This is a genomic window from Solirhodobacter sp. (genome assembly GCF_964715405.1).
Genome location: NZ_CBAICG010000015.1, coordinates 1 through 55,080 on the forward strand (window position 1 = coordinate 1; position 55,080 = coordinate 55,080).

Consider the following 55,080-nt stretch of genomic DNA (forward strand, 5'->3'; position numbering starts at 1 on the left):
CGGCCGCACTGTCCGCGCCGCGCTTCATGCTGGCGGTCAACGTTTTCGCGGGCGAGGACGATGCGGAGGGCGCCCACCTGCGCACCTCGATGCAACTGGCCTTCGCCAACCTGCGCTCGGGGCAGCCGGGCAAGCTGCCGCGCCCGGTCGAGGATATCGCGGCCCGGGTCGAGCGCGCGATGCTGCGCATGGTGGATCAGGCGCTGGCGATCGCGGCGGTCGGCGGGCCGGATACGGTGCAGCGCCAGCTTGGCGACCTGATCGCGCGGTTCCGCCCGGACGAGGTGATCCTCACCGGCCAGATCCACGACCCCGCCAAACGCCGCCGGTCGTTCCAGATCGCGGCCGAGGCGATGACGGCGATCGGCACCGCGGTGGCGATCGCCCTTTGAAGCGGCGTGGTGACCCCGGAAGGAATCGAACCCTCAACCTGGCGATTAGAAGTCGCCCGCTCTATCCAGTTGAGCTACGGGGCCGTGCGGGTCCGCGCTGATGTCTGGCCCCGCCCTGTCTTTAGCGAGCCGCGCCGGGGCTTTCAAAGCAAAAAGAAGCGGCGGGGGCGCACAGGATGCCGGACCCGGTCCGCCTGATTTTCGGGCGACCCGGCCGAGGTCGCCTTTTCTTTGGGCGCATTGGCCCCGCAGGGCCCGATGTCGCGTGGCCGTATCGCGCGAACGGGCGCGCCCTGATAGCCAAGGAAGGTGCTAGTTCCCCAATCCATTTTGTGGGACGGTGCCCAGACCCAACCCCGGATGCCCCATGTCGATCAAGGCCGCGATCACCCATCTGACGCATTACAAATACGATCGCCCGGTGATTCTGGGCCCGCAGTTGATCCGTCTGCGTCCGGCGCCGCACAGCCGCACACGGGTGATCTCGCATTCGCTGAAGGTCGGGCCGCAGCCGCATTTCGTGAACCACCAGCAAGACCCCTACGGCAACTGGCTGGCGCGCTATGTGTTCCCTGAACCGGTGCGCGAGTTCAGGATCGAGGTCGATCTGGTCGCCGACATGACCGTCTACAACCCGTTCGACTTCTTCGTCGAGGAGGAGGCCGAGCACTGGCCGTTCGAGTATCCGCTCGACCTGACCGAAGATCTGTCGATCTACCGCAAGCCGGAAGAGGCCGGGCCGGACCTGCGCCGGTTCCTCGATCAGGTGCCGCGCGCGCGCACCCGCACGGTGGATTTCGTGGTGGCGCTGAACGCGCGGGTGGCCAACACGATCGGCTATGTCATCCGCCTGGAGCCCGGCGTGCAGACGCCCGAGGAAACCTTCGAGCGCGGCACCGGGTCATGCCGGGATTCAAGCTGGCTGCTGGTGCAGGCGCTGCGCCACCTCGGCTTTGCCGCGCGCTTCGTGTCGGGCTACCTGATCCAGTTGAAGCCCGACCTGAAGGCGCTCGACGGCCCTTCGGGCACCGAGGTCGATTTCACCGACCTGCATGCCTGGGTCGAGGTCTACCTGCCCGGCGCGGGCTGGATCGGGCTGGACCCGACTTCGGGCCTGCTGGCGGGCGAAAGCCATATCCCGCTGGCTGCGACCCCGCACTACCGCAATGCCGCGCCGATCTCGGGCCTCGCCAGTTTTGCCGAGGTCGAGTTCGCCTTCGACATGAAGGTCCGCCGCATCGCCGAACATCCGCGCATCACCAAACCATTTTCCGACGACGCCTGGGACGAGTTGAACGCGCTGGGCCACAAGGTCGATGCCGCGCTGGGCGCGGGCGACGTGCGCCTGACGATGGGGGGCGAGCCGACCTTCGTTTCGATCGACGACTTCGAGGCCGACGAGTGGAACACCGCCGCCGTCGGGCCGACCAAGCGCATCCTCGCCGACCGGCTGATCCGGCGACTGCGCGACCGCTTCGCGCCGGGCGGCTTTCTGCACTACGGGCAGGGCAAGTGGTATCCGGGCGAGACGTTGCCGCGCTGGACCTTCTCGCTTTACTGGCGGCGCGATGGCAAGCCGATCTGGCGTGATGCCGCGCTGATCGCGGACGAGGGCGCCAAGACCGGCGTCGGGCCGCTGGAGGCGCAGGAGTTATTGCGCGAGATCGCCGCCGAACTGCAGGTGGACGAGCAAAACATCCTGCCCGCCTATGAAGACCCCGCCGAATGGCTGGTGAAAGAGGCGAACCTGCCGCCGAACGTGACGCCCGCGAATTCGAAACTGGAAGATACCGAGGCGCGCCACCGCATCGCGCAGGTGTTCGACCGCGGGCTGACGGTGCCCTCGGGATTTGTATTGCCGGTGCAAAGCGCGCAGTCGCAGGCGGGCGGGCGGCACTGGCGGTCGGAACGCTGGCGGCTCAGGCGCAAGCACATGTTCCTGGTGCCGGGCGATAGCCCGGTGGGCTACCGGCTGCCGCTGACCTCGCTGCCCTGGCTGTCGCCCGCGCAATACCCGTTCATCAACCCCGCCGATCCCTACGCCCCGCGTGCGCCGCTGCCGGAAACCGAAACCGGCGAAGTCGATCTGGCGCGCAGGACGCAGCCGCTGGCCAGCTTCGTGCCCAGCACGCCGCAGCAGAATGTGCAGGCCCAGACCCCGGTGGAAATCGAGGGTTTCGTGCGCACCGCCATTTCGGCCGAGCCGCGCGACGGGCGGCTTTGCGTCTTCCTGCCGCCGGTGGTGGCGATGGAGGATTATCTGGAACTGGTGCGGGCCGCCGAGGCCGCCGCCGCCCGGCTGGGTCTGCCGGTGCATATCGAGGGTTACGCCCCGCCGCACGACCCGCGCATCAACGTGATCCGCGTGGCCCCCGATCCGGGCGTGATCGAGGTGAACATCCACCCCGCTGCCAGTTGGGACGAGTGCGTCGCCACCACCGAGGCGGTCTACGAAGAGGCGCGGCAAACGCGGTTGGGTGCCGACAAGTTCATGATCGACGGCAAGCATACCGGCACCGGCGGCGGCAACCATGTGGTGGTCGGTGGCGCGACGCCGGAGGACAGCCCGTTCCTGCGCCGCCCCGATGTGCTGGCCAGCCTGATCCTGCACTGGAACCGCCACCCGGCGCTGAGCTACCTGTTCTCGGGCCTGTTCATTGGCCCGACCAGCCAAGCGCCCCGCATCGACGAGGCGCGCCATGACGCGCTTTACGAGCTGGAGATTGCGCTGGCGCAGATCCCGGCACCGTCCGCAGGCGTGCCGCCGCTGCCCTGGCTGACCGACCGGCTGTTGCGCAACATGCTGACCGACGTGACCGGCAACACCCACCGCGCCGAGATCTGCATCGACAAGCTTTACTCGCCCGATGGCCCCACCGGGCGGCTGGGGCTGGTGGAATTCCGCGGTTTCGAGATGCCGCCCAACGCCCGGATGAGCCTGGCGCAGCAACTCATGATCCGGGCGCTGATCGCGCGGTTTTGGGCCGCGCCTGCGATTGGCAAGCTGACGCGCTGGGGCACCGCGCTGCATGACCGCTTCATGCTGCCGGAACATCTGTGGGCCGATTTCCTCGACGTGTTGGCCGACCTGAAGGATCATGGCTTCGCGCTCGACCCCACCTGGTTCACCGCGCAGGCCGAGTTCCGTTTTCCGTTCTGCGGCGAGGTCGAGGCGGACGGGGTGCATCTGGAACTGCGGCAGGCGCTGGAGCCTTGGCATGTGCTGGGCGAAACCGGCGCGATCGGCGGCACGGTGCGCTATACCGACAGTTCGAGCGAGCGGTTGCAGGTCAAGCTGACCGCCCCCGATCCGGGCCGCTACACCGTCACCTGCAACCGCCGCACGATGCCGTTGCAAACCACTCGCCCCGGCGTGGCGGTGGCGGGGGTGCGCTACAAGGCGTGGCAGCCTGCGACCGCGATGCACCCGGTGCTGCGCGTCGACGCGCCGCTGACCTTCGACATCTTCGACACCTGGAACGGGCGGGCGCTGGCCGGTTGCACCTATCACGTCGCCCATCCCGGCGGGCGCAGCTATGACACCTTCCCGGTGAACGGCAACGAGGCCGAGGCGCGCCGTCTGGCCCGGTTCCAGCCCTACGGGCATCATGCGGGCGGCTACGTTCCGGTGCCCGAGACGCCGCACCCGGAGTTCCCGTCCACGCTCGATCTGCGCCGGGCGCCGGGGGTCTGAGATGGAGGGGGCGGCGCGTCCCAAGGCCGATCCGGTGGCGGCGCTGCTGCGCGGCTACGCACCGGTTTCGGGCATCGCGGACGAATTGATGGACGCGGAAGGCCGCGTCCGCCCGGCTTGGCGCGGCTTTGTCGATCATCTGGCCAGCCTGACCGCCGAAGAGATCGCGGCGCGGGTCGCGCGGGGCGATCAGTATCTGCGCGACGCAGGCGTATTCACCCGGCTTTACGCCGATGGGGGGGCCACGGAACGCGCCTGGCCGCTGAGCGCGGTGCCGGTGATCCTGCACGAAACCGACTGGGCCACGATCACCGCCGGGCTGCGCCAGCGCGCCGACCTGCTGGAAGCCGTGGTGGCCGACCTCTACGGGCCGGGGCGGCTGGTGACAGACGGCCATCTGCCCGCGGCCCTGGTGGCGGGCAACCGCGAATGGCTGCGCCCGCTGGTGGGGATGCAGCCGAAGGGCGGGCACTTCCTGCACTTCCTGGCGTTCGAACTGGGCCGCAGCCCGGATGGGTCGTGGTTCGTGCTGGGGGATCGCACGCAGGCGCCCTCGGGGGCCGGGTTCGCGCTGGAAAACCGGGTTGCGACCAGCCGCGTGTTCTCGGACTTCTACGCCGAAGCGAATGTCGAGCGGCTGGCGCCGTTCTTCCGCCGCTTCCGCGATGCGTTGAACGGGATGCGCGGCGGCGAGGACAGCCGGGTGGCGATCCTGTCGCCCGGTCCGATGACGGATACCTATTACGAACACGCCTATATCGCCCGCTACCTCGGCTTCATGCTGCTGGAAGGCGAGGATATGGTGGTCGAGGACGGCCGCGTGATGGTGCGCACGGTGGCGGGGCCGAAGCCCGTCTCGGTGCTCTGGCGCCGCCTTGATGCCGCCTTTGCCGACCCGCTGGAACTGGACCCCGCCTCGCATCTTGGCACCGCCGGGATGGTGGGCGCGCTGCGCGGCGGGCAGGTCGCGATGGTCAACGCGCTTGGGTCTGGCGTGCTGGAGGCGCGCGCGCTGATGGCCTTCATGCCGCGGCTGTGCAAGGCGCTGCGCGGCGAGCCGCTGACGCTGTCGAACATCGCCACCTGGTGGTGCGGGCAGGCGGCCGAGCGGGCCTATGTCGCGCGCCATGCCGAGCGGATGAGGTTCGGTCCCGCCCTGTCGACGCGCCTCTTTTTCGAGGAACAGGCCCCGGCCCGGCGCGAGGGCGAGGCGCTGGCCGACTGGCTGGCGGCGGATGGCACGGGGCTGGTGGGGCAGGAGGCGGTGACGCTGTCGACCACCCCGGCGTGGGACGGTACCCGGCTGGTGCCCCGCCCGATGAGCCTGCGGGTTTTTCTGGCCCGCACGCCGGAGGGTTGGGCGGTGATGCCGGGCGGCTATGCCCGGATCGGGCGCAGCACCGATACTGCCGCCGTCACGATGCAGTCCGGCGGCTCGGTGGCCGACGTCTGGGTGGTGGCCGATGCGCCGGTCGTGGCCGAAACGATGGTGCCCGCCACCACCGGCCCGTTCCGGCGCACCGAGTTGAGCGTGCTGCCCGCGCGGGCGGCCGACAACCTGTTCTGGCTCGGCCGCTATGTCGAGCGGGTGGAAACCGTGGTGCGCCTGTTGCGCGCCTATCATTTGCGGCTGGCCGAGACTGATCGCGGCGACCGGCCGCTGCTGACCGCGCTGGCCGATTTCCTCGTCCTGCACGGCGTTTCGGTCGAGGAGCCGTTTGCCGGGGTGATCGCCACCCGGTTGGCTGCGGCGCGGGGCTGCGCCGGGCAGGTGCGCGACCGGTTTTCGATCGACGGCTGGGCGGCGCTGGGCGATCTTGCGGAAAAGGTGGCGGACGTTGGCCCCGAGGCGCGGCGTGGCGACGACGCGGCGCGGGTGCTGGGCCTGCTGTTGCGCCGGATCGCGGGCTTTTCCGGCCTTGTTCATGAAAACATGTACCGCTTCACCGGCTGGCGGTTCCTGACGCTGGGTCGCGCGCTGGAACGGGCGAATGCGATGGCCTGGACGCTGTCGGTCTTTGCCGATCCGGGCCAGCCCGAAGGCGCGCTTGACCTGGCGGTCGAGGTCGGCGACAGCCTGATGACGCACCGCCGCCGCTATGCGGTGTCGACCGCGCGCGACACGGTGATCGACCTGTTGGCGCTCGATGACCGCAACCCGCGATCCATCCTGTACCAGTTCGATCTGGTCCGCGAGCAGGTTGCCCGCCTGCCGGGCAACGAGCCGGGCCAGCCGCTGACCCCGCTGGCCCGCCGGGTGCTGGAGGTGCACACCGCGCTGGCCGTGATGACGCCCGAGACGTTGACCACGGCCGAACTTCGCGTGCTGCGGCGGGCGACGGCGGAGGTGGCAAGCCTTCTCGCCACCAGCTATTTCAGCTAGGGCGCGGAATGCTTTACGACATCGGGCTGAGCATCGACTACACCTACGATCCGCCCTCGGGCGCGGGGCGGCACCTGTTGCGGCTGATGCCCGCGACGCTGCCGGGGCGCCAGCGACTGATCGCCGGGCGCCTGTCGATCGAGCCGACCCCGCAGGAGCGGCGTGACAGCCGCGACTTCTGGGGCAATGCGGTGACCGAGGTCGCCTTTCGTGGCGGTCACACGCGCGAGCGGTTCCGCCTGACCGCCCGGGTCGATTGCACCGCCGAGGCGCCGGAGCTGGACCTGTCGCCGCCGCTCGACCGGCTGACGAAAGAACTGGCCGAGGTGCACAGCCTTGGGCCCGAGGCGCCGCACCATTTCATCGGGCCCTCGGGCCGGGTCCGGCCCTGGGCCGAGGCCACGGATTACGCCCGCGCCCAGCTTGAACCGGGGATGACGACGCTGGCCGTCGTGGCGGCGGTCGGAGCGGCGCTCTATCGCGACCTGCGGTTCGACGCCGAGGCGACCACGGTTGACACCGACCCGGCCGAGGCGTTCGAGCGACGCCACGGCGTTTGTCAGGATTTCAGCCAGATCATGATCGCCTGCCTGCGCGGCATCGGTGTGCCCGCGGGCTATGTCTCGGGCTTTCTGCGCACCACACCGCCCAAGGGCTGCGAACGGTTGGCCGGGGCGGATGCGATGCATGCCTGGGTGCGCGCCTGGTGCGGCATCGAGGCTGGATGGGTTGCCTATGATCCGACCAATGCGGTGATGGCGGCGACGGATCACGTCGTCGTCGCAGTTGGGCGCGATTACGAGGATGTGGCCCCGGTGCGCGGCGTGCTGCGCATCGCCGCCGCCGCGCGGACCCGGCAAGAGGTCGATGTCATCCCGCTCGGCTAGGCCGGATCACGCGGTCTTGGCGTCGATCAGCGGCTTGCAGAACATGTCGTAGAACAGGTCGATCGCCCGGCGCACATTCTCATCCGCCAGCGCGTAGTAGATCGCCTTGCCGTCGCGACGGCTCGACACCATGCCCTCCAGCCGCAGCCGGGCGAGCTGCTGGCTCACGGCCGCCTGGCGCGAGGCGAGCAGCAACTCCAGCTCGGTCACCGACTTTTCACCCGAGGACAGGTGGCACAGAATCATCAATCGCCCTTCGTGCGCCAGCGCCTTGAGGAAGTTCGCCGCCGATTGCGCCTGACCGGCCATTTCATCCACCGAGATTGAAGCGCAGTTTGCGAATTCAGCAACTTCGGCCGGAATCTCCGCCGAAAGATCGCGTGGGCGGTCCTTTTCCTGCGTGTCGAGGGCCATGTTTCCTATCTCCATCTGCCGGGTCGCTCCGGCAGCAGCCGCGCGGGAAACCTGCCCGCGCTCAGGGCGCCGCCAGTCGAATGTGAGGAGCGTTCCCCAGATCGGACAGGGCAAGGCGTATATATATTGCGTTATCCTAATATGACTATGGCCTTGTCGCAATCTCTGACGGCGCGACAAAGGGATGCGTGACGTATTCGCCCAGGGCTTCGCCGCGCTCCTGCGCTTTGGCGCGGGTTGCCCTGATCTTGACCGGTCTACGGCAGGCTCAGGAACGTGCCGTAGTGCCCGCGCGAAAAGATCAGCGGCGCGCCGTCGCGGAAACGGGCGCGCAGCACGCGACCGATGATGATGAGGTGATCGCCCGCGTCATGGCTGGCCTCGGTCGCGCACTCGAACCGCGCCAGCGTGCCGCCGATCAGTGGCGTGCCCTCGGCCGAGGTCGTCATGTCGAGCCCGGCGAAGTGGTTGTCGGCCTGGGTGAAGTGGCGGCACAGGTCGATCTGATCCTCGGCCAGCACATGGATGGCGAAGAACCGCGCCTGGGCAAAGGTGGCGAAGCGGCGCGAGGTCCGGGCCGGCGACCACAGCACCAGCGCCGGGTCGAGCGAGACCGCAGCGAAGCTGTTCGCGGTCAGTCCCACCGGGCCTTTCGGGCCCAGCGTCGTGACCACCGTCACGCCGGTCGCAAAGCGCCCCAGCGCGTCGCGGAAGGTCCGCGCGTGATCCGGGCCTGGGGTGAACTCGGTGTCGGTGGTCAAGTCGGTTTCCTCTCAGGGCACCTCGCGCCCCAGTGCGAGCGTGGTGAGTTCGAACCACGTTTCTCGGTCCATCGCCAGTTTCAAGGCGTCCGACATGCGCGCGATGCGGTCAAGCCGGTTGGTGCCCAGCACCGGCAGGATGCGCGCCGGGTGGCGCAGCAGCCAGGCGATGGCCACCGCCGACTCATCCACCCCGAAGGCGGCGCCGATCGCGGCCAGCCGGGCCCGCAGCGCAGCGTGGCCGGGCGCGAAAAGCCGACCGCCCGCCAGCGGCGACCACGCCATCGGCGCCAGACCGCGTTCCTGCAGGAAGGCCAGATCGCCATTGGTGAAGGGATCGGTGCACAGCAGCGAAAGCTCGATCTGGTTGGTCGCCAGCCGGGTTTCCATCGCCGATTGCAGCAGCGTGACATCCCATGGCCGGAAGTTCGACACCCCGACGGCGCCAACCTTGCCCGTGGCGACCAGCGCATCCAGCGCCGCGCCGGTTTCCGCGTGGTCCATCAGCGGGTCGGGCCGATGGATCAGCAACAGGTCCAGCCGGTCGGTGCCGAGGTCGCGCAAGCTCGCATCGACCGAGGCGCGGAGATGCGCGGCCGAGGTGTCATAGTGCTTGACCCGCGCTGCCGCATGGCGCCCGGCAGAGACCACGATATCGCATTTCGTGACGATCTCGATCTTGTTGCGCAGGCCCGGCACGGCCTTCAGTGCCGCGCCGAACAACGCCTCGACCCTGTAGCCGCCGTAGATGTCGGCCAGATCGAAGGTGGTGATGCCCTGCGCCAGGCACGCCTCGATCTTGGCCTGCACATGGGCGGGCGAGGTGTCCGGGTCGTCGCCCAGCCGCCAGGTGCCATAGGCCAGCCGCGACAGCTTCAACCCCTTGGTCGCCTTGAGGTGATCCATCAGCGGCGCACCCCCGTGCCAAGCGGCGTGGCGGGCATTTCCAGCGGCACCCGGCCGTATTCATGGGGCAGCGAGCAGGTTTTCAGTTGCGGCAACACTTTGGTGCCGAAGGGCTTGGTCTCGTCGAGATGCGGGTCGCCCGAAACGAGGAAGGCGCGGATGCCCATCTTCCGGCAGGCCTCGATCTCGCCCGGCACCTGATCGGTCGATCCGACCCGCGCCGCCCCGCACCCCGAGCGCGCACGGCCGATGCCGGCCCACAGATGCGGCTCGATGTCGCCGTATTCGTCGGCCAACGCGCGGCTCTTGGCCTGATGCGACACGCCAAGGCTGCCCTGCCCGACCTGATGGGACGAGGGGCACAGGATGTTGCGGAACCCGAGGCGTTCGGAGGTGACGGGAACGATGGTCATCGAATCTCCTCCGGGGCGCGGTTTCCCTCTTGTGTAGTATCGGCTTTGATGTAGATCAATAGTGCATCAATATTGCCCCGGCGTGACGCCATGCCCCAGACCGGCTCCCTCCCGCTCTACCTGCAGATCAGCGAACTGGTGATCCGCGACATCGCTTCCGGCCGGTTGCCCGATGGCGCAAAGCTGCCGACCGAACGCGAAATGGCCGCCGGGATGGGGATCGCGGTCGGCACGCTGCGCAAGGCGCTGGCCGATCTGGCGGCCAAGGGGCTGCTGGAGCGCGTGCAGGGCTCGGGCAACTACATCCGCGCCAAGGCCGAGGTGGACCGCGTCGACGCGCTGTTCCGGCTGGAGCTTGTCGCGGGCGGCGGGCTGCCCACGGCCGAGGTGCTGTCGGTGGAGCGGTTGCCGAAGCCCGCCGACCTGCCGCCGTTCGGCCGTTCACCCGAGGCGCATCGCATCCGGCGGTTGCGGCGGCTGTCGGGCGTGGCGGCGGCGGTGGAGGAGATCTGGCTCGACGGCAGCTATGGCGACCGGATCGCGATCGCGGACCCGTCGGAGCCGCTCTGCCTCTACTATCGCCAGCGTCTGGGCCTGCGGATTCAGCGCGCCGAGGATCGGGTGGGCCTTGGCGCGGTACCCGACTGGGCACCTGCCGCCTTTGCGCCCACGCCCGGCGCGCCCGCCCCGCTGATCGAGCGGCTGAGCTGGGCGCAGGACGGTGCCATTGCCGAGTTTTCGCGGACTTGGTTCGATACCGACAAAGTCCGGTCTGTTGCGCGCATCGGATAGAGGCCGAAATGTCGGATAAGGTAAGCTACGGAATGATCGGTTGCGGCATGACGGGGACGGAGCATCTGCGCAACATCGCCCTGCTGCCCGGTGCCGAAGTGGCGGCGAACGTGCTGCTTGGCACGCTCGACCGCCGGTCTACCGCCGCGACGGTGTTCAACCTCGACCCCCGCGCCGACATCCACCGCGCCATCGACATCCTCGACCGGCTTGGCATCGCATCGCAGGCGTCCAAGCGTGCCGAGGCGCTGTCGGGCGGCCAACGGCAGCGCGTCGCCATCGCGCGGGCGCGGATGCAGGACCCCAAGTTGATCCTGGCCGATGAACCGATCGCCAGCCTCGACCCGATGAACGCGCAGGGGGTGATGGACTCGCCACGCCGCATTCACGAGGAGGACGGCCGCACGGTGTTCGCCAAGCCTATGTGACCGCCCCGAACACGGTCGAACCGCTGGCGGTGACGGTGAACGCGGATGGATCCTGGGTCTCCTGCTCGATCGGTTTCGCACGCAAAGACTCCGGCATCACCAGGCTGGAAGACGCCAAGGGCAAGGTCTTCGGCTTCGGCGACCCGAACTCGACCGCGGGCTACCTGATCCCGGCGATCGAGAGTCCGGCCAAGCTTGGCGCCCAGATGGACACGTTCTTCGGCAAGGTCCAGTTCACCGGCGGCCATGAACAGACCATCGTCGCGGTCAACAGGAAGTCGATCGACCCGTGCGTCACCTCGGCCCAGTCGAGTCGGGCCCAGTCGAACCGATTTCACTGAAACGTGGGGGGGCGCCGGTCTCCGGGGCCCGCCCAATTCTTTCCGGGGCATGGGAATGGATGACGGCGTGACCGGGCTGGCCCGGATGCGGGCGGATTACCTCGCGAACCTGCGGCAGCGGCGCCTTGTCGGCGGCGGCGCGCTGATCCTCTTCGCGGCGCAGATGGCTTTGGGCTTCGTGCTGGCCAACGCCGGAAACTCGGGCGGGGTCTGGCGCGGGTTGCCGCATGTGTTCGACTTTCCGGGCGAAATCCTGCCCGAAGCCCTGCGCAAGGCGGGCGAGTTGCCGCACCCGCCGGGGCATTCCCTCCCCGCGCTGGTCGAGACGCTGAACATCGCCGCCATCGCCACGCGGATCGGCACGCTGGGCGGCGGGCTCCTTTCGATGCTGGCGACGCCGGGACTCGCGCTCTGGCCGCGGGCGATTCCGGTCTTTCGCCGCCTCATGGACCTGTGCCGTGCCTTCCCCGAGATCGTGGTGGCACCGGTGCTGGCCACGCTCGAGTCCACCGCCCGCGGCGCCACGGTGATCGGCGCTATCGTCGTCGGCCGCTGATCAAGGGGAGATGACCCTGACCAGGGCGCCGGGACGGGGCGTGGAGCCTCCGGCGGGGATACTTGGGTCAGCAAGAATGGGGCAGGGGCGCGATGCCGAAACTGCGTGCAGCGGCGCCGGTCATCCCCCCGGACTGCGAAATCTCCGAGGTGACGTTCGTCTGCTATCCCGAGGCGGTGGCCGCGCGGATGATCGCGCTGGCCTGGTGGGACTGGGATCACGCTCGCCTGCGTGCGGCGCTGGACGATTTCCGGGCGCTGCCCGCCGAGGCGTTTGTGGAAAAACACGAGGGCTGAGACCAGCCGCCGGGATCACTCGGCGGCGATCCCCAGTGCCTGGGGTTGGCGCAGGAAGCGCCGCGCCGCCTCGCCGGCGAGGTAGCTGAGCCGACCACCGGCAATGGTCGCCTCGATGGCGCGGGTGTCGGCGTTCACCACCACGAGGTCGGCGCGTTTGCCGGGCGAAAGCTGGCCACGATCGGGCATCCGCAGAATCTCGGCCGGGGCGGAGGAGATCATCGCCCAGGCCTTCGGCAGGCTCAGCGTGCCGGTGTCGATCAGCGTCCAGGCGGCCTCGGCCAGCGCCGGAAAGTGGTCATCCGAGACCAGCGCATCGCAAAGCCCCTGCCGGATCAGGCCGAGGGCCGCAACGTTGCCCGCCTGGCTGCCGCCCCGCACCACATTGGGCGCGCCCATCACGACCGGGTTCATCATCGCCCTGGCGGCGGCGGCCGCCTTGCGGCTGGTGGGAAATTCCGCGATGCGCGCGCCGATCATCGAGAACCGTTCGCGCGTTTCGCCGTCGGGGTCGTCGTGGCTGCCGTAGACCACGCCGAGCCGGTCGAAGGCTTCCGCCAGGCGGCAGAGGTGGCGCGGCACCTCGCGCGCGCGGGCCAGCGCACGTTCCACCGACGCCAGGTGATCCTCGGGCGAGCGGCCGAGTTTGCGTGCCCAGAGCGCGAAGCCGTGCGGATCGTCGCGCCGCATGTCGAGCGCCTGATCGAGGTGGTTGTTGAACACGACATAGCCCAGCCGGTGCCGCTCGATCAGCACCAGCAGGTCGGCGCCCGAGTCGACCAGATGCGTCTCGCAGCGGATCTGCAGGCGGATGTCGGTCATCATGCGGGACCGGGCGGCGGCCAGTGCGTCGGCCACGGCAACTGCCTGCGCCGGGCTGCGGGCGCCGCCCTCCCAGCTCCAGCCCTGGGCAAAGAAGGCGGTGGTGACGCCGTTTGCGGCCGCGTCGCGGTCGGCGCTGGCAAAGCCCGAGATCAGCGGAAAGCTGGCCGTGGGGCGCGGCGCGATGTGGCGCTCGAAGCTGTCGCCGTGCAGGTCGATGATGCCGGGCAGCACGTAGTAGCCGGTCAGGTCCACCTCGGGCAGCGGACCCGTGGTGATGCGGCCGTCGGCCAGGGCGATCGACCGGCGCTGCATCTCGCCGTCGCGCAATATGGTCGCGCCGGTCAGGCGCAGGGGGGGCAGGAGCGTCATCGGGAAAACCGCACTGCTCGGGGTGTTTCGCCTGTGGATAAGGCAGGTCTGTATCGCCGGTATGACAGGGGGTGACGACGGCGCGGGTTTCGATGAAAACAGGGGTGTTCGGGGCAGGGGTCACTCTGGCGCGACGGTCAGCGTGATGCGGTCGCCCGCGAACCAGGTGCGCCCGAATTCCACCGGGCGGCCTGACGCATCGACGTTCACGGCCTCGGTGCGCAGGATCGGCGCGCCCTCGGGCAGGCGCAGGGTGGCGGCTTGCGTCGCGGTGGCGAGCTTTGCCGTGATCCGGGTCGAGGCGCGGGTGTAGTCGGCAACGCCGACCGCCGCCAGCGCCGCCGTGACCGACCGGGTGCGCGCCAGTGCGGCGGGCAGGGCGGGCAGCCGGTCGGCGGGAAAGACCGAACTGAACAGCGCCACCGGCACCCCGTCGGCGAGCGATACCCCTTCGTAGACATGCACCCGTGCGCCCTCGGGCAACGCCAGTTCCGCACACTCGCGCGCATCGGCATGGCGGGTTTCCAGCCGCAGGATCTCGCGCGCGGCCAGTTGCCCGGCGGCGGCAAGGGTCTGGTGAAAGCGCACGCGGCGGCCCAGCGGATAATCGACCGGCTTCGAGGCGACGAAGACCCCCGCGCCGCGCCGGGCGTGGACAAGGCCGCTGGCGGCGAGGTCGGCCAGCGCGCGCCGGACGGTATGGCGATTGACGCCAAAACGGGCCGCCAGTTCGGCCTCGGTCGGCAGCTTGTCGCCGGGTCCGTAGTGGCCGCGCGCGATCTCGGCGCGCAGCGTCTCGGTGATCGATTTCCACAGCGGGGATCGCGTCACGCAGGGCTCCGTCATCAGAATTTCACTTGGGCGCGACTTGTGCGGGCCCGCGTGATGGGGTAAGGATTTGTCTAGTTGTATAGTAGATTAGACAACTTCGCAAGGTGTCTACATGACCGCGCAAGAAGACCGCAAGGCGTGGATGGGTCAGCTTGCCAAGGCCCCGCCCGCCGCCCTTGCCGCGCTGTGGGACGAGGCCGTGCCGCATGAAGTGCTGCGCCCGCCCGAGGTTGGCGCGGTGATGGTGCAGGGCCGGATGGGCGGCACCGGGGCGCCCTTCAATCTAGGCGAGATGACGGTGACGCGCTGTTCGCTGCGGCTGCCGTCGGGCGAAGTCGGGCACGCCACCGTGCAGGGCCGCGACAAGGATCACGCGCGGCGGGCTGCGCTGCTGGATGCGCTGATGCAGGGGCCGCGCGGGCCCGAGGTGCGGGCGCGGGTGCTGGCGCCGCTGGCACAGGCGCGGGCCGAGGCTGCCGGGAGCCGCGCGGCCAAGGCCGCCGCGACCCGGGTCGAGTTTTTCACGCTGGTGCGGGGGGAAGATTGATGGACGCGATCTCGCTTCAAGGTGGTTTCGCCGACGCAGGCCCCGAGGCGGCGCGCGCCTTCCGCGCCGTGCTGAACGCGATGGCGCGGCCCGGCAGGCTGGAAACGGTGGCGGGCGCGCGGCCGCCCGCGCCGCTGTCGGTGGCGGCGGGTGTGGCGCTGCTGACGTTGGTCGATGCAACGACGCCGGTGCATCTGGCGCCCTCGCACGATCTGCGGGCGGTGCGCGACTGGATCACGTTTCACACCGGCGCGCCCTTGGTTGCGGCCGGGCAGGCGGTGTTCGCGCTGGGCGACTGGGCCGGGTTGCAGCCGCTGGAGCACTTTGCGCTTGGCACTTCGGACTATCCCGACCGCTCGGCCACGCTGATCGTCGAGGCGGATGCGCTTGAACCGGCGACGCATCGCCTGCGCGGCCCCGGCATCCGCGACACCGCGTCCCTGCGCCTGCCGGGCGATGCGGCGCTGCGGCTGAATGCCGGGCGCTTTCCGCTGGGGATCGACCTGATCCTGTGCTGCGGCGACCGGCTGGCCGGACTGCCGCGCACCACCAGGGCGGAGGCGGTCTGATGTATGTCGCGGTCAAGGGCGGTGAACGCGCGATCGAGAATGCCCATGCCTTTCTGGCGGAGGAGCGGCGCGGCGATCCGGGGGTGCCGGAACTGACCGTCGCGCAGATCCGTGAACAGATGACGCTGGCGGTGAACCGGGTGATGGCCGAGGGATCCTTGTATGACCCCGACCTTGCCGCGCTGGCGATCAAGCAGGCCCGCGGCGATCTGATCGAGGCGATCTTCCTGATCCGTGCCTACCGCACCACGCTGCCGCGCTTTGGCGCGTCGCGGCCGCTCGATACCGGCGCGATGGCCTGCGATCGCCGCATCTCGGCCACCTTCAAGGACGCGCCGGGCGGGCAGGTGCTGGGTCCGACCTTCGATTACACCCATCGGCTGCTGGATTTCAAGCTGATGGCCGAGGGCGAAGTGCCGGTCGCGCCTGTGGCGGAACCGCGTGCGGAGCCGACCCCGCGGATCACGGAATTCCTGAACCGGGACAGGTTGATAGAGGTCGAACCTCGTTCTGACGAGATGCCGCCGGACCTGACGCGCGAGCCGCTGGAACTGCCTGCCAATCGCGCGCTGCGGCTGCAATCCATCACCCGGGGGGATGAAGGCTTCATCCTGGGCATGGCCTATTCGACCCAGCGCGGTTATGCGCGCAACCATGCCTTCGTGGCCGAGCTTCGGATCGGAGCCTGTTCTGTAGAAATGGAAATTCCGGAACTTGGCTTTGCGGTCGAGATCGGCGAGATGACACTGACCGAATGCGAGACCGTGAACCAGTTCAAGGGCTCGAAGACCGAACCGGCGCAGTTCACCCGCGGCTATGGCCTGGTGTTCGGCCAGACCGAGCGCAAGGCGATCGCGATGGCGCTGATGGACCGGGCGCTGCGCTGGAAGGAACTGGGCGAGGATTTCTCCGGCGCCCCGGCGCAGGATGAGGAATTCGTGCTTTACCACGCCGACAGCATCCAGGCGACGGGCTTTCTCGAACACATAAAACTGCCGCATTACGTGGACTTCCAGTCCGAACTTGAACTGGTGCGCAAGCTGCGCGCCGGGATGCCCGAGGCGCTGCGGGAGGCCGCGGAATGACCGACTACAACTTCGCCTATCTCGACGAGCAGACCAAGCGGATGATCCGCCGGGCACTCCTGAAGGCGGTCGCGATCCCCGGCTATCAGGTGCCCTTTGCCAGCCGCGAGATGCCGATGCCCTATGGCTGGGGCACCGGCGGGGTGCAGGTGACGGCGGCGTGTCTGGTGCCCGAGGACGTGCTGAAGGTGATCGACCAGGGCGCGGATGACACCACCAACGCGGTCTCGATCCGCAAGTTCTTCCAGCGCACGGCGGGGGTGGCGGTGACCGAGGCGACGGGCGAGGCGAGCATCATCCAGACCCGCCACCGCATTCCCGAAACCGCGCTGACCGAGGGCCAGATCCTCGTCTATCAGGTGCCGATCCCGGAACCGCTGCGGTTTCTCGAACCGCGCGAGACCGAGACGCGCAAGATGCACGCGCTGGAGGATTACGGCCTGATGCATGTGAAGCTTTACGAGGACATCGCCCGTCACGGCGCGATCGCCACCGCCTATGCCTATCCGGTGAAGGTGGAGGGGCGCTATGTCATGGACCCCTCGCCGATCCCGAAATTCGACAACCCGAAACTGTCGGACAGTGCCGCGCTGCAGCTTTTCGGCGCCGGGCGCGAGCAGCGCATCTACGCCGTGCCGCCCTATACGCAGGTGGTCAGCCTTGATTTCGAGGATTACCCGTTCGAGCCGACCAAGGCCGACCACGCCTGCGCGCTGTGCGGGTCGCAGGTCAGCTATCTGGACGAGGTGATCGTGGATGATGCGGGCGGGCGGATGTTCGTCTGCTCGGATACCGACTACTGCACGACGCGGCGCGCCGAACAGGACAAATCTTCGGCGAAGATTTGAAGCGTGAATTCTCGCCGAGAATTCGGGGAAGGAGACGAGGGATGACACCGCTGTTGCAGGTTCGCGGCTTGACGAAACGCTACGGCGCGCGGATCGGCTGCGCTGATGTCGGCTTCGACCTCTGGCCGGGCGAGGTGATGGGGATCGTCGGCGAAAGCGGGTCGGGGAAATCGACGCTGCTGAACTGCCTTGCGGGCCATCTGGCGCCTGACGAAGGCCGCGTGATCTTCGACACCCGCGCCGACGGCCCGCGCGACACGGTGACGATGGCGGAACCGGAGCGGCGGATGCTGGGCCGCACCGACTGGGCCTTTGTGCACCAGAACCCGCGCGACGGGCTGCGGATGAGCGTCAGCGCGGGCGGCAACGTGGGCGAGCGGCTGATGGCGGTGGGCGCGCGCAACTATGGCGGCATCCGCAGCGCGGCGCTGGACTGGCTCGACCGGGTCGAGATCGCGGCGGACCGGATCGACGACCGCCCCTCGGCCTTTTCGGGCGGCATGCAGCAGCGCTTGCAGATCGCGCGCAACCTTGTCACCGGGCCGCGGCTGGTGTTCATGGATGAACCGACCGGGGGCCTTGACGTCAGCGTGCAGGCGCGGCTGCTGGACCTGTTGCGCGGGCTGGTGCGGCGGATGGGGCTGTCGGCGGTCATCGTGACGCATGATCTGGCGGTGGTGCGGCTGCTGGCCGACCGGCTGATGGTGATGAAATCCGGCCTTGTGGTTGAAAGCGGGCTGACCGATCAGGTGCTGGACGACCCGCAACACGCCTATACTCAGCTTCTGGTGTCCTCGGTCTTGCAGGTGTGATGCGATGCTTCAGGCTTTTCGTCCGAACGGCCACGGTCTGATCCGCCTCGACCCCGGGGCGTCGTTGGATGATGCGCTGTGGATCGACCTGATGAACCCGACCGAGACCGAGGTGGCCGAGGTCGCGCGCTTCGGGCTGACCGTGCCGACGCTGGCCGAGATGGAAGAGATCGAGATCTCGAACCGGCTTTACCGTGAGGAGGGCGCCGATTACCTGACGGTGGTGCTGCCGGGATCTTCCGACACAGAGATCGCGATCTCGGTGCCGGTGACGTTCATCCTGCAACACCAGCGGCTGGTGACGGTGCGCCACCACACGCCGCGCCCGTTCGAAACCTACCCGGCGCGGGCCGAAAAGGCGACCGCGGGCTGCGCCTCGCCCGAGCGGATCTTGCTGGGGCTGACGGAAGAGATCGTGGCGCGTCAGGCTGACATCCTGGAAGGAATCGGCCACGCGCTCGACCGGGTGACGCGCGACGTGTTCGGCGGCAAGGCGGGGCAGAACCCCGAGTTGCTGCAACTGGCATTGGAGCAGACCGGGCGGCAGGGCGACCTGCTGGGCCGGGTGCGGCTGGGCATCCTGACGCTGGAACGCGCGATGAGCTATTTCGGCCAGACCCTCGCGGCCCGGCACGAAGGCGACACGCTGGGCGCGGTGGTCAAGGGCCAGATGCGCGACATGCAGGCGCTGGAAGTGCACGCCGATTTCCTGTCGTCGCGTGTCGGTCTGGCGGTCGATGCGACGCTGGGGATGGTGAACCTGGCGCAGAACGTGACGGTGCGGATCGTCTCGGTGGTGGCGGTGCTGTTCCTGCCGCCGACCCTGATCGCCTCGATCTACGGCATGAACTTCGCCCATATGCCGGAGTTGGCGACCGCCTGGGGCTATCCGGTTGCGCTGGTGCTGATGGTCGCCTCGGCGCTGGGGACGTATCTCTTCTTCAAGTGGCGGCACTGGCTTTAGGAGTCCTTGCGATGATCGAGATCAGAGACCTGCACAAGGCCTTTACCCTGCACAATCAGGGCGGCACGGTGATCCCGGTGATGGCGGGGGCAAGCCTCACGGTGGCGCCCGGCGAGTGCGTCGCGTTGGTCGGTGCCTCGGGGGCGGGCAAGTCGACGCTGATGCGGATGATCTGGGGCAATTATCTGGCGCAGGCGGGCAGTATCCGCGTCGGCGACCTCGATGTCGCCCGCGCCGAACCGCGCGAGATCCTGCAGCTTCGGCGCGACACGCTGGGCTATGTCAGCCAGTTCCTGCGCGTCGTGCCGCGGGTGCCCACCGTCGATGTCGTGGCCGAACCGCTGCTGACGCTGGGCGTCGATCCGTCAGTAGCGCGCACCCGCGCCGAGGCGCTGCTGACGCGGCTGGCGATCCCGGAACGGCTCTGGTCGCTGTCGCCCACCACGTTTTCGGGCGGCGAGCAGCAGCGGGTGAACATCGCGCGCGGCTTTGCGCACGCCTACCCGGCGCTGCTGCTGGACGAGCCGACCGCCAGCCTTGATGCGAAGAACCGCGAGACCGTGCTCGGCCTGATCGAAGAGGCCAAGGCCCGCGGCGCCGCAATCGTCGGCATCTTCCATGACGAGGCCGCACGCGCCCGCGTAGCGGATCGCGAGGTGGATGTGTCGGCCTTTACTCCCGCCGCAGGTGGGGCCGCATGATGTCAAGCCGCCGCTCGGCCCTACGACTTGCTGACGTAGTCATTCCAGACCGCCAGGATTTCCAGAAACCCGTAGGGCGTGATGTTGACCGGCGGCACGGCCAGCCCAGCCCGGCGCGCGATATCGGCCGAAAAGCTGACGCAATCCTTCACCGACAGCACATAGGTCGCCCCGGTATAGTCCCGCGTCACCTTGGTCAGCGCGCTGCGCAGCCGCCCCTCGTCCACCTCGAAGGTGATCTGATGGTTGATGAAGGCGGTTCGGTCCGAGGTATCGACAATCCCCGCGCCCGCCGGGGCGCGATGCTGCTTGGGCTTGAAACCGGCCCAGACCGTGCTGGAGGAAAAGGTGCAGCGGCAGGCGGAATGGAACATTCCCGTTTCGCTGATGATCATCAATTGCGCCACAGCATCCCTCCGCAACTCAAATTCGACCGGCCCGGCAAACAACCCCGCATCGGCGTCGGGGTCCGCAAATCAATGACTTCGGCGCCAATGGTGCGACCCCCGCAGGCCCCTGTCAATGCGCAATTGCCCGCAGCCGTCGTGCAGGAGGGCGGCTGATGGCCGGGCGTATCTTCGCTGTGGTGGGCCCGTCCGGGGCGGGCAAGGATACGCTGATCGCGGCGGCCTGGGCCGCGCGACCCGGCCTGCATGTCGCGCGCCGTGTCATCACGCGGCCGCAGGAGGCCGGGGGCGAGCCCTTCGAGGGCGTCACGTCCGAAGAGTTCGCGCGCCGCAAGACGGCCGGAGATTTTGCCCTCGACTGGGAGGCGCACGGACTTTGCTACGGCATCCCGGCCGACATCGACCGCGCGCTGAGCCAGGGCCGCGACGTGATCTTCAACGGCTCGCGCGCCATGCTGGGCACCGCCTGGGAACACTATCCCAGCCTGGGCGTGATCCACGTCACCGCCTCGGTGCCGGTGCTGGCGGAACGGCTGGCCGCCCGGGGCCGCGAGACCCGCGACGAGATCGCGCGGCGGCTGGCGCGGGCAAGCTACGAAATCCCCTACGGCATCCCGATTCGCGTGGTCGAGAACAACGGGCCGCTGGATCAGGCCGTCGCCGCCTTCCTCGCCGCGCTTCAGCCGGAAAGGGTGTAGCGGTGCAGGATGCGGAACCGCCCGTCGGCGGCTTGCCCGAACAGGCAAAGCTGATCGACCACGAAGGGGCGGGGCAGCAGCGGCGCGATCACCGGGGCCAGCGCGGCCTCGACCTGATGCGCCTCGTCGGGTGGCAGGTCGCCGGTGAGGGTCAGGTGAAACCGGAACTCGTCCAGCACATAGGGATAGCCCCATCGGTCCAGCAGGTCGCGCTGGCGCGGGCTCATCCGCTCGGGGCGGCGGCGGGCGATCTCGGCGGCATCGGGGGGCGCGCGGAAGCCGTCGAGCCCGGTCACCACCGCGGCGGCGAGGGTGGCCAGCGCGCTGGCATCCCCCTCGGGCGTCAGTGCCAGAAACCCGCCCAGCCGGTGCAGCGCCAGACCGTTCAGCGTGACGGGCGCCAGCCGTGCGGCCAGTTCGATGGCGGCACGGTGCAGCGCCTCGGCATCCTGCCCGACGGCCAGCCGGAACGGCGGCTTGAGCGTGCCGTGAAAGCCATACTTGCGCGGCGTCTCGGTCAGGCCCGCCACGTCACGGGGCAGGCCCGGCACCCAGGGGTGCGCAACGTCGCGCGCCGTCGCGGCGTCCCAGCCCAGCCAGCGGGCGGCGAAATCGGCCAGTGCCCCCGGCGGCGGCGCATAGTAGATGGCGTAGCGATCGTATCCGGTCATGCGCCCCTCTTCCTCAGGCTCGCGTCACAGCCCGGTGACGCTGGCCCCCGATACCGCGCGGATCAACAAGGAACCACTCATGTCTGAGACGATTCTGGCCAACGCCACGCTCATTCTGCCGCAGGGCATGCTGCGGGGCAGCCTGCGCATCGTCGACGGCCACATCGCCGAGATCATCGAGGGCGCCGGGGTGCCGCAGGACGCGCTCGATTGCGCAGGCGACCTGATCGCGCCGGGACTGATCGAACTGCACACCGACAACCTCGAACGCCACATCGAGCCACGGCCCAAGGTCGACTGGCCGCACGCCGCCGCCATCATCGCGCATGACGCGGAACTGGCCGGGGTGGGGATCACCACGGTGTTCGACGCGCTGCGGGTGGGCTCGATCCAGAAACGCGACAACAGTTACAAGCGCTATGCCCGCCCGCTCGCGTCGGAGATTCTGGAGCTGCGGGCGCAGGGCGCGCTGCGCATCAGCCACTTTTTGCACCTGCGCGCCGAAGTCTGTTCCGAAACGCTGGTCGATGAACTGGCCGAGTTCGGGCCCGCCGACCGGGTCGGCATCGTCAGCCTGATGGACCACACCCCCGGCCAGCGCCAGTTCCGCGACGTCGAAAAGCTGCGCGCCTATGTGCAGGGCAAGCGCGGCTATTCCGAGCAGGATTTCCAGGACCATGTCGCCAACCTCAAGGCGCTGCGCGACGAATTCGGCGCGCTGCACGAGGCCATGGCGGTGGCCGAGGCGGCGCGCTTTGGCGCCGTGCTGGCCAGCCACGACGACACTGACGTGGACCATGTGACCGCTTCGGCCGCCTACGGCATCCGGCTGGCCGAGTTTCCCACCACGGTTGAGGCGGCGCAGGCCTGCCACGCGCACGGCATCGCGGTGATGATGGGCGCGCCGAACCTGATCCGCGGCGGCTCGCATTCCGGCAATGTCGCCGCCGAGGATCTGGCGCGGATGGGCCTGCTGGATATCGTGTCGTCGGACTATGTGCCCTCGGCGCTGCTGACGGCCGCCTTCCGGCTGGGCGAGATCTGGGGCGACCTGCCGCGCGGGATCGCCACCGTCACCGCCGCCCCCGCTGCTGCCGCCGGCCTGACCGACCGCGGCCGCATCGCACCCGGCCAGCGCGCCGACCTGATCCGCATCCGCCGCGTCGGCGACACGCCGGTGGTGCGCGCCACCTGGGTGCTGGGCGCCCGCGTCGCCTGACCCTTGCCGCCGCCCGCGCGATCCCCCAGATTGCCCGCCAAAGGAGCCCTCCATGACCGAACAGCTTGATGCCTTCACCGCCCCCGGCCGCTTCTGGCGCGGCAACCTGCACACCCATTCGACCAATTCCGATGGCGTCTTGGCACCGGAAGAGGTCTGCCGCCGCTACCGCGCCGAGGGATATGACTTCCTCGCGCTGACCGACCATTTCATCGGGCTTTACAAATACCCGATCACCGACACCACGCCCTATCGCGGCAACGGCTTCACCACGATCCTGGGTGCCGAACTGCATTCCGGCCCGACGCTGAACGGCGAGCTGTGGCACATCCTCGCGGTCGGCCTGCCCGCCGATTTCGCCCCCGGCAACGCGCCGCATTTCTACCCGGTCGAGGGCATGGAAACCGGCCCCGAGATCGCCGCGCGCGCGGTGGCGGCGGGCGCCTTCGTCGCCATCGCGCACCCGCAGTGGTCGGGCCTGACGCTGGCCGACGCGCGCACCATCACCGCCGCCCACGCGGTGGAGATCTACAACCACGGCTGCGCCGAGGGCTGCGACCGCGCCGACGGTTTCGCCATCGCCGACCTGCTGCTGTCCGAGGGGCGCCACCTGAGCCTTTGCGCCACCGACGACGCGCATTTCTCGGAACCCGACCATTTCGGCGGCTGGGTGATGGTGAAGGCGCAGGAGAACACGCCCGAGGCGCTGCTGGCGGCGCTGAAGGCGGGGCATTACTATTCCTCGCAGGGGCCGGAACTGCGCGGGGTGACCTTCGACAAGAAGGGCGTCGATGTCGAGTGCTCGGCGGTGCGCTCGGTCATCGTGCAGGGTTATGGTCAGGGCGCCAAGGCGGTGCATGGCAATTCGATGACCAAGGCACGAGTGCCGCTGGACCGTCTGGGCACCTCGCCTTGGTTCCGCGTGACCCTGATCGACCACGCCGGGCGGCGCGCCTGGTCGCAGCCCTACTGGCGCTGAGCCGGGCGGGGGAGCATCAGAGCCTTTAACGGCTGGGAAATCGGCACACCGAAACAGCCCCGGTTTCGCGCCGCTGACGGGCCCCGGCAGGTCAGGACTTCTTGAACGTCAGAGTGCAGGCGGGCCCGGTTCCAAGGCGGATGCCGGTCCCGGTGCGATCCTGAAACCGGGCGTCGATGTCGTAGTGGTAGACCGCGCCCGAAGAAACGCGCTTCTTCGCGATATAGGCGGCATCGCCCGTAACGCCGTCCATCGACAGGCGGGCCGTGCCGTCGGGGGCGATGGGGCCGTGCAGGGTGCCCGAGTTTGGCGTGTCAACCGTGCCGTGCTGAAGCTTCAGACTGCCGCCCGCGATGGCGCCGACAAGCTGCCAAGTATATCCCAAGGCCTTGCCGGGCGTGTCAGGGCAAACCAGTTGCGCCGTCCAGTTGCCATCGAAGGTCGCGGCGCCAGAGGCGCCCCCGGCCGGGCCCGGCCCCGCACCGATTGCCCCCAGCACGATCGCCGCCACCGCCAGAAGACCCGTTTCGCGCGTCATCTTTCCCCCGTTCGACCGTCAGCCAGGAAAAGCTGCGCCGCAGGCCCTGTTCCGGCAACTCACGATGTTGCGAGCGGGCGACCGGGCGATGCCGGGGCGCCCGCACCGCCCGGCAGGTGATCCCCGCGCCCCCCTCTCTTTCGGTCCTGAAATATCCTCGGGGGGAGCGCCGGAGGCGCCGGGGGGCAGACGGCCCCCCGTGCCCGCCGCAGGCCGCCGCCCGCTTTCAGGCCTTGCCTTCCAGCCCGTCCGCCGCCATCCCCGAGGCGTTCGGGATGCGCATCTCGAACACTTCGGTGACGCTGGTGTAGTCGTGATAGCCCAGCCGGGCGAGCGGGCGGATGCGCAGGATGTCGAGCTTGCCCTCGGGCGTCAGCACCTCGTCCTTGACGTGGATTCGCATCACCTCGCCATAGACGACCTCGACCCAGCCGTGGCTGGAATTGCCGCGCAGGCGGTGGGTGGACAGGTAGCGGCACTCGAACTGCGCCGGGCTTTCGGCGACGCGCGGGCCGGGCGCGTCGATCGAGGGCGCCTTGGTGACCCCCGCCTTCTCGAACTCGTCCACCCCGTCGGGCCATTCCATCGAACTGATGTTGACCGCCTCGCGCAGGTCGTAGGTGGCCATGTTCCAGACGAACCAGCCGGTCTGTTCGGCGTTCAGCACGGAATGCTTGCGGCGGCCGTCGGAATACTGGTTGGCGGCGAACATCACCATCGGCGGATCGAAGGTCAGGTTCTGGAACTGGCTGTAGGGCGCGAGGTTGGCCACGCCGGTGGTCGACACGGTGGAAATCCAGCCGATCGGCCGCGGCACGGTGCAGGACTTGAAGGGCGCGAAGGGCAGCGGGCAGGGCTCGCGGCCGGGGGCGTAATGCATGGGGCGGCTCCTTGTGGCGGCGGAAGCGGGGGTTTCACACCCCCGCACCCCCGTGGGATATTTGGGCCAATGCGAAAGGGAAAGGGCCCCTTGCCGTCAGTTCCCCAGAATGCCCGGCAGGCGAAGCCCGTGATCGCGGGCGCAATCGAGCGCGATCGGGTAGCCCGCGTCGGCGTGGCGCATTACGCCGGTGGCCGGGTCGTTCCAGAGCACGCGCGCCAGCCGCCGGGCGGCGTCGTCGGTGCCGTCGGCGACCACCACCATGCCGGAGTGCTGGCTGTAGCCCATGCCGACACCGCCGCCGTGGTGGATCGAGACCCAGGTGGCGCCCGACGCGCAGTTCAACAGCGCGTTCAGCAGCGGCCAGTCGGAGACGGCGTCGGAGCCGTCCTTCATGGCTTCGGTCTCGCGGTTGGGCGAGGCGACGGAGCCTGAGTCGAGGTGGTCGCGGCCGATCACCACCGGGGCCTTGAGTTCACCCTTGCGGACCATCTCGTTGAACATCAGGCCGGCCTTGTGGCGCTCGCCCAGACCGATCCAGCAGATGCGCGCAGGCAGGCCCTGAAACGCGATGCGTTCACGCGCCATGTCGAGCCAGCGGTGCAGGTCGGCGTTGTCGGGGAAGAGCTTCTTCATCGCCGCGTCGGTCCGGTAGATGTCCTCGGGGTCGCCCGACAGCGCGGCCCAGCGGAACGGACCGATGCCGCGGCAGAACAGCGGGCGGATGTAGGCGGGCACGAAGCCGGGAAAGGCGAAGGCGTTTTCCAGCCCCTCGTCCTGCGCGACCTGACGGATGTTGTTGCCGTAGTCGAGCGTGGGGACGCCCGCGTTCCAGAAATCGACCATCGCGGCGACATGGGTCTTCATGCTGGCGCGGGCGGCACGTTCGACCGCCTTGGGGTCGGTTTCCTGACGCGCGCGCCATTCGGCAACGCCCCAGCCCAGCGGCAGATAGCCGTGCAGCGGGTCGTGGGCCGAGGTCTGGTCGGTGACGATGTCGGGGCGGGGGCCGCCCGCCTTCATGCGGCGCACCAGTTCGGGGAAGACGTCGGCGGCATTGCCGACAAGGCCGACCGATTTCGCCTCGCCCGCCGCCGTCCAGTCGCCGATCAGCGCCAGCGCCTCGTCGAGCGTGTGGGCCTTGGCGTCGAGGTAGCGGGTGCGGATGCGGAAATCGATCCGCGTCTCGTCGCATTCGACGGCCAGGCAGCAGGCCCCCGCCATCACTGCCGCCAGCGGCTGCGCGCCGCCCATCCCGCCCAGGCCGCCGGTGAGGATCCATCGCCCCGTCAGGTTGCCGCCGTAGTGCTGGCGGCCCGCTTCGGCGAAAGTCTCGTAGGTGCCCTGCACGATGCCCTGGGTGCCGATGTAGATCCACGACCCGGCGGTCATCTGGCCATACATCGCCAGACCCTTTTTATCGAGTTCGTTGAAATGGTCCCAGGTCGCCCAGTGCGGCACCAGGTTGGAGTTGGCGATCAGCACGCGGGGCGCATCCTTGTGGGTGCGGAACACGCCGACCGGCTTGCCGGACTGGACCAGCAGCGTCTCGTCCTCCTCCAGCGTCTTCAGCGTCGCGACGATGCGGTCGAAATCCTCCCAGGTGCGGGCGGCGCGGCCGATGCCGCCGTAGACCACCAGCTCGTGCGGGTTTTCGGCCACGTCGGGATGCAGGTTGTTCATCAGCATCCGCATCGGCGCCTCGGTCAGCCAGCTTTTGGCGGTGATCGTGGTGCCGGTGGCGGGGTAGACGTCGCGGGTGTTGTGGCGCGGGTTGGTCATGGCGTGCTCCTAGGCCAGCAGATGGGCGGCGATGATGGTGCGTTGGATCTCGGACGAGCCCTCGTAGATGCGCATGATGCGGCAATCGCGGGCAAGGCGTTCAAGCGGAAGGTCACGGGTGTAGCCATAGCCGCCGTGCAGTTGCAGCGCGCCGTCGGTGACGCGGTGCGCCATTTCCGAGGCGGTGAGTTTGGCCATGCTGGCGGCTTCGGAAAAACGCAGGCCCAGTTGGCGCTGCCGCGCGGCCTCCAGCGCCAGCAGGCGGGCGGCGCGCAGGTCGGTGGCCATATCGGCCAGTTGCCAGCGGATGCCCTGCCGTGCGGCCAGCGGCTCGCCGCCGATGATGCGGGTCTTGGCCCAGCCCACCGCCAGGTTCAGCGCGGCCTGCGCGATGCCGATGCACATGGCGGCGACCTCGACGCGGCCGTTGTCCAGCACCTTCATCGCGGTCTTGAAGCCGGTGCCCTCGGCGCCAAGGCGGTTTTCGGCGGGGATCAGGCAATCAAACGCCAACTCCCACACGTGGCCGCCCTTGAGGCCCATCGTGCGCTCGGCGCGGCCGGGGGTGAAGCCGGGAGTGCCCTTGTCGACCACGAAAGCCGAGATGCCGCGGTGCCCGGCGGCGGGGTCGGTCACGGCGTAGACCACGACAAAATCGGCCACGCCGCCGTTCGAGATGAAGCATTTGGCGCCGCGCAGGCGGTAATGGTCGCCCTCCCGCGTGGCGCGGGTCTTCATGTCGGCGGGGTCCGAGCCTGCGTTGCGCTCGGTCAGCGCAAAGGCCCCCAGGGTGCGGCCCTCGGCGGCGGCGGGCAGATAGCGGGCGCGCGCCGCGTCGGTGCCGCCGATCAGCACCGAGTCGGTGGCAAGGTAGTGCGCCGTCAGCGCCGAAACGGTGGAGCCGCAGGCCCCCGCCACGATCTCGACCGCCTTGAGCAGCGCCTGCGCCGAGATGCCGGGGCCGAAGGGCTCGGGCAGATTGGCGCCCATGATCCCGGTTTCGGCCAGCGCGGCCAGTTGAGCGTGAACGAAGGCCCCGCTTTCATCGGTGTCGGCGGCCTTGGGTGCGATCTCGGCGGCGCAGAAGCGGGCGAGCATGTCGGCAAAGGCGTGCTCTTCCGCGCTGAGCATCGGGAACAGGTCAATCATGGGACAATCCGAGACGGGCAAGAATGGCGGGGCCGTCGGCGCCAAGGGCCGGGGCGCTGGTGGTGGCGAGGGGCTTTTCCCCGTCGAAACGGACCGGCTGGCCCACCGTCGGGGCCCGGCCCAGCGTGGCGTGCGGCAACGCGGCGACCAGCCCGCGCGCCTGCGCATGGGGCGAGGCCGCGGCCTGCGCCAGCGTCTGCACCTCGGCGGTCGGAATGCCCGCAGCGGCGAGCGCGGCCACCACCGCGGCGGCGGGCTGCGGGCGGCTCCACCCTTCGATCATCGCCCGGACCAGCGGTTCATGCGCGGTGCGCTGCGCGTCGCTGGCAAAGCGCACGTCGGTGGCGGCGGCGGGCTGGCCGATCAGGGCGCAGAGCGCCTGCCACTGCCGGTCGCCCAGCACGGCGATCACCGCCTGGGCATCGGCGCAGGCGAAGCAGCCGAACGGGGTGGACAGCGGGTGACGGTTGCCGACCCGCGCGGGCGCGCGGTCCGCGTAGAATTGCAGCGCGTGGCTGGTCGGCAGCAGCGAAAAGAGCGCGTCGAACATCGCCACGTCGATCGTGCTGCCCTCGCCGGTGGTCGCGCGCCGGTGCAGCGCCGCGAGGATCGCCCAACTGGCGTAAAGCCCCGCCATCAGGTCGCCGTAGCTTTCACCGACCTTCAGCGGCGCGCCGCCCTCTTCGCCGGTCGCGGCCATCAGGCCCGACATCGCCTGCGCCACAAGGTCATAGGCCGGCAGGTGCGCCGCCGGCCCGGTCTGCCCGAAACCCGAGATCGAGGCGTAGATCAGCGCGGGCTTCTCGGCCCGCAGGCTCTCGGCGCCCAGGCCGAGGCGGGCGGCCACGCCGGGGCGGAAGTTCTCGACCACGACGTCGCATTTCAGCGCGACCGCGCGGGCCAGCGCCTGCGCCGCGGGGTCTTTCAGGTCCAGAACCAGCGACTCCTTGCCCCGGTTCATCAGGGTGAAAAGCGCGCTTTCCCCCTGCACGAAGGGGCCGATGTGGCGGTAATCGTCGCCCTGCGGCGGCTCCAGCTTGATGACCTCGGCGCCCAGATCGGCCAGCAGCGCGGTGCAGAACGGCCCTGCCAGCACGCGGGTCAGATCGAGGATGCGCAGGTCGGCAAGCGGTTTCACGCCAGCACCGGCAGCGGGCTTGCCGCGGCGCGGGCCAGTTCGCCCGAGGCGACGAGGCGGGCGGCAGCGGCGATGTCGGGGGCAAGGTAGCGATCCGGCCCCAGCGTCGGCACATCCTGGCGCAGCCGCGCGACCACGCGGGCGAGCGGGGCCGAGGTGGCCAGCGGCGTGCGGAACTCCACCCCCTGCGCGGCACAAAGCGCCTCGACACCCAGAATGATGGTGAGGTTGGCGACCATCGGCGACAGGCGGCGGGCGCCGTGGGCGGCCATGCTGACGTGATCCTCCTGATTGGCGGAGGTGGGGGTGCTGTCGGTCACGGTCGGATGGGCAAGGTGCTTGTTCTCGCTCATCAGCGCGGCGGTGGTGACTTCGGCGATCATCAGGCCGGAGTTCAGCCCCGGCTCGGGCGTCAGGAACGGCGGCAGGTCGAAGCTGAGCGTCGGGTCGACCATCAGCGCCACCCGGCGCTGCGCGATGGCGCCGATTTCACTGATCGCCAGCGCCGTCATGTCGGCGGCGAAGCCCACCGGCTCGGCGTGGAAGTTGCCGCCCGAGACGATCAGGCCCGCACCGGTCAGCACCAGCGGGTTGTCGGTGGCGGCGTTCGCCTCGATTTCCAGCGTGCGGGCTGCCATCCGCAGAACGTCCATCGCGGCGCCGGTCACCTGCGGCTGGCAGCGGATGCAGTAAGGGTCCTGCACACGGGTGTCGCCCTCGCGGTGGCTTTCGCGTATTTCGGAGCCGTCGAGCAGGGCGCGCATGACTTGGGCCGCCTCGATCTGCCCGGCGTGGCCGCGCAGGGCGTGAATCTCGGGGTGCAGGGGCGCGGTGGAGCCCATGATTGCGTCGGTCGAGAGGGCCGAGGTGACCAGCGCGGATTGCGCGGCATTCCAGGCGCCGAACAGCCCGACCAGCGCCCAGGCGGTGGAAAACTGGGTGCCGTTGATGAAGGCGAGGCCCTCTTTCGGGCCGAGCGGGATCGGGGTGAGGCCGACGCTGGCGAGGGCTTCGGCACCGGGCATCACCTTGCCGCCCACTTCGGCCTCGCCCGCGCCGATCAGCACGGCGGTCATGTGGGCGAGCGGGGCGAGGTCGCCGGAGGCGCCGACTGAACCCTGCGACGGCACGACGGGGGTGACGCCGTGCGCCAGCATCGCCTCCAGCAGTTCGATCAGCGACCAGCGCACGCCCGAGGCGCCGCGCCCGAGGCTGAGGAGCTTCAGCGCCATCATCAGCCGGGTGACGGCGGTCGGGCAGGGCTCGCCCACGCCGCAGCAGTGCGACAGGATCAGGTTGCGTTGCAGGGTGGCGGTGTCCTTCGGCGCGATCTTCAGGCTGGCCAGTTTGCCAAAGCCGGTGTTGACGCCGTAGACGGCTGCCCCGCCCGCCGCAGCGGCGGCGATGGCGGCGGCGGCGGCTTCCACCTGCGGGCGGCAGGCGCGATCCAGCCGGGCGGGGGCGCCCGTGCGCCAGAGCCGTTCGAGTTGTGCCAAGGGGGTGGCGCCGGGGGTGAGGGTTTCAGGCGTCAAGGCGGCCTCCGATGATGCGGGAATGAAGCGGCGTGGCGCCGATGCGGTAGGAAAGTTCGGCGGGGTGCCCGGCCTCCCAGACCGCCAGATCGGCGCGCAGACCGGGGGCGATGCGGCCCCGGTCGGTCAGCCCGAGCGCGCGGGCGGCATGGGCGGTGGCGCCCAGCAGCGCCTCTTGCGGTGTCAGGCGGAAAAGCGTGCAGGCCATGTTCATCGCGAGGCAAAGCGAGGTCATCGGCGCGGTGCCGGGGTTGCAGTCGGTCGCCACCGCCATCGCCACGCCCGCCCTGCGCAGCACGTCGATCGGCGGCAGCTTGGTCTCGCGCAGCGTGTAGAAGGCGCCGGGCAGGATCACGGCGACGGTTCCGGCCGCGGCCATCTCCTGCGCGCCCGCCTCGTCGAGGTATTCCAGATGGTCCGCCGACAGCGCGCCATAGCGCGCCGCCAGGGCCGCCCCGTGCAGGTTGGACAACTGTTCGGCGTGCAGCTTCACCGGCAGCCCCAGCGCCCTGGCTTCGTCGAACACCCGCGCAATCTGGGCCGGGGAAAATGCGATGCCCTCGCAGAACCCGTCCACCGCGTCCACCAGCCCCTCGGCATGTGCCGCGCGCAGGGCGGGGATCGCCTGCTCGGTCAGGTAGGCGTCGGCGCGGCCTTTGTAGTCGGGCGGGATGGCATGGGCGCCAAGGAAGCTCGTCAGCACCGTCACGTCGCGCATCTGCCCGATCCGGCGGGCGACGCGCAGCATCCGCAGTTCCGTCTCGATATCCAGCCCGTAGCCCGACTTGATCTCGATCGTGCCGACGCCCTCTGCCCGCATCTGGTCGATGCGCGACAGCGCCTGCGCCAGCAGGTCATCCTCCGATGCCGCGCGGGTGGCGGCGACGGTGGAAACGATGCCGCCCCCAGCCCGCGCCACCTCCTCGTAGCTTGCCCCGTTCAGCCGCATCTCGAACTCGCGCGCGCGGTGGCCGCCGAAGACGGCATGGGTGTGGCAGTCGATCAGCGCGGGGGTGATCAGACGGCCGCCCATGTCGCGGCGCGCAGCTTTCGTCACGGGCATGTCGGCCTCGGGCCCGGCCCAGAGGATGCGCCCACCGTCGATGACGACCGCGCCGCCCGCGATCAGGCCATAGCCGCCGGTCATCGCCGCCAGCACCGCATTGCCGAGAATCATCGCCATGAGGCTTGCCTTATGTCTGCATGTTTGTGTATTATGTCTGCACATAATAATCCCTGTCAAGCGGAGTCCCCGATGCGCACCGTCCTTCATGCCGATCAGGCGCTGCTTCCCACGGGCTGGGCGCGCGACGTGGTGGTGGAGGTCGCGGACGGCCGCATCACCGCCGTGACGCCGAACGCGGCGCCTGCGGGCAACCGCGTCGCGGTGCTGCTTCCGGCGCTGGTGAACCTGCATTCCCACGCCTTTCAGCGCGCGATGGCCGGGCTGACCGAGCGGCGCGGGCGCGACCCGAGGGACAGTTTCTGGACCTGGCGGCACCTGATGTACCGCTTCCTCGACCGCCTGACGCCCGAGGATGTCGAGGCCATCACCGCCTTCGTGCAGATGGAGATGCTGGAGGCGGGCTACGCGGCGGTGGCCGAGTTCCACTATCTGCACCATCAGCCGGGCGGCGCCCCCTATGCCAGCCTCGCCGAAATGTCGGAGCGGATCGCGGCAGCGGCGGCGGTCACCGGGATCGGCCTGACGCTGCTGCCGGTGCTTTACCAGCAGGGCGGCTGCGATGGTCGCGCGCTCGGGCCGGGGCAGGCGCGGTTCGGCAATGACATCAGCCAGTTCGCGGCCCTTCTTGAGGGGGCGGCGGCGGCGCTGAAGGGCTTGCCGGGCGATGCCATCCTCGGCCTTGCACCGCATTCGCTGCGCGCCGTCAGCCGGGACGGGCTGGCCGCGGCGGCGCAGATGCGACCCGGCGCGCCGATCCACCTGCACCTCGCCGAGCAGGTCGCCGAGGTTGAGGAGGTCACCGCCGCCTATGGCGCGCGGCCAACGGAATGGTTGCTGGCCCATGCACAGGTCGATCCGCGCTGGTGCCTGATCCACTGCACCCAGATGACCCCGGCCGAAACCCTGGCCCTCGCCGCGACCGGCGCCGTGGCCGGTCTTTGCCCGATCACCGAGGCGAGCCTGGGCGACGGCATCTTCGACGGTGTGCGCTTCGTGCAGGCGGGCGGCCGGTTCGGCATCGGGTCCGACAGCAACATCCGCATCGCGCTGGCCGAGGAACTGCGCAGCCTAGAATATTCGCAGCGCCTACGCGACCGTGGCCGGGCGATGCTGGCGACGGCGGAAAAGTCAACCGGCCGCGCGCTTTACGAGGGCGCGGTGCAGGGCGGCGCGCAGGCGGGCGGGCGGGCTGCGGGCGCCATCGCGCCGGGGCTCTGGGCCGATCTGGTGGCGCTGGACACCACCCATGTCGATCTTGACGGGCGGCACGGCGATGACCTCCTCGACGCCTGGATCTTCGCGGGGGATGACCGCCTGGTGGCCGATGTCTGGGCCGCCGGGCGCCACCTTGTGCACGACGGGCGCCACGCGCATCACGACACCCTCACCGGCCGCTATCGCGCCACCCTCGCGCGGCTCAGGGCGCAGTTGTGACCGCCCCGCAGGGATGGGAGGAGATTCGCGCCGAAGTCCTGCGCCGCATCCAGCGCCGTGACTGGGTGCCGGGGGCCACGATCCCGACCGAGGAACAACTGGCCGCCGAGTTCGGCTGCGCCCGCGCGACGGTCAACCGTGCCCTGCGCGAACTGGCCGGGGCGGGCGTGCTGGAGCGTCGGCGCAAGGCGGGAACCCGCGTCGCCACCCATCCGGTGCGCAAGGCGACATTGGATATTCCCGTTACAAGACTGGAGGTTGAGGGGCGCGGTCAACGTTACGATTTCCGCCTGCTGGACAGCACCGAGGCGGTGCCGCCGCCGACGGTGGCGATGCGCCTTGGCCTCGCCCCCGGCGCGCGGCTGCAACACCTGCGCACGCTGCACTTCGCCGACGGCAAACCGTTCCTGTCCGAGGATCGCTGGCTCAACCCCGCCGCCTTGCCCGAGGGATTGCCGGAAGATCTCCACGCCGTCAGCATCAACGAATGGCTCGTGAAGACCGTCGCCTATACCTATGGCGACATTGCCTTTTCCGCCGAAACCGCAACGCCGGACGAGGCCGCCCTGCTGGGCATCGCGCCGGGGGCCGCGCTCTTCATCACCGAACGCACGACCTGGGCCGGGGACGAGCCGATCACCTCGGTCCGCCTCGCGTATGCTCCCGGCTACCGGTTGCAGACCGTGGTTTGAAAAGCGGCAGCAAGGCGCGGAAAAGGCTGGGAAATCGGCATACCGAAAAAGCACCGATTTCGCACCGAAACCGCACTCAATCTTCTTGGTGAAAATACTCTCGGGGGGCCGGGGGGCAGACGGCCCCCCGGCTTTCGCCGGGGCAAGCCCGGCCACCGCCGCTGCGCGTCTTACCGCCGCGTGAAGCGGTCGCGCAGGATGGTCAGCAGGCGCCGGTGGACATGGCCGGGCCGGTTGCGCACATGCAGCGCGGCATAGACCGGCTGGCCCAGCGGCGGCACGTCGGCGACCAGCGCGGCGCGCCCCTCGGCCACCAGCCGGGCCGCTGTCGGTTCCAGCAGGAAGGCCGATCCGCCCATCGCCGTCAGCAGGTCGGCGACGGCCGCGCTCTGGCCGCTCGACACCGGGGTTTCGGTGAAACCGGGCAGCGCCTGATCGTGCAGGCGGGCGAAGGCGGGCGAGTATTCGGTGCGGATATGGGTCTCGGGGCGCAGGCCCGCACGGCGGTCGGTCTCGGTCGAGACAAGGCGGTAGGCGAGTTCGCCCAGCATCTCGAAATGCAGGTCGGGCTGGGCGCGGGGGCTGAAGATCACGCCAAGGTCGATCGCGCCCAGCACGATGTCGGTGCAGATCTGGGTGGAATAGTCGGGCTCGATGTAGAACGCCGTCTGCGGCAGCGCCTGCCGGAACGCCGCCACCCAGTCGCCCAGGTGCAAGGCCGCCACATCCTGCTGCATCCCGATCCGCAGGCTCAGCGCCGTGGTCGCGGTGGATTGCACGGCGCGCAGGGTTTCCGTCCATTCGCGGCGCAGGCTGCGGGCGTGCGGCTCGAACTTCAGCCCCTCGGTGGTCAGAAGCGTGCCCGCGCGCGCGCGGGTAAAGAGCTTGCGCCCCAGTGCGGTTTCAAGTGCGACGACGCGGCCCGAAACGGTGGATTGCGTCACCCCCAGCCGGTCGGCGGTGCGGTGAAAGCTGCGGGTTTCCACCAGGTCGAGGAAGGTATCGAGAAGCTCGATCTGCATCGGGTCAGAGCGTCAGGCCGGGCGGCAGCGCGGCGCCGATCTTCGGCTTGACCGCGGCCAGCGTCGCGAGGTCGCGCAGCCAGTCGTAATAGACCGATTTCACGGTCAGCACGCTGGCGCCCGCCGCCGCGATCCGGGCAAGGCCCGCCGCGTGGCAGGGGCCGGGCGATCCGGTGGCGTCGCTGACCACGGTCACGCCGAAGCCCGCCGCCAGCAACCCCAGCGCCGATTGCGCCACGCAGACATCGGTTTCCAGCCCGATCAGCACTGGCTGATCGCGCCCCGTCGCGCGCAGGGCGGCAAGGATATCGGGCTGCCCGGCAAGGCCAAAGACGCGCTTGTCGTGCACCGTGCTGCCGGGCGGCAGTTCGGCCAGCACCTCGGCGACCGGGGGGCCGTTGGCGGCAAGGTCTTCGCCCATCGCGAGGATCGGAATGTCCAGCGCGCGCGCGACCCGCATCAGCCACGCGATGCGGGCGACCAGCGGCGCGCGCTCGGCCGGCGCCAGCTTTTCCAGAAACACCGCCTGCACGTCGATCACCGCCAGCACGGCGCGGGAGCGGTTCAGAAGGCGGGAATTCAGCATGATCGCGTCCTGATCGGATTTTCCGATCAATATCCCGGCACGGGATGAATTGAAAGCGCCCGCGCGCCGCCGGATACTCGGCCCCGAAGCAGGGGAGTGCGGCATGAGCGGGTTTCCGACGCAGGCGCGGGTGGTCATCATCGGGGGCGGGGCCGTGGGCGCCTCGTCGCTTTATCATCTGGCCAAGGCCGGCTGGACCGACTGCGTGCTGCTGGAGAAGAACGAGCTGACCGCCGGTTCCACCTGGCACGCGGCGGGGAACGTGCCGACGTTTTCCTCCAGTTGGTCGATCATGAACATGCAGCGCTATTCGGCGGGGCTCTACCGCGGGCTGGGCGAGGCGGTCGATTACCCGATGAACTACCATGTGACCGGGTCGGTGCGGCTGGCCCACACACGGGAGCGGTTGCAGGAGTTTCAGCGCGTGCGTGGGATGGGCCGCTATCAGGGCATGGACCTTGAGGTGCTGGCGCCCGGCGAGATCGCGGCGAAGTATCCGTTCCTTGAAACCCACGACCTGACCGGCGCGCTTTACGACCCCTACGACGGCGATATCGACCCGGCGCAACTGACGCAGGCGCTGGCCAAGGGCGCGCGCCAGATGGGCGCCCGGATCGAACGGTTCTGCCCCGCCACCGGCGTGCGGCGCGAGGGCGACGAGTGGGTGGTGCAGACGCCGAAGGGCGATATCCGCTGCGAGATCGTGGTGAACGCGGCGGGCTACTATGCGCGCGAGGTCGGCAAGTGGTTCGGCCGCGACGTGCCGATGATGGTTATGAGCCACCAGTACATGCTGTTCGACACGATCCCCGAACTGGCGCAATGGTCGGCTGAGGTCGGCCACAAGCTGCCGCTGCTGCGCGACGTCGATTCGAGCTACTACCTGCGGCAGGAAAAGCAGGGCTTCAACCTTGGCCCCTACGAGGGCAACTGCAAGGCGCACTGGGTGACGCCGGATGACCCGTTCCCGCAGGACTTCAGCTTTCAGTTGTTCCCCGACGATCTGGAGCGGCTGGAATGGCACATCGCCGATGCGATGGCGCGCGTGCCGCTGCTGGAAAAGGCGAACCTGACCAAGGTCATCAACGGCCCGATCCCCTATGCGCCCGACGGCAATCCGCTGATCGGGCCGATGCCGGGGGTGCCGAATGCGTTCGAGGCCTGCGTCTTTACCTTCGGCATCTGTCAGGCGGGCGGCGCGGGCAAGGTGCTGGCGGAATGGATCACCGAGGGCGCGACCGAGTGGGACATGTGGTCCTGCGACCCGCGCCGTTTCACCGGGTTCGAGGATCAGGCCTACTGCGTCGAAAAGGGGATGGAGGTCTACGGCCACGAATACGCCATCCAGTTTCCGCGCCACGCCTGGCCCGCGGGGCGCGACAAGAAGCTGTCGGCGGTGCATGACCGCACCAGGGCGCTTGGCGCCGTCTATGGCGCGATGAACGGGTGGGAGCGGGCGCTGTGGTATGCGCGGCCGGGGGATGACACCTCCGAGGCGGGCACCCAGACGTGGAAGCGCGAAGGGCCGTGGTTCGGGGCGGTGAAGGCGGAATGCGAGGCGGTGCGGGATGCGGCGGGGATCCTCGACCTGCCGGGGTTCTCGCGGTTCCGCATCACCGGGGCGGGGGCGGCGGCGTGGCTGGCGCGGCAGATCACCGGGAAGGTTCCGGGGGTCGGGCGGCTGGGGCTGGCTTATTTCGCCGACGACAAGGGGCGGATCGTCACCGAAATGTCGGTGGCGCGGCTGGGCGAGGAGGAACTGCTGCTGATCACCGCCGCGACCGCGCAGGCGCATGACCGGGAGTGGTTGGTCAAGCACCTTGATGCGGGCCTTACCCTCAGCGAGGGCACCGATCACTGGTCGTGCCAGATCTTGACCGGCCCGAAATCGCGCGCGATTCTGGCGGCGGTGAGCGACGCCGATCTGGCGAAGGGCTGGCTGACCTTCCAGACCGCGACCATCGCCGGGGCCGAGGTTCATCTGTTCCGGGTGTCGTTCGCGGGTGAACTCGGCTGGGAGATTCACTCCCGCATCGCCGATACGCCTGCCGTGTTTGACACGGTGATGGCGGCGGGCAGGGGCCACGGTCTGCGCCCGTTCGGGATGTTCGCGCTGAACAGCCTGCGGATCGAAAAGGGCTATCGGGCGTGGAAGGGCGATCTGTCCACCGACTACACCGTGCTGCAAGGCGGGCTGGAGCGGTTCGTCGACTGGGCCAAGCCCGATTTCCGGGGCAAGGCGGCGCTGGCGGCGGAAAAGCAGGCGGGCGTGACCAAGCGGTTCGTGGTGCTGACGGTGGAGGCGGGCGAGAACGACCCGCCCTACATGTCGACCCTCTGGCATGACGGCAAGGTGGTGGGCGAGACCACCAGCGGCGACTGGGGGCACCGGGTCGGCGGCTGCGTCGCGCTGGGGATGCTGCGCGCCGATCTGGCGGTGCCCGGCACGGCGCTGGAGGTGGAGATTTTCGGCGACCGCTTCCCGACCATCGTCACCGGCGACGGCGCGCTGTGGGATGCGAAGAACGAAAGGATCCGGGCGTGAGCCTTCCCGCCGTCATGTCGGGCGTGCAACTCACCTGCCACGGCGGGCCCGAGGCGCTGGTCTGGCGCGACGATCTGCCGGTGCCGCGTCCGGGGCCGGGCGAGGTGCTGGTGCGCGTGCTGGCGGCGGGGGTGAACGCGACCGACATCAACACCCGGCTGGGCTGGTACGGCAAGGGCGAGGGCCGCGCCGGCTGGGCGGGCGAGATGGCCTTTCCGCGCATCCAGGGCTCGGACCTCTGCGGCCGGGTCGTGGCGCTGGGTGAGGGGGTGGAGGGGCTGGCACCGGGCATTCGGGTGATCTGCCCCACCAACCAGTCGGAACCCACGGCGGCCAATCCGCTGCACTTCGTGGCGATCGGGTCGGAATATGACGGGGCCTTTGCGCAATACTGCGTGGTGCCCGCGCGCCATCTGCACGACGTCAGCGCCTCGCCGCTGTCGGATGTCGAGATCGGCGCGATGCCCTGCGCCTATGGCACGGCGTTCAACCTGCTGGCGCGCGCCCGCGTGGCGGTGGGCGAGCGGGTGCTGGTCACCGGCGCCTCGGGCGGGGTCGGGCTGGCGGCGGTGCAACTGGCGCTGCTGCGCGGGGCCGAAGTCACCGGCCAGTGCAGCCCGGCCAAGGCGCAGGCGGTGCGCGCGGCGGGGGCGAAGGTGTTGAACCGCGCCGACGCGCCACCCCGGCGCGGCTTTGACGTGGTGATCGACGTGGTCGGCGGCGCGGGCTGGGGCGAGCGGCTGGAGGCGCTGGTGCCCGGCGGGCGCTATGCCACCTCGGGCGCGGTGGGCGGGCCGGTAGTGCAGGGCGACCTGCGCACGATCTACCTGAACGACCTGACGCTGTTCGGCGCCACCCATCAGCCGCGCGAGGTCTTCGCCGGGCTGGTGACCATCATCAATACCGCCCGCATCCGCCCGGTGGTGTCGAAAACCTATCCGCTGCGCGACATTGCCGCCGCGCAGGCCGATCTTGCCGCCGGGCGCTATCCCGGCAAACTCGTTCTCGTTCCATCGGAGCCTTCGCAATGACCCTTCCCGCCAAAGCCCGCGCCGTCATCATCGGGGGCGGCATCTCGGGCTGTTCACTGGCCTATCATCTGGCCAAGCTGGGCTGGAAGGACGTGGTGCTGCTGGAACGCAAGCAACTGACCAGCGGCACCACCTGGCACGCGGCGGGGCTGATCGGGCAGTTGCGTGGCAGCCAGAACATGACCCGGCTGGCCAAGTATTCCGCGGACCTCTACGTCAAGCTGGAGGCCGAGACCGGGGTGGCCACCGGCATGCGGCAGGTCGGCAGCATCTCGGTTGCGCTGACCAAGGACCGGCACGAGGAACTGCTGCGGCAGGCGACGCTGGCGCGCGCCTTCGACGTGGCGGTGACCGAGATCAGCCCGGCCGAGGTGAAGCGGATGTATCCGCACATCGAGGTGGGCGACGTGGTCGGCGCGGTGCATCTGCCGCTGGATGGCCAGTGCGACCCGGCCAACATCGCGATGGCGCTGGCCAAGGGCGCGCGGATGCACGGCGCGGCGATCCATGAGGGGGTGAAGGTGACGGGCGTCACCGATGACGGCGCGCGGGTGACCGGGGTGGACTGGGAAACCACCGAGGGGCGCGGCCATATCGCGGCGGATATCGTGATCAACTGCGGCGGCATGTGGGGCCGCGATCTGGCGGCGCAATCGGGCGTCAGCCTGCCGCTGCACGCCTGCGAGCACTTCTACCTTGTCACCGAACCCATTGAAGGGCTTGGGCATCTGCCGGTTCTGCGGGTGCCGGACGAATGCGCCTATTACAAGTCGGACGCCGGCAAGATGATGCTGGGCGCGTTTGAACCCAAGGCCAAGCCCTGGGGCATGGCGGGCATCCCCGAAGATTTCAGCTTTGACTCGCTGCCCGAGGATTTCGACCATTTCCAGCCCATCCTGGAGGCGGCGATGCACCGGATGCCGATGTTCCAGATGGCGGGCATCCACACCTTCTTCAACGGGCCGGAAAGCTTTACGCCGGATGATCGTTACTATCTGGGCGAGGCGCCGGAGCTGAAAGGCTACTGGATCGCGGCGGGCTACAACTCGATCGGCATCGTGTCGTCGGGCGGCGCGGGCATGGCGCTGGCGGAGTGGCTGAACGACGGCGAGCCGCCGTTCGACCTCTGGGAGGTCGACATCCGCCGCGCGCAGCCGTTCCAGCGCAACCGCAAATACCTCAAGGAACGGGTCAGCGAGACGCTGGGGCTCTTGTATGCCGACCACTGGCCCTACCGGCAGATGGCGACGGCGCGCGGGGTGCGGCGGTCGCCGCTGCACGCGCATCTGGCGGCGCGCGGCGCGGTGTTCGGCGAGGTCGCGGGCTGGGAGCGCGCGAACTGGTTCGCCAAGCCGGGGCAGGAGCGGGAATACAAATACGACTGGGGGCGGCAGAACTGGTTCGAGAACCAGAAGGCCGAACACATGGCGGTGCGCACTGGCGTGGGCCTGTTCGACATGACCAGCTTCGGCAAGATCCGGGTCGAGGGGCGCGACGCCTGCGCCTTTTTGCAACGGCTGTGCGCCAACGAGATGGACGTAGAGGCGGGCCGCATCGTCTACACCCAGATGCTGAACGCGCGCGGCGGGATCGAGTGCGACCTGACGGTCACGCGGCTGTCGGAAACCTGCTACTTCCTGGTGGTGCCGGGGGCGACGCTGCGGCGCGATCTGGCCTGGCTGCGCAAGCATCTGGCGGACGAGTTCGTGGTGATCACCGATGTGACGGCGGCCGAAGCGGTGCTCTGCGTGATGGGGCCGCAGGCGCGCGACCTGATGCGCCGCGTCAGCCCGGATGATTTCAGCAACGCCGGGCATCCCTTTGGCACCGCGCGGGAAATCGAGATCGGCATGGGGCTGGCCCGCGCGCATCGGGTGACCTATGTCGGCGAACTGGGGTGGGAGCTTTACGTTTCCACCGATCAGGCGGCCCATGTGTTCGAGGCGCTGGTGGAGGCCGCGCCGGAACTGACGCTCTGCGGCCTGCACACGCTGGATTCGTGCCGGATCGAGAAGGCCTACCGCCACTTCGGCCACGACATCACCGACGAGGATCATGTGCTGGAAGCGGGCCTCGGCTTTGCGGTGAAGACCGGCAAGGGCGATTTCATCGGCCGCGAGGCGGTGCTGCGAAAGCGCGAGGCGGGGTTGAACCGGCGGCTGGTGCAGTTCCTGCTGGCCGACCCCGAACCGATGCTGTTCCACAACGAGGCGGTGGTGCGCGACGGCAAGATCGTGTCGATCGTGACCTCGGCCAACTACGGCCACGCTTTGGGCGGCGCGGTCGGGCTGGGCTATGTGCCCTGCAAGGGCGAAAGCGCCGAGGCCGTGCTGGCCTCGGCCTACGAGATCGAGATCGCCGGGCGGCGAGTGGCGGCGACGGCCTCGCTGGCGCCGATGTATGACCCGAAGGCGGAGCGGGTGCGGATGTGACGGGCGCCGGGGGCTGCGCGCCCCCGGACCCCTGCGGGATATTTGGGCCAGGATGAATGGCCATCAGGAAGGGAACGCGGCGATGGACGTGATCGAGGAAGGCTGTGCGCCGGCGCGCAATCGCCGGGCGGGCGGGCGGGCGAACCGGGTGGCGGTGCGGTCCGCGCCGCTGGCCGAGGCGCTGCGCCCGGTGCGGGCGGGGATGCCGGGCGGCCAGTACAAGCCGCTGACGCCCGAGGGGATGGAGCGCATCCATCTGGCGGCGCTGGAGGCGCTGGAGGTGATCGGGTTTGCCAACGCGCCCGCGTCGGGCGTGGAGATCCTGACCGGGGCGGGCGCGATCCTGGGCGAGGACGGGCGCATCCGCTTTCCGCGCGCGCTGGTCGAGGACATGCTGGCGAAGGCGGCGCGGGGCATCACCCTGCACGGGCGCGATCCGAAATACGACCTGCACCTGAAGGGCACCAACGTGCACTACGGCACGGCGGGGGCGGCGGTGCATATCGTCGATCTGGAGCGCAACGAGTACCGCGATTCGACCTCGACCGATCTTTATGCCGCGGCAAAGCTGACGCATCACCTTGACAACGTGCACTTCTTCCAGCGCGCGATGGTGTGCCGCGACATCGTCGACAACTACGAGATGGACGTGAACACGCTTTACGCCTGCTGCGCGGGCACGACGAAGCATGTGGGCACCTCGTTCAGCGACCCCGCCCACGTCAAGGGCTGCTTCGAGATGCTGCACATGATCGCGGGTGGCGAGGACAAGTGGCGCGAGCGGCCGTTCGTCAGCAATTCCAATTGCTTTGTCGTGCCGCCGATGAAGTTCGCCGAGGAGTCGTGCATCACGATGGAGGCCTGCGTGCGGGGCGGCATGCCGATGCTGCTCTTGTCGGCGGGGCAGGCGGGGGCGACTGCGCCGGCGCCGATCGCACTGGCCATCGTGCAGGCGGTGGCGGAGTGTCTGGCCGGGTTGGTCTATGTCAACGCGATGATGCCGGGGTTCCCCTGCATTTTCGGGACCTGGCCGTTTGTCAGCGACCTGCGCACCGGGGCGATGTCGGGCGGGTCTGCCGAGCAGGCGCTGCTGACGGCGGGCTGCGCGCAGATGCACCAGTACTACGGGCTTCCCGGCGGCGCGGCCTCGGGGATTTCGGACAGCAAGCTGCCGGACATGCAGGCGGGCTGGGAGCAGGGCATCACCAACACGCTGGCGGGGCTGTCGGGGCTGAACATGTGTTATGAGGCAGTGGGGATGCATGCCTCGCTGCTGGGGTTCTGCCTGGAAAGCCTGGTGCTGGGCGATGATCTGCTCGGGCAGGCGATGCGCTGCGTGCGCGGGATCGACGTGACCGAGGACTCGGTCAGCATCGAGGCGATGCGGCAGGTCTGCCTGGAGGGGCCGGGGCATTATCTGGGCCACGCGCAGACGCTGAGCCTGATGCAGACGGAATACATCTACCCCGCGGTCGCCAACCGGATGAGCCCGAAGGAATGGGTCGAGGCGGGCAAGCCGCAACTGCTGGACCGGGCGATCGCGCGCAAGAACGCGATCCTGGCCAAGGCCGGGAACCAGATTGATCCGCAGGTGGATGCGGCGATCCGGGCGGCGTTCCGGATTCATGTGCGGGACTGAGCGAAACGGGGCGGAATGTTCGATAAGTGAAAGTGCTTGGTGCTTAGCGGCGGGGCAGTCGGAGAGAAATGATGCAATACGGCTATATCGGTTTGGGCAATCTGGGCGGTCACCTGGCCGCGAGCCTGCTGCGCGAGGGCTTTGCGGTCACCGTCTACGACCGCAATCCGGCGCTGGCGGCGCGCCATGTGGCGATGGGGGCGACGCTGGCGGCGAACCCGGCCGAGGTGGCGGCCGCGTCGGATGCGGTGATCACCTGCCTGCCGTCGCCCGCTGTTTCGGAGGCGGTGCTGTTCGAGATGCTGCCCGCGATGCGGAAGGGCGCGACCTGGATCGAGATGTCCACGCTGGGCCGCGACGACATCCTGCGGCTGTCCGGGCTGGCCGCGGACTACGGCATCGAGACGCTGGAAAGCCCGGTAACGGGCGGTGTGCATCTGGCCGGGCAGGGCAAGATCACCGTGCTGGCGGGCGGGCCGGAGCCGCTGTTTGAGGCCCACCGCGCGGCGCTGCAGGCGATGGGGGGCAAGATCTTCCACATGGGTCCGCTCGGCTCGGCGGCGGTGATCAAGGTCATCACCAACATGCTGGCCTTCATCCATCTGGTCGCCGATGGGGAGGCGCTGATGCTGGCCAAGCGCGGCGGGCTGGACCTGAAGAAGGCCTGGGAGGCGATCGCGGCCTCATCCGGCACCAGTTTCGTGCACGAGACCGAGGGGCAACTGATCCTGAACGGCAGCTATGACATCGCCTTCACGATGGATCTGGCGCTGAAGGATCTGGGCTTTGCGATGGGGTTCGGGCGGGAATTCGGCGTGCCGCTGGACCTCGCCGGGCTGACGAACCAGACCTTTGTCAAGGGCAAGGCGGCCTATGGCGGGCAGGCGCAATCGACCCAGATCGTGAAGCTGCTGGAGGATGTGCTGGGCACCGACCTGCGCGCCGAGGGCTTTCCGGCGCGGCTGGAATAGGCTTACCGTTCCAACACATATCCCCCCGGAGCATCGGCCAGCGGGGCGGCGCCGGGCGGGCCCATGCCGGGCGGGCCCATGCCGGGCGGGGCAGTCATCGTGCCGCCGTGCGCCGCCAGCCAGGCGGCCCAGACCGGCCACCACGAGCCCTCGTGCGTGGGGTGCGCGGCGAGCCAGTCCTGCGGCGCGACATAGGGTTCGCCTTCCTCGCGAGTGGCGACGCGGTGGTGGCGGTGCGGGTGGCCGGGTTCGCTGATGATGCCCGCGTTGTGGCCGCCGGAGGTCAAGAGGAACGTCACCTCGGTGTCGCTCAGCAGGCTGATCTTGAACACCGATTGCCACGGCGCCACATGGTCGGTCTCGGCGCCCACGGCGAAGACGGGCGCGCGGATGTCGGTCAGGGCGACGGCCTTGCCGCCGACCGCATAGCGCCCCTCGGCCAGATCGTTGTCGAGAAAGAGGTGGCGCAGGTAGTCGGAGTGCATCCGGTAGGGCAGCCGCGTGGCGTCGGCGTTCCAGGCCATCAGGTCAGTCATCGGCGCGCGCTCGCCCATCAGGTAGTCGTGCACCACCCGGCCCCAGATCAGGTCGTTCGAGCGCAGCATCTGGAAGGCGTCCGCCATCTGGGTGGTGTCGAGGTAGCCCTTGTCCCACATCATGTCTTCGAGGAAGGCGACCTGGCTCTGGTCGATGAACAGCATGATCTCGCCGGCCTCGGTAAAGTCGGTCTGGGCGGCGAAGAGGGTGACCGAGGCAAGCCGGTCCAGCCCGTCACGCGCCAGCGCGGCGGCGGCGATCGCCAGCAGCGTGCCGCCAAGGCAATAGCCGACGGCCTGCACCCGCTGCCCCGGCACCACCGCCTGAACGGCGTCGAGCGCAGCCACCACGCCAAGGGTCAGGTAATCCTCCATGCCGCGGTCGCGGTCGGCCTCGGTCGGGTTCTTCCACGAGATCATGAAGACGGTATGGCCCTGATCGACCAAGTATTTCACCAGCGAGTTCGCGGGCGACAGATCAAGGATATAGTATTTCATGATCCAGGCCGGCACGATCAGCACCGGCGCGGCATGCACATCGGGCGTCGTCGGGGCGTATTGGATCAACTCCATCAGGTCGTTGCGCAGGATCACCTTGCCGGGGGTCACCGCGACCTCGTGGCCCGGCCGGAACGCCTCGACCCCAGCAGGGCGGCGGCCTTGCAGCGCGCGCTGCCAGTCCTCGACGAAGTTCGACCAGCCGCGCACCAGATTCATGCCACCGCTGCGCATTGTCGCGTCGAGCACCTCGGGGTTGGTCAGCGGAAAGTTGGCGGGCGAGGCCGTGTCGAGGATCTGGCGTGCGACGAAGGCGGTGACATCCTCGTGATGCGGGCTGACGCCTTCGACGCCTTTCGCGGCGCTGTGCCACCATTGCTGGGTCAGAAGGAACGCCTGTGCCAGCGCGGCAAAGGGCGGGCGCGACCAGGCGGGGGCGTCGAAGCGGTGATCCTGCGGCAGCGGCGCGATCATCGGATCGGTTGCCGTCCCGGCGCTGCGGGCAAGCCAGGCCGCGAAGCTTGCGCTTTTGCGGGCGGCCTTTTGCAGCAGTTCTTCCTGACGGCCGGGCGCGTTCATCAGATGCACGACCCAGTCGAGCCAGGCCGCCGACAGCGAGGCGGGCGAGATGCCGCCGCTCAGCCGCGCCTCGGCGGCGTGGACGGCGCGATCGAGCGGCTGAACGGGGTGCGGATCGGTCGGGTGCGGATCGGTCGGGCGGGTCATGACGCTCCTTTCGCGGCGGTCGGGTACGGGCCGGGATCGCGACGATCAAGGCGGCGATGCGGCGTGGACCCGGTGTCCTGTTTGGTCCATCCTGCGAGTCATGCCATGAGGCAGATCAATGCCGGGCCCGGTGGATGCGGGTTAGGGTTGGAACCAAAGCACAAGAGGTTGATCGTGGAGGCTGTGCCGCAACCGCAACCACTGCCAGCGACCGGCCGCGTGGTGATGGTCGATGGCTCGGTGGTGGATGTCGCCTTTGCGCAAGGTGCGCTGCCGCCGGTGAACGACGCGCTGCGGGTGACCGGGGATCACGGCGCGGTGGTGGTGCTTGAGGTGCACCAGCATCTGGACCCCGGCACGGTGCGCGCGGTCGCGTTGCAGGAAACCGCGGGGCTTTACTGCGGGCTGGCGGTGGTGGCCACGGGCAGCCCGGTGATGGTGCCCGCGGGCCCCGCCGTGCTGGGGCGGATGATCGACGTGACCGGCCGCCCGGTCGATGCCGGGGTGCCGTTTCCGGCCGATGTGCCGCGCCGCCCGATCCACCGCCCCGCGCCCCCCTTCGCGAGCCAGCGCGGCGGGGTGGAGCTGTTCCTGACCGGCATCAAGGTGATCGACCTGCTGGCGCCGCTGGCGCGCGGCTCGAAGGGGGCGATGTTCGGCGGGGCGGGGGTCGGCAAGACCGTGCTGATCATGGAACTGATCCGGGCGACCGCGGAAAAGCACGGCGGGCTGTCGGTGTTCGCGGGCATCGGCGAACGCTCGCGCGAGGGGCACGAGCTCTGGACCGACCTGAAGGGGTCGGGCGTGATCAGCAATACCGCGCTGGTCTACGGCCAGATGAACGAACCGCCCGGCGCGCGCTGGCGCGTCGGCCTGGCCGCGCTGACGGTGGCGGAATACTTCCGCGACGTGCAAAAGCAGGACGTGCTGCTGCTGGTCGATAACGTCTACCGCTTCGTGCAGGCGGGCAGCGAAATCTCGGGCCTGCTGGGGCGGCTGCCGTCGCGTGTCGGCTATCAGCCCACGCTGGCCACCGAGATCGCCGAGTTCGAGGAGCGCATCACCTCGGTCGAGGGGGCGGCGGTGACCTCGATCCAGGCGGTTTACGTTCCGGCCGACGATTTCACCGACCCTGCGGTGGCGCAGATCTTCACCCACCTCGATTCGACGCTCGTGCTCAGCCGCGACATGGCCAGCCAGGGGCTTTATCCGGCGGTCGATCCGCTGGCCTCGGTGTCGTCGCTGCTCGATCCCGCCGTGGTGGGGCAGGCGCATTACGACATCGCGCAGGAGGTGCGCCGCCTGATCGAGCATTACCGCGAACTGCAGGAGATCATCTCGCTGTTGGGGATGGAGGAACTGGGGGCCGACGACCAGACGGCGGTGAAGCGCGCGCGGCGGCTGATCCGGTTCCTGACCCAGCCCTTTGCCGTCACGGCGCAGTTCACCGGCATCGCGGGGGCCTCGGTCGCGCTGCCCGACACGCTGGCGGGCGCACGGGCGATCCTGGATGGCAAGGCAGATGACTGGGCGGAAAGCTCGCTTTACATGATCGGCACGCTGGCCGAGGCCGAGGCGAAGGAAAAGGCGGCCGGACCGGCGGTGGCGGCATGAGGCTGATCGTCACCACGCCGCTTGCCCTCGTGCTCGACGCCCCCGACGCGGCGCGCATTCAGGCCGAAGACATGTCGGGCAGCTTCGGCATCCTGCCGGGGCACGCCGATTTCCTGACCGTGCTGCCGGTGTCGGTGCTGACCTGGTTCGACACGCGCGGGGCCGAGCACAACGTGGCGCTGCGGCGCGGGGTGCTGCGGGTGTCGGGCGGGCAGACCGTATCGGTCGCCGCGCGCGAGGCGGTGGCGGCCGACGCGCTGGCCGATCTGGAGGGCGCGGTGCTGGACCGTTTGCGCACCGCCGAGCGCGACGAGGCCGCCGTGCGCGTCTCGACCGAGCGGCTGCATCTGGCGACGATGCGCAGCCTGCAACGCTACCTTGGCAGCGCGTCGGGCTATGGCAGGGCGCCTTCGCCTGATGACGGGGGGCCGACATGACCCTGCGGCCGCGCAAGCCGGACCCGCTGCAAGAGGCGGTCAAGAAGCGCGAACGGCGCGAGGCCGCCCTGCGCGCCGAGGGCACGCGGGCGCCTTGGCAGAACGTCGCGCTGATCGGGTCGCTGGCCTGGCTGGTGGTGGTGCCGATGCTGGGGGGCGTGCTGCTGGGCCGCTGGCTGGACCGGGTGACCGGGCATCTGGTGCTGTTCAGCGCGGTCGGCATCGTGCTGGGTGCGGGCTTCGGGTTCTGGATGGCATGGCAGAGGGCGAGCCGCGAATGACGATGACGGTGCCGCAGATCATGCTTTATGCCACGCTCGGCCTTGCGCTCGGGGCGGCTTATTTTGCGCTGATGTGGCGCACCGTGCGCCTGCATGTCGAGGCGGCGCCGGCGGGCTGGATCGTGCTGCACTATGCGCTGCGGCTGGGGCTGGCCGGTGTGGTGCTGTGGCGCGTGGCGCTGATGGGGGCGGGGCCGCTGCTGGCGACCGCGGCGGGGTTCGTGGTGGCCCGCCTCGCCGCGACCCGGTTCGTGCGGAGGGATCGCTGATGGAAAGCCCGTTCGGCCTGGAAACGCTGTTTCACCTTGGCCCGGTGCCGATCAGCCGCGCGGTGGTGACGACCTGGGGCATCATGGCGGCGCTGACGTTGGTCTCGTGGCTGGGCCTGCGCCGGGCGCGCCCCGACGGTGGGCCGGTGCAGACCACGCTGGAGATCGTGGTGGAGGCGATCGGGGATCAGATCCGCGCGATCCTGCAACGCGATCCGGGGCCCTATCTGCCGCTGCTGGGCACGCTTTTTCTGTTCGTCGTCACCGCCAACCTGTCGGCCGTCCTGCCCGGCGTGAAGGCGCCGACCAGCCGGATCGAGACGCCAGCGGCGCTGGGGCTGATCGTGTTTCTGTCGATCCACTGGTTCGGGCTGAAGGTGCAGGGCATCGGGGGCTATCTTGGCCATTTCCTGAAACCCAACCCGTTCATGCTGCCCTTGACGCTGTTGTCCGAATTCACCCGCATCCTGTCGCTGATGGTGCGCCTCTTTGGCAACATGATGAGCCACGAGTTGATCCTGGCGATCCTGATCTACCTTGCGGGCTTCATCCTGCCGGTGCCCTTCATGGTGCTGGGCGTGCTGATCGGGGTGATTCAGGCCTACATCTTCACCATCCTTGCCACCGTCTACATTGGCGCCGCCATCGGCGCCGTCGAAACCTGAGGAGAACCGCCTTGACCATCGAGATGATTTCCGTGCTCTGCGCCGCGCTTGCGGTGGCCTTCGGCGCGATCGGCCCCGCCTTGGGCGAGGGCCGCGCGCTCGCCGCCGCGATGGAGGCGATCGCGCGCCAGCCCGAGGCGTCGGGCACGATCTCGCGCACGCTGTTCGTCGGCCTCGCGATGATCGAGACGATGGCGATCTACTGCCTCGTCATCGCGCTTTTGCTGCTCTACGCCAACCCGTTCGTGAAATAGGCGCCCGATGACGATCGACTGGTGGACCCTTGGCCTGCAGGCGGTGAACTTCGCCGTTCTGGTCTGGCTGCTGCGCCGTTTCCTTTACGCCCCGGTGCGCAAGGTGATCGCCGCGCGCAAGGCAACGGTGGAGGCCGCGCAGGCCGAAGCGGTTGCTGCCAAGGCGGCGGCCGAGGCCGAGGCGGCGACGCTGAAGGCCGCGCAGGCCGCGCTGGAGGCCTCGCGGGTGGCGGTGCTGGCCAAGGCGGCGGCCGAGGCCGAGGCGGCGGCCAAGGCAACGGCCGCGCAGGCGCGGGCGGCGGGCGATGCGCTGCTGGCCAAGGCGCAGGAGGCCATCGCGGCGGAACGCAAGGCGGCGGTGGCGGGCGCGCAAGCCGACGTGGCCGCGCTGGCGGCGGGGCTTGCCGGGCGCATCCTTGCCGATACGGCGGCCAAGGTCGCGCCGGGGGTGTTTCTCGACGGGCTGGCGGGCGCGCTGGAGGCGTTGCCAAAGGGCGAACGTGACCGGCTGGCCGCCGATATGGCCGCGCCGGGCGCGGAGGCGAGCGTGGTGACGGCGCAACCTCTGGCGCCCGAGGATCATGGCCCCTGGACCAAGCGGCTGATGCCGTTGCTGGGCAACGCGGGCACGCTGACCTTTGCCGAGGATGCGGCGATCCTTGGCGGTGCCGAACTGCGGCTGGCGCATTCGGTGCTGAAATTCGGCTGGGCGGATCGCATCGCCGCCGCAAAGGGGGCGCTGGCGGGCGATGAGTGAGCTTGACGATGCCCTGCATGGCTGGTTCGGCCCCGCCCGTGACCGGCTTTCCGCGATGCCGTTCGCGCCGGTGGTGGCGCATGTCGGCACCGTCACCCGGATCGGCGACGGCGTTGCCACTGTCACCGGCCTGCCCGGCACCCGGTCGGAAGAGGTGCTGGAATTCGCCAACGGCGCCCGCGGACTGGTGCTGCGCGTCACCGAGGCCGAGGCGAGCGTCGTGCTACTGGACAGCGCCGGGGGCATCGTGGCGGGCAGCGCGGTGCGCGGCACCGGCGAGATCATCCGGGTGCCGGTGGGCGAGGCGCTGCTGGGCCGCGTGGTCGACCCGATCGGCCGCCCGCTCGACAATGGCCCGGCCATCGTGGCCGAACGGCACGACCCGCTGGAACGCCCGGCCCCCGGCATCGCCGACCGGGAACTGGTCACCGAACCCTTGATGACCGGGCTGACCGTGGTCGACGCGATGATCCCGCTGGGGCGGGGCCAGCGCGAGTTGATCATCGGCGACCGCAAGACCGGCAAGACCGCGGTGGCGCTCGACACCATCTTAAACCAGAAGGATACCGACGTCATCTGCATCTACTGCGCGGTCGGCCAGAAGGCCTCGACCGTGGGGCAGGTGGTGGAGGCGATCCGCACCCGCGGCAACATGGCGCGCTGCATCGTGGTGGTGGGCGAGGCGGATGCGCCGCCGGGCGCCCAGTGGCTGGCACCCTATGCCGCCTGCACCATGGCGGAATATTTCCGCGACAAGGGGATGCATGCGCTGGTGGTCTATGATGACCTGACCAAGCACGCCATCGTCTACCGCGAGCTGTCGCTGCTGCTGCGCCGCCCGCCGGGGCGCGAGGCCTATCCGGGCGACGTGTTCTACCTGCATTCGCGGCTGCTGGAGCGGGCCTCCAAGCTGAACGCTGCAAAGGGCGGCGGGTCATTGACCGCGCTGCCGATCGCCGAAACGCAGGGCGGCAACCTGACGGCCTATATCCCCACGAACCTGATCTCGATCACCGATGGCCAGATCTTCCTGGAGCCCAAGCTGTTCTACGAGGGCCAGAAACCGGCGGTGAACGTCGGCCTGTCGGTCAGCCGGGTCGGCAGTCAGACCCAGGCCCCCGCGATGAAGGCGGCGGTCGGCACGCTGAAACTCGACTATGGCCAGTTTCTGGAACTGGAGGTCTTCACCCGCTTCGGCGCGATGGTGGATGCACGCACGCAGGCCAGGATCGACCACGGGCGGCGGATCCGCGCGATGCTGGGCCAGCCGCAGTTCCGACCCGCCAGCCTTGCCACCCAGCTTGCGCTGCTGACCGCCACCGCCTCGGGTCAGCTTGATCCGCTGCCCTTGCCCGCGGTGGAGCGGTTCAAGGCCGCGCTGCCCGAGCGGCTGGCCGCCGACTGCCCCGAAGCGGTGGCGCGCATCGCCGAAACCGGCGCGCTGACCGAGGACGACCGCGCCGCGCTGGTGGCGGTGGTCGCGGCCTGCATCGCGGCGGCGGGGACGGGAGGCTGAGGTGGAGCAGGAACAGGTTCTCAAGGCGCGCATCGCCAGCCTGACGGAACTGCGCGGCCTTTTTCAGGCGCTGCGCGCACTGGCCGCCAACCGGCTGCAGGAGGCGCAGGGCGCGCTGACCGGCATCCGCGCCTATGCCGACATCATCGCCGAGGCGCTGGCCGATGCGCTGGCGCTGGACGGCGAGGAGATCGACCGGGCCGAGGGGCACGGCGCGGCGCTGATCGTGGTGTGCTCGGAACACGGCTTCGCGGGCGGCTTCAACACGCGGCTGCTGGAGGCCGCCCAGGCGCGCCGCCGGCCCGGCGAGAAACTGGTGGTGATGGGCAAGCGCGGCGGCATCACCGCGACCGAGCGCGGCATGGCACCCGACGTGGTGCTGCCGATGGCCACCCATGTCGCAGGCGTCGCTGCGACCGTGCATGATCCGATGCAGGCCCTGGCGGGCTATGCGACGGCGGGTGTGGTCTATGGCGCCTACCAGCGCGGCGGCGGTTTCGCACCGGCCTACCGCCGCATCCTGCCGCCCGACCTGCCCGCGCCGCCAAAGGGCATCCGCCGCGCCCCGCCGCTGGCGCAGTTGCCGCCCGCGGACCTGCTGCGCGCGCTCGACCGCGAATACCTCTTTGCCGCGCTGTCGCAGGCGATGATGGATTCCTTCGCCTCGGAGAACGCTGCCCGGCTGCGGGTGATGGAATCCGCCGACCACAGCATCGCCGACAAGCTGGAGGTTCTGGGCCGGGCCGAAAACGACCTGCGGCAAGAGGCGATCACCTCGGAACTGCTGGACGTCGTGACCGGGTCCGAAGCGATCATGGGCGGCTGAGGGGTGCCCACACCGCGCCGTCATCCGGCGCCGCCGGTTTCCCGGAGGTGGTCCGCGCCTGTACCGCCTCTTCGACCGAGTGGAAGACGTGCCCGCCACCCAGGGCCGCCAGAAGCCCGGTGCGGGTTGCCGAGGCCGACGCGTGTTCATTTTCCAGTCGCGCCAGCGCGATGTCGTGCCCCTCGGCACGCAGGGCGGCCACCGCGGCCTGCAGGATCTGCGAGCCGGTGTAGTCGACGCCGATCACGCCCGTCGCTTCGATCACGATCAGGCGCGGCGCGGACGGTGCCGCGGCGATGGCGGCGCGCAGGTGCGCCACCATATAGCGCGCGTTTAGAAAACTGACCGGCGCACCCAGCGCAAAGACCAGCACGCCCGGCACCCGTTCGCCGGTCTCGCCGGGACCGAGTTCCCACCAGATCGTGGTGCCCGGCACCCGCTGCAACTCGGCACAGGCAGGCCGCGCGATCGAGTAGAGCGCGTGGACCAGCGACAGCATGATGGCGAGCCAGACGCCCTGGTTGACCGGCAGGAGCACCACTAGAAGCGCGGCGGCCGCCGCCAGCAGCAGTTCGGCCGGGCTCTTGCGCCAGATCCGCCGCATCGTGCCAAGGTGGATCAGGCGCAGCCCGACCATCAGCAACACACCGCTCAGCGCCGCCTGCGGCAGCAAGGCGAAGGCCCTGGCGCCGAAGGCGATCAGCGCGACCGTCAGCGCGACCGCGATCAGCCCCGAGGCTTGCGAGCGCCCCCCCGCCGCCTCCAGCGCGGCGCTGCGGGGCGGGCTGGCGTTCACCGCGAAACTGCCCAGCAGCGCCGACAGCACCGAGCCCGCACCGATGGCGGCAAAGTCGCGGTCGGGGTCGGCGTCGTCGGCATCAAGCAGCGCCTGCCGCACCGCGGCCGTCTGCATCATCACGATCAGCGCGATCACTCCGGCCAGCGGCAGCAGCGTCGTGACCTCGCTGAACGCGGGCCAGGCAAGCACCGGCCCCGGCAGGCCGCGCGGCAGCGCATCCAGCATCGGCACCGTCAGTCCGAAGTGCGCGACCGCCGTGGCCGCCAGCGCCAGCGCGATCAGCGGACCCGGCACCCGGTGGCCAAGGCGGTCGGCCAGCAGGCTGATCGCGGCGACGCCGAACCCCACCGCCGTCGTCACCGGATCCGCCTGAGGCAACTGACGGGCCAGGTCGGCCAGCCGCTCGGGCAGGCCGGGCGCGGTCGAGGGCAGGTTCAGGATCGGCGGCAGGGCGCCCGCAAGGATGTGCACCGCGATCCCGGCCAGAAACCCGGTGGTGACCGGCACCGAAAGCAGATCGGCGATCCAGCCCAGCCGTAACGGGCGCGACAGGATCAGGATCGCCCCGGTCAGCGTCGCCAGCATGCCCGCCAGCGCTGCGTAATGCGGGCTGCCCGGCAGGGCGAGCAGCGTCAGCGACGCAGCCATGATCGGCGCGATGGTGGAATCCGCCCCGACCGACAGCGACCGGCTGAGCCCGAAGGCCGCGAAGGCGACGGTACCCGCGATGAAGGCGACAAGGCCGGTGATCGGCGGCAGCCCCATCAGCCGTGCGGTGGCAAGCTGTTCCGGCACCGCGATCGCCAGCAGCATCAGCGCCGCCATGACCTCGCCCGGCCACATGGCGGGCGTCAGGCCACGCAGCGTCGGGAACAGCAGGCGCGCCGGGCGCGATGGCCCGGCTGGGTGAGGTTTGGTCACGGGCGGTTCCCCTACAGGGTGACGCCGATCCTAACGGGGGGTGTTGCCGGTCGGCAAGGCCGCGCCGAGGTCAAATGATTGGTGCAGCGTCGGGATCACCACGCGCGTGCCGTGCAGGTGCGCGGCGAACGCCTGCGCCGCCGCCGCCTCGCCGTGCACCAGAAAGGTGGTGCCCGCCCGCGCGGTGGCGGCCCAGGCCAGCAGGTCGCCCTGATCGGCATGGGCGGAAAAGCCGTTGATCGTGTGGATGCGGGCGTGCACCGGAACCTCGGCCCCGAACAGGCGCACGGACTTCGCGCCGTCGATGATCTGGCGCGCCAACGTGCCCGCCGCCGCGAAGCCGACGAAGATGATCGCGTTCTCGCCGTGGCCAAGGGTGTGGCTGAGGTGATGGCGGACGCGCCCGCCGGTGCACATGCCCGACCCGGCCATGATCACCGCGCCGTGGACGCCGTTCAGGCGCGCCGAGCCCTTGGTGTCGCGCACCAGTTGCAGGCCCGAGGGCGACAGCGGCTCGCGGTCGGCGGCGAACATCGCCTTGACCGAGGCGCGGAATTCCTCGGGGTGGCTTTCGTAGATCTCGGTCGCGGTGATCGCCATCGGGCTGTCGAGGTAGACCGGCAGGCCGCGCGGGAT

53 protein-coding genes, 1 tRNA gene and 2 pseudogenes (1 of these 56 only partly in view) are annotated in these 55,080 nt (G+C 69.5%); 35 read left to right on the plus strand and 21 right to left on the minus strand.

The genetic code is table 11. The annotated features are described in order from the left end of the window. Positions 1-392, plus strand: a 392-nt coding sequence (locus tag AC11WY_RS08650; protein ID WP_482924484.1) for an LLM class oxidoreductase, incomplete at its 5' end; no start/stop codon positions are given. Positions 393-399: 7 nt separating this feature from the next. Here AC11WY_RS08650 and AC11WY_RS08655 read toward each other — a convergent pair. Further along, positions 400-476 (minus strand) — tRNA-Arg (locus tag AC11WY_RS08655). 283 nt (positions 477-759) lie between these two features. Here AC11WY_RS08655 and AC11WY_RS08660 point away from each other — a divergent pair. Genes AC11WY_RS08660 through AC11WY_RS08670 form a run of 3 tightly spaced genes read left to right on the plus strand, consistent with a single transcriptional unit; the run spans position 760 to position 7,356 of the window. Beyond that, positions 760-4,086: a transglutaminase family protein gene (locus tag AC11WY_RS08660; protein WP_482924486.1), complete on the plus strand. Its 3,327-nt coding sequence runs from the start codon at positions 760-762 to the stop codon at positions 4,084-4,086. Position 4,087: 1 nt separating this feature from the next. Further along, positions 4,088-6,469 (plus strand): circularly permuted type 2 ATP-grasp protein, encoded by a 2,382-nt coding sequence (locus AC11WY_RS08665; RefSeq protein WP_482924488.1) that lies wholly within the window; start codon positions 4,088-4,090, stop codon positions 6,467-6,469. An 8-nt stretch (positions 6,470-6,477) separates the two neighbouring features. Beyond that, positions 6,478-7,356, plus strand: coding sequence for a transglutaminase family protein (locus tag AC11WY_RS08670; RefSeq protein WP_482924490.1), 879 nt, complete (start codon positions 6,478-6,480; stop codon positions 7,354-7,356). A gap of 6 nt (positions 7,357-7,362) precedes the next feature. Here AC11WY_RS08670 and AC11WY_RS08675 read toward each other — a convergent pair whose 3' ends face one another. From AC11WY_RS08675 to AC11WY_RS08690, 4 genes and pseudogenes are all read right to left on the minus strand, one after another. Then, entirely contained in the window at positions 7,363-7,665 is a 303-nt protein-coding gene (locus AC11WY_RS08675; protein ID WP_482924618.1) for an ArsR/SmtB family transcription factor, read from the minus strand. Positions 7,666-8,027: 362 nt separating this feature from the next. Next, positions 8,028-8,531 (minus strand): flavin reductase family protein, encoded by a 504-nt coding sequence (locus tag AC11WY_RS08680; RefSeq protein ID WP_482924492.1) that lies wholly within the window; start codon positions 8,529-8,531, stop codon positions 8,028-8,030. A 12-nt stretch (positions 8,532-8,543) separates the two neighbouring features. Next, positions 8,544-9,437 (minus strand): aldo/keto reductase, encoded by an 894-nt coding sequence (locus AC11WY_RS08685; protein WP_482924494.1) that lies wholly within the window; start codon positions 9,435-9,437, stop codon positions 8,544-8,546. Continuing rightward, positions 9,437-9,769: pseudogene (locus AC11WY_RS08690) on the minus strand (LLM class flavin-dependent oxidoreductase); the annotation flags it as partial. The pseudogene AC11WY_RS08690 and the gene AC11WY_RS08685, both read right to left, overlap by 1 nt. A 171-nt stretch (positions 9,770-9,940) precedes the next feature. Here AC11WY_RS08690 and AC11WY_RS08695 point away from each other — a divergent pair. The 5 genes and pseudogenes from AC11WY_RS08695 to AC11WY_RS08715 all read left to right on the plus strand — a co-directional run bounded on the left by AC11WY_RS08695 (position 9,941) and on the right by AC11WY_RS08715 (position 12,263). Then, on the plus strand, positions 9,941-10,642 hold the full coding sequence (locus tag AC11WY_RS08695) for a GntR family transcriptional regulator (protein WP_482924496.1): 702 nt from the start codon (positions 9,941-9,943) through the stop codon (positions 10,640-10,642). Positions 10,643-10,740: 98 nt separating this feature from the next. Then, a pseudogene (locus AC11WY_RS08700) lies at positions 10,741-11,058 on the plus strand (ATP-binding cassette domain-containing protein); the annotation flags it as partial. A gap of 8 nt (positions 11,059-11,066) precedes the next feature. Beyond that, positions 11,067-11,411, plus strand: coding sequence for a PhnD/SsuA/transferrin family substrate-binding protein (locus AC11WY_RS08705; RefSeq protein ID WP_482924498.1), 345 nt, complete (start codon positions 11,067-11,069; stop codon positions 11,409-11,411). 55 nt (positions 11,412-11,466) lie between these two features. Then, complete coding sequence (locus tag AC11WY_RS08710; protein ID WP_482924500.1) at positions 11,467-11,967, plus strand: PhnE/PtxC family ABC transporter permease; 501 nt, start codon at positions 11,467-11,469, stop codon at positions 11,965-11,967. 92 nt (positions 11,968-12,059) lie between these two features. Continuing rightward, positions 12,060-12,263, plus strand: coding sequence for a hypothetical protein (locus tag AC11WY_RS08715; protein WP_482924502.1), 204 nt, complete (start codon positions 12,060-12,062; stop codon positions 12,261-12,263). Positions 12,264-12,278: 15 nt separating this feature from the next. On the opposite strand, the gene AC11WY_RS08720 is transcribed toward AC11WY_RS08715, so the two are convergent. Together AC11WY_RS08720 and phnF are read right to left on the minus strand one after the other, a co-directional pair. Beyond that, a complete protein-coding gene (locus tag AC11WY_RS08720) occupies positions 12,279-13,457 on the minus strand; it encodes an alpha-D-ribose 1-methylphosphonate 5-triphosphate diphosphatase (RefSeq protein WP_482924504.1) in 1,179 nt (392 codons plus the stop codon). Positions 13,458-13,577: 120 nt separating this feature from the next. Further along, entirely contained in the window at positions 13,578-14,303 is a 726-nt protein-coding gene (gene phnF, locus AC11WY_RS08725) for a phosphonate metabolism transcriptional regulator PhnF (protein WP_482924506.1), read from the minus strand. A gap of 97 nt (positions 14,304-14,400) precedes the next feature. Here phnF and phnG point away from each other — a divergent pair, with 97 nt between their 5' ends. From phnG to phnL, 7 genes are read left to right on the plus strand one after another with little or no spacing between them, the layout of a single operon-like run. Continuing rightward, positions 14,401-14,835 carry a phosphonate C-P lyase system protein PhnG gene (gene phnG / locus AC11WY_RS08730; RefSeq protein WP_482924508.1) on the plus strand — a complete coding sequence of 145 codons (435 nt, stop codon included), beginning with the start codon at positions 14,401-14,403 and terminating at the stop codon, positions 14,833-14,835. Continuing rightward, a complete protein-coding gene (gene phnH / locus AC11WY_RS08735; protein ID WP_482924510.1) occupies positions 14,835-15,404 on the plus strand; it encodes a phosphonate C-P lyase system protein PhnH in 570 nt (189 codons plus the stop codon). The genes phnG and phnH overlap by 1 nt, the downstream gene beginning before the upstream one ends. Then, entirely contained in the window at positions 15,404-16,489 is a 1,086-nt protein-coding gene (locus AC11WY_RS08740) for a carbon-phosphorus lyase complex subunit (RefSeq protein WP_482924512.1), read from the plus strand. Before phnH ends, AC11WY_RS08740 begins: the two co-directional genes overlap by 1 nt. Then, complete coding sequence (locus AC11WY_RS08745; protein WP_482924514.1) at positions 16,486-17,337, plus strand: alpha-D-ribose 1-methylphosphonate 5-phosphate C-P-lyase PhnJ; 852 nt, start codon at positions 16,486-16,488, stop codon at positions 17,335-17,337. The genes AC11WY_RS08740 and AC11WY_RS08745 overlap by 4 nt, the downstream gene beginning before the upstream one ends. Positions 17,338-17,378: 41 nt before the next feature. Continuing rightward, positions 17,379-18,149 (plus strand): phosphonate C-P lyase system protein PhnK, encoded by a 771-nt coding sequence (gene phnK, locus AC11WY_RS08750; protein WP_482924516.1) that lies wholly within the window; start codon positions 17,379-17,381, stop codon positions 18,147-18,149. A 4-nt stretch (positions 18,150-18,153) separates the two neighbouring features. Beyond that, a complete protein-coding gene (locus AC11WY_RS08755) occupies positions 18,154-19,113 on the plus strand; it encodes a magnesium transporter CorA family protein (protein ID WP_482924518.1) in 960 nt (319 codons plus the stop codon). 11 nt (positions 19,114-19,124) lie between these two features. After that, positions 19,125-19,814: a phosphonate C-P lyase system protein PhnL gene (gene phnL, locus AC11WY_RS08760; RefSeq protein ID WP_482924520.1), complete on the plus strand. Its 690-nt coding sequence runs from the start codon at positions 19,125-19,127 to the stop codon at positions 19,812-19,814. Positions 19,815-19,834: 20 nt separating this feature from the next. Here the strand turns inward: phnL and AC11WY_RS08765 are convergent, their stop codons facing one another. Further along, complete coding sequence (locus AC11WY_RS08765; protein ID WP_482924522.1) at positions 19,835-20,221, minus strand: hypothetical protein; 387 nt, start codon at positions 20,219-20,221, stop codon at positions 19,835-19,837. A gap of 155 nt (positions 20,222-20,376) precedes the next feature. On the opposite strand from AC11WY_RS08765, the gene phnN reads away from it, so the two are divergent. Further along, positions 20,377-20,919 (plus strand): phosphonate metabolism protein/1,5-bisphosphokinase (PRPP-forming) PhnN, encoded by a 543-nt coding sequence (gene phnN, locus AC11WY_RS08770; protein WP_482924524.1) that lies wholly within the window; start codon positions 20,377-20,379, stop codon positions 20,917-20,919. Here phnN and AC11WY_RS08775 read toward each other — a convergent pair. Then, complete coding sequence (locus AC11WY_RS08775) at positions 20,901-21,590, minus strand: DUF1045 domain-containing protein (RefSeq protein WP_482924526.1); 690 nt, start codon at positions 21,588-21,590, stop codon at positions 20,901-20,903. The genes phnN and AC11WY_RS08775 overlap by 19 nt on opposite strands. A 79-nt stretch (positions 21,591-21,669) precedes the next feature. Between AC11WY_RS08775 and AC11WY_RS08780 the strand changes: the two genes are divergently transcribed. Further along, positions 21,670-22,809: an alpha-D-ribose 1-methylphosphonate 5-triphosphate diphosphatase gene (locus AC11WY_RS08780; RefSeq protein ID WP_482924528.1), complete on the plus strand. Its 1,140-nt coding sequence runs from the start codon at positions 21,670-21,672 to the stop codon at positions 22,807-22,809. Between the two features lie 52 nt (positions 22,810-22,861). Then, positions 22,862-23,788 carry a PHP domain-containing protein gene (locus AC11WY_RS08785; RefSeq protein ID WP_482924530.1) on the plus strand — a complete coding sequence of 309 codons (927 nt, stop codon included), beginning with the start codon at positions 22,862-22,864 and terminating at the stop codon, positions 23,786-23,788. Between the two features lie 91 nt (positions 23,789-23,879). Here the strand turns inward: AC11WY_RS08785 and AC11WY_RS08790 are convergent, their stop codons facing one another. The 7 genes from AC11WY_RS08790 to hutI form a co-directional block, all read right to left on the minus strand. After that, positions 23,880-24,326 carry a hypothetical protein gene (locus AC11WY_RS08790; RefSeq protein WP_482924532.1) on the minus strand — a complete coding sequence of 149 codons (447 nt, stop codon included), beginning with the start codon at positions 24,324-24,326 and terminating at the stop codon, positions 23,880-23,882. 226 nt (positions 24,327-24,552) lie between these two features. After that, positions 24,553-25,206, minus strand: coding sequence for a flavin reductase family protein (locus AC11WY_RS08795; protein ID WP_482924534.1), 654 nt, complete (start codon positions 25,204-25,206; stop codon positions 24,553-24,555). Between the two features lie 96 nt (positions 25,207-25,302). Continuing rightward, positions 25,303-26,988, minus strand: coding sequence for a urocanate hydratase (gene hutU / locus AC11WY_RS08800; RefSeq protein ID WP_482924536.1), 1,686 nt, complete (start codon positions 26,986-26,988; stop codon positions 25,303-25,305). A 9-nt stretch (positions 26,989-26,997) separates the two neighbouring features. Beyond that, the gene (locus AC11WY_RS08805; protein ID WP_482924538.1) at positions 26,998-28,137 is read right to left on the minus strand and encodes an acyl-CoA dehydrogenase family protein; all 1,140 of its coding nucleotides are present in this window, start codon (positions 28,135-28,137) and stop codon (positions 26,998-27,000) included. Then, positions 28,130-29,275 (minus strand): CaiB/BaiF CoA transferase family protein, encoded by a 1,146-nt coding sequence (locus AC11WY_RS08810; RefSeq protein ID WP_482924540.1) that lies wholly within the window; start codon positions 29,273-29,275, stop codon positions 28,130-28,132. The genes AC11WY_RS08805 and AC11WY_RS08810 overlap by 8 nt, the downstream gene beginning before the upstream one ends. Next, complete coding sequence (gene hutH, locus AC11WY_RS08815; protein ID WP_482924542.1) at positions 29,272-30,807, minus strand: histidine ammonia-lyase; 1,536 nt, start codon at positions 30,805-30,807, stop codon at positions 29,272-29,274. The genes AC11WY_RS08810 and hutH overlap by 4 nt, the downstream gene beginning before the upstream one ends. Then, positions 30,797-31,990, minus strand: a complete 1,194-nt coding sequence (hutI, locus tag AC11WY_RS08820; RefSeq protein WP_482924544.1) for an imidazolonepropionase — start codon at positions 31,988-31,990, stop codon at positions 30,797-30,799. The genes hutH and hutI overlap by 11 nt, the downstream gene beginning before the upstream one ends. A 72-nt stretch (positions 31,991-32,062) precedes the next feature. Here hutI and AC11WY_RS08825 point away from each other — a divergent pair, with 72 nt between their 5' ends. Both AC11WY_RS08825 and AC11WY_RS08830 read left to right on the plus strand, forming a co-directional pair. After that, positions 32,063-33,427, plus strand: a complete 1,365-nt coding sequence (locus AC11WY_RS08825) for a formimidoylglutamate deiminase (protein WP_482924546.1) — start codon at positions 32,063-32,065, stop codon at positions 33,425-33,427. Continuing rightward, positions 33,424-34,119, plus strand: coding sequence for a GntR family transcriptional regulator (locus tag AC11WY_RS08830; protein WP_482924548.1), 696 nt, complete (start codon positions 33,424-33,426; stop codon positions 34,117-34,119). The genes AC11WY_RS08825 and AC11WY_RS08830 overlap by 4 nt, the downstream gene beginning before the upstream one ends. Positions 34,120-34,289: 170 nt before the next feature. Here the strand turns inward: AC11WY_RS08830 and AC11WY_RS08835 are convergent, their stop codons facing one another. Further along, positions 34,290-35,141: a LysR family transcriptional regulator gene (locus AC11WY_RS08835; protein ID WP_482924550.1), complete on the minus strand. Its 852-nt coding sequence runs from the start codon at positions 35,139-35,141 to the stop codon at positions 34,290-34,292. A 4-nt stretch (positions 35,142-35,145) separates the two neighbouring features. Next, on the minus strand, positions 35,146-35,727 hold the full coding sequence (locus tag AC11WY_RS08840) for an isochorismatase family protein (protein WP_482924552.1): 582 nt from the start codon (positions 35,725-35,727) through the stop codon (positions 35,146-35,148). Between the two features lie 103 nt (positions 35,728-35,830). Between AC11WY_RS08840 and AC11WY_RS08845 the strand changes: the two genes are divergently transcribed. The 5 genes from AC11WY_RS08845 (at position 35,831) to AC11WY_RS08865 (ending at position 44,345) form a co-directional block, all read left to right on the plus strand. Then, positions 35,831-38,272 (plus strand): GcvT family protein, encoded by a 2,442-nt coding sequence (locus tag AC11WY_RS08845; protein WP_482924554.1) that lies wholly within the window; start codon positions 35,831-35,833, stop codon positions 38,270-38,272. Continuing rightward, on the plus strand, positions 38,269-39,303 hold the full coding sequence (locus tag AC11WY_RS08850; protein ID WP_482924556.1) for an alcohol dehydrogenase catalytic domain-containing protein: 1,035 nt from the start codon (positions 38,269-38,271) through the stop codon (positions 39,301-39,303). Before AC11WY_RS08845 ends, AC11WY_RS08850 begins: the two co-directional genes overlap by 4 nt. After that, positions 39,300-41,735, plus strand: coding sequence for a GcvT family protein (locus AC11WY_RS08855; protein WP_482924558.1), 2,436 nt, complete (start codon positions 39,300-39,302; stop codon positions 41,733-41,735). Before AC11WY_RS08850 ends, AC11WY_RS08855 begins: the two co-directional genes overlap by 4 nt. 82 nt (positions 41,736-41,817) lie before the next feature. Then, positions 41,818-43,374, plus strand: coding sequence for a trimethylamine methyltransferase family protein (locus AC11WY_RS08860; protein ID WP_482924620.1), 1,557 nt, complete (start codon positions 41,818-41,820; stop codon positions 43,372-43,374). Between the two features lie 71 nt (positions 43,375-43,445). Continuing rightward, a complete protein-coding gene (locus AC11WY_RS08865) occupies positions 43,446-44,345 on the plus strand; it encodes an NAD(P)-dependent oxidoreductase (protein ID WP_482924560.1) in 900 nt (299 codons plus the stop codon). A 2-nt stretch (positions 44,346-44,347) separates the two neighbouring features. Here AC11WY_RS08865 and AC11WY_RS08870 read toward each other — a convergent pair whose 3' ends face one another. Continuing rightward, complete coding sequence (locus tag AC11WY_RS08870) at positions 44,348-46,105, minus strand: PHA/PHB synthase family protein (protein WP_482924562.1); 1,758 nt, start codon at positions 46,103-46,105, stop codon at positions 44,348-44,350. A gap of 168 nt (positions 46,106-46,273) precedes the next feature. Here AC11WY_RS08870 and atpD point away from each other — a divergent pair, with 168 nt between their 5' ends. From atpD to AC11WY_RS08915, 9 genes are read left to right on the plus strand one after another with little or no spacing between them, the layout of a single operon-like run. Beyond that, positions 46,274-47,719: a F0F1 ATP synthase subunit beta gene (gene atpD / locus AC11WY_RS08875; RefSeq protein WP_482924564.1), complete on the plus strand. Its 1,446-nt coding sequence runs from the start codon at positions 46,274-46,276 to the stop codon at positions 47,717-47,719. After that, the gene (locus AC11WY_RS08880) at positions 47,716-48,156 is read left to right on the plus strand and encodes a F0F1 ATP synthase subunit epsilon (RefSeq protein WP_482924566.1); all 441 of its coding nucleotides are present in this window, start codon (positions 47,716-47,718) and stop codon (positions 48,154-48,156) included. Before atpD ends, AC11WY_RS08880 begins: the two co-directional genes overlap by 4 nt. Beyond that, the gene (locus tag AC11WY_RS08885) at positions 48,153-48,437 is read left to right on the plus strand and encodes an AtpZ/AtpI family protein (RefSeq protein ID WP_482924568.1); all 285 of its coding nucleotides are present in this window, start codon (positions 48,153-48,155) and stop codon (positions 48,435-48,437) included. Before AC11WY_RS08880 ends, AC11WY_RS08885 begins: the two co-directional genes overlap by 4 nt. Then, a complete protein-coding gene (locus tag AC11WY_RS08890; protein ID WP_482924570.1) occupies positions 48,434-48,706 on the plus strand; it encodes an N-ATPase subunit AtpR in 273 nt (90 codons plus the stop codon). The genes AC11WY_RS08885 and AC11WY_RS08890 overlap by 4 nt, the downstream gene beginning before the upstream one ends. Then, positions 48,706-49,371 (plus strand): F0F1 ATP synthase subunit A, encoded by a 666-nt coding sequence (atpB, locus tag AC11WY_RS08895; RefSeq protein ID WP_482924572.1) that lies wholly within the window; start codon positions 48,706-48,708, stop codon positions 49,369-49,371. Before AC11WY_RS08890 ends, atpB begins: the two co-directional genes overlap by 1 nt. Before the next feature lie 23 nt (positions 49,372-49,394). After that, positions 49,395-49,625, plus strand: a complete 231-nt coding sequence (locus AC11WY_RS08900; RefSeq protein WP_482924622.1) for a F0F1 ATP synthase subunit C — start codon at positions 49,395-49,397, stop codon at positions 49,623-49,625. A 7-nt stretch (positions 49,626-49,632) separates the two neighbouring features. Beyond that, entirely contained in the window at positions 49,633-50,382 is a 750-nt protein-coding gene (locus tag AC11WY_RS08905; RefSeq protein ID WP_482924574.1) for a F0F1 ATP synthase subunit B family protein, read from the plus strand. Then, positions 50,375-51,898: a F0F1 ATP synthase subunit alpha gene (locus AC11WY_RS08910; protein WP_482924576.1), complete on the plus strand. Its 1,524-nt coding sequence runs from the start codon at positions 50,375-50,377 to the stop codon at positions 51,896-51,898. The genes AC11WY_RS08905 and AC11WY_RS08910 overlap by 8 nt, the downstream gene beginning before the upstream one ends. Before the next feature lies 1 nt (position 51,899). Then, complete coding sequence (locus tag AC11WY_RS08915) at positions 51,900-52,724, plus strand: F0F1 ATP synthase subunit gamma (protein WP_482924578.1); 825 nt, start codon at positions 51,900-51,902, stop codon at positions 52,722-52,724. On the opposite strand, the gene AC11WY_RS08920 is transcribed toward AC11WY_RS08915, so the two are convergent. Further along, on the minus strand, positions 52,711-54,444 hold the full coding sequence (locus AC11WY_RS08920; RefSeq protein WP_482924580.1) for a SulP family inorganic anion transporter: 1,734 nt from the start codon (positions 54,442-54,444) through the stop codon (positions 52,711-52,713). The genes AC11WY_RS08915 and AC11WY_RS08920 overlap by 14 nt on opposite strands. Before the next feature lie 30 nt (positions 54,445-54,474). After that, positions 54,475-55,080 carry the 3' end of an MBL fold metallo-hydrolase RNA specificity domain-containing protein gene (locus AC11WY_RS08925; protein ID WP_482924582.1) on the minus strand. Its footprint extends 798 nt past the window's final position, so 606 of the gene's 1,404 nt are visible here — the last part of the coding sequence; its start codon lies beyond the right edge, outside the window; the stop codon is at positions 54,475-54,477.

Excerpts from the sequence above, each read along its gene's own strand:
- AC11WY_RS08660 (WP_482924486.1), top strand. The coding sequence starts at position 760 with ATGTCGATCAAGGCCGCGATCACCCATCTGACGCATTACAAATACGAT.
- AC11WY_RS08665 (WP_482924488.1), top strand. The coding sequence starts at position 4,088 with ATGGAGGGGGCGGCGCGTCCCAAGGCCGATCCGGTGGCGGCGCTGCTG.
- AC11WY_RS08670 (WP_482924490.1), top strand. The coding sequence starts at position 6,478 with ATGCTTTACGACATCGGGCTGAGCATCGACTACACCTACGATCCGCCC.
- AC11WY_RS08675 (WP_482924618.1), bottom strand. The coding sequence starts at position 7,665 with ATGGCCGGTCAGGCGCAATCGGCGGCGAACTTCCTCAAGGCGCTGGCG.
- AC11WY_RS08685 (WP_482924494.1), bottom strand. The coding sequence starts at position 9,437 with ATGGATCACCTCAAGGCGACCAAGGGGTTGAAGCTGTCGCGGCTGGCC.
- AC11WY_RS08695 (WP_482924496.1), top strand. The coding sequence starts at position 9,941 with ATGCCCCAGACCGGCTCCCTCCCGCTCTACCTGCAGATCAGCGAACTG.
- AC11WY_RS08710 (WP_482924500.1), top strand. The coding sequence starts at position 11,467 with ATGGATGACGGCGTGACCGGGCTGGCCCGGATGCGGGCGGATTACCTC.
- AC11WY_RS08715 (WP_482924502.1), top strand. The coding sequence starts at position 12,060 with ATGCCGAAACTGCGTGCAGCGGCGCCGGTCATCCCCCCGGACTGCGAA.
- AC11WY_RS08720 (WP_482924504.1), bottom strand. The coding sequence starts at position 13,457 with ATGACGCTCCTGCCCCCCCTGCGCCTGACCGGCGCGACCATATTGCGC.
- phnF (WP_482924506.1), bottom strand. The coding sequence starts at position 14,303 with ATGACGGAGCCCTGCGTGACGCGATCCCCGCTGTGGAAATCGATCACC.
- phnG (WP_482924508.1), top strand. The coding sequence starts at position 14,401 with ATGACCGCGCAAGAAGACCGCAAGGCGTGGATGGGTCAGCTTGCCAAG.
- phnH (WP_482924510.1), top strand. The coding sequence starts at position 14,835 with ATGGACGCGATCTCGCTTCAAGGTGGTTTCGCCGACGCAGGCCCCGAG.
- AC11WY_RS08740 (WP_482924512.1), top strand. The coding sequence starts at position 15,404 with ATGTATGTCGCGGTCAAGGGCGGTGAACGCGCGATCGAGAATGCCCAT.
- AC11WY_RS08745 (WP_482924514.1), top strand. The coding sequence starts at position 16,486 with ATGACCGACTACAACTTCGCCTATCTCGACGAGCAGACCAAGCGGATG.
- phnK (WP_482924516.1), top strand. The coding sequence starts at position 17,379 with ATGACACCGCTGTTGCAGGTTCGCGGCTTGACGAAACGCTACGGCGCG.
- AC11WY_RS08755 (WP_482924518.1), top strand. The coding sequence starts at position 18,154 with ATGCTTCAGGCTTTTCGTCCGAACGGCCACGGTCTGATCCGCCTCGAC.
- phnL (WP_482924520.1), top strand. The coding sequence starts at position 19,125 with ATGATCGAGATCAGAGACCTGCACAAGGCCTTTACCCTGCACAATCAG.
- phnN (WP_482924524.1), top strand. The coding sequence starts at position 20,377 with ATGGCCGGGCGTATCTTCGCTGTGGTGGGCCCGTCCGGGGCGGGCAAG.
- AC11WY_RS08775 (WP_482924526.1), bottom strand. The coding sequence starts at position 21,590 with ATGACCGGATACGATCGCTACGCCATCTACTATGCGCCGCCGCCGGGG.
- AC11WY_RS08780 (WP_482924528.1), top strand. The coding sequence starts at position 21,670 with ATGTCTGAGACGATTCTGGCCAACGCCACGCTCATTCTGCCGCAGGGC.
- AC11WY_RS08785 (WP_482924530.1), top strand. The coding sequence starts at position 22,862 with ATGACCGAACAGCTTGATGCCTTCACCGCCCCCGGCCGCTTCTGGCGC.
- AC11WY_RS08790 (WP_482924532.1), bottom strand. The coding sequence starts at position 24,326 with ATGACGCGCGAAACGGGTCTTCTGGCGGTGGCGGCGATCGTGCTGGGG.
- AC11WY_RS08795 (WP_482924534.1), bottom strand. The coding sequence starts at position 25,206 with ATGCATTACGCCCCCGGCCGCGAGCCCTGCCCGCTGCCCTTCGCGCCC.
- hutU (WP_482924536.1), bottom strand. The coding sequence starts at position 26,988 with ATGACCAACCCGCGCCACAACACCCGCGACGTCTACCCCGCCACCGGC.
- AC11WY_RS08805 (WP_482924538.1), bottom strand. The coding sequence starts at position 28,137 with ATGATTGACCTGTTCCCGATGCTCAGCGCGGAAGAGCACGCCTTTGCC.
- hutI (WP_482924544.1), bottom strand. The coding sequence starts at position 31,990 with ATGGCGATGATTCTCGGCAATGCGGTGCTGGCGGCGATGACCGGCGGC.
- AC11WY_RS08825 (WP_482924546.1), top strand. The coding sequence starts at position 32,063 with ATGCGCACCGTCCTTCATGCCGATCAGGCGCTGCTTCCCACGGGCTGG.
- AC11WY_RS08835 (WP_482924550.1), bottom strand. The coding sequence starts at position 35,141 with ATGCAGATCGAGCTTCTCGATACCTTCCTCGACCTGGTGGAAACCCGC.
- AC11WY_RS08840 (WP_482924552.1), bottom strand. The coding sequence starts at position 35,727 with ATGCTGAATTCCCGCCTTCTGAACCGCTCCCGCGCCGTGCTGGCGGTG.
- AC11WY_RS08845 (WP_482924554.1), top strand. The coding sequence starts at position 35,831 with ATGAGCGGGTTTCCGACGCAGGCGCGGGTGGTCATCATCGGGGGCGGG.
- AC11WY_RS08855 (WP_482924558.1), top strand. The coding sequence starts at position 39,300 with ATGACCCTTCCCGCCAAAGCCCGCGCCGTCATCATCGGGGGCGGCATC.
- AC11WY_RS08860 (WP_482924620.1), top strand. The coding sequence starts at position 41,818 with ATGGACGTGATCGAGGAAGGCTGTGCGCCGGCGCGCAATCGCCGGGCG.
- AC11WY_RS08865 (WP_482924560.1), top strand. The coding sequence starts at position 43,446 with ATGCAATACGGCTATATCGGTTTGGGCAATCTGGGCGGTCACCTGGCC.
- AC11WY_RS08870 (WP_482924562.1), bottom strand. The coding sequence starts at position 46,105 with ATGACCCGCCCGACCGATCCGCACCCGACCGATCCGCACCCCGTTCAG.
- AC11WY_RS08880 (WP_482924566.1), top strand. The coding sequence starts at position 47,716 with ATGAGGCTGATCGTCACCACGCCGCTTGCCCTCGTGCTCGACGCCCCC.
- AC11WY_RS08885 (WP_482924568.1), top strand. The coding sequence starts at position 48,153 with ATGACCCTGCGGCCGCGCAAGCCGGACCCGCTGCAAGAGGCGGTCAAG.
- AC11WY_RS08890 (WP_482924570.1), top strand. The coding sequence starts at position 48,434 with ATGACGATGACGGTGCCGCAGATCATGCTTTATGCCACGCTCGGCCTT.
- atpB (WP_482924572.1), top strand. The coding sequence starts at position 48,706 with ATGGAAAGCCCGTTCGGCCTGGAAACGCTGTTTCACCTTGGCCCGGTG.
- AC11WY_RS08900 (WP_482924622.1), top strand. The coding sequence starts at position 49,395 with ATGATTTCCGTGCTCTGCGCCGCGCTTGCGGTGGCCTTCGGCGCGATC.
- AC11WY_RS08905 (WP_482924574.1), top strand. The coding sequence starts at position 49,633 with ATGACGATCGACTGGTGGACCCTTGGCCTGCAGGCGGTGAACTTCGCC.
- AC11WY_RS08910 (WP_482924576.1), top strand. The coding sequence starts at position 50,375 with ATGAGTGAGCTTGACGATGCCCTGCATGGCTGGTTCGGCCCCGCCCGT.